This is a genomic window from Undibacterium sp. Di24W (assembly GCF_049340325.1).
GTDB lineage: Bacteria > Pseudomonadota > Gammaproteobacteria > Burkholderiales > Burkholderiaceae_D > Undibacterium.
On record NZ_JBMPOP010000003.1, the window covers coordinates 1 to 57,671 of the forward strand.

43 protein-coding genes (1 of these 43 running past the window's edge) are annotated in these 57,671 nt (G+C 45.7%); 31 read left to right on the plus strand and 12 right to left on the minus strand.

Features of this window, described 5'->3' with window-relative positions; genetic code table 11:
• On the plus strand, nt 1-2,834 hold a 2,834-nt coding region (locus ACO0KZ_RS06365; protein ID WP_422993908.1), incomplete at its 5' end, for a type I secretion C-terminal target domain-containing protein.
• 454 nt (nt 2,835-3,288) lie between these two features.
• Nucleotides 3,289-8,061, plus strand: coding sequence for a tetratricopeptide repeat protein (locus ACO0KZ_RS06370; protein WP_422993910.1), 4,773 nt, complete (start codon nt 3,289-3,291; stop codon nt 8,059-8,061).
• 289 nt (nt 8,062-8,350) lie between these two features.
• Here ACO0KZ_RS06370 and ACO0KZ_RS06375 read toward each other — a convergent pair whose 3' ends face one another.
• The 4 genes from ACO0KZ_RS06375 to hemL form a co-directional block, all read right to left on the minus strand.
• Nucleotides 8,351-10,276, minus strand: a complete 1,926-nt coding sequence (locus tag ACO0KZ_RS06375) for a bifunctional diguanylate cyclase/phosphodiesterase (protein WP_422993912.1) — start codon at nt 10,274-10,276, stop codon at nt 8,351-8,353.
• A gap of 91 nt (nt 10,277-10,367) precedes the next feature.
• Complete coding sequence (locus tag ACO0KZ_RS06380; RefSeq protein WP_422993914.1) at nt 10,368-11,060, minus strand: transglutaminase-like cysteine peptidase; 693 nt, start codon at nt 11,058-11,060, stop codon at nt 10,368-10,370.
• A 227-nt stretch (nt 11,061-11,287) separates the two neighbouring features.
• Nucleotides 11,288-13,159, minus strand: coding sequence for a TolC family outer membrane protein (locus tag ACO0KZ_RS06385; protein ID WP_422993916.1), 1,872 nt, complete (start codon nt 13,157-13,159; stop codon nt 11,288-11,290).
• A 151-nt stretch (nt 13,160-13,310) separates the two neighbouring features.
• On the minus strand, nt 13,311-14,597 hold the full coding sequence (gene hemL, locus ACO0KZ_RS06390; protein ID WP_422993918.1) for a glutamate-1-semialdehyde 2,1-aminomutase: 1,287 nt from the start codon (nt 14,595-14,597) through the stop codon (nt 13,311-13,313).
• A gap of 302 nt (nt 14,598-14,899) precedes the next feature.
• On the opposite strand from hemL, the gene ACO0KZ_RS06395 reads away from it, so the two are divergent.
• From ACO0KZ_RS06395 to ACO0KZ_RS06420, 6 genes are all read left to right on the plus strand, one after another.
• Nucleotides 14,900-15,070, plus strand: coding sequence for a rubredoxin (locus ACO0KZ_RS06395; protein WP_422993920.1), 171 nt, complete (start codon nt 14,900-14,902; stop codon nt 15,068-15,070).
• Between the two features lie 204 nt (nt 15,071-15,274).
• On the plus strand, nt 15,275-15,676 hold the full coding sequence (locus ACO0KZ_RS06400) for a response regulator (protein WP_422993922.1): 402 nt from the start codon (nt 15,275-15,277) through the stop codon (nt 15,674-15,676).
• A 64-nt stretch (nt 15,677-15,740) separates the two neighbouring features.
• A complete protein-coding gene (locus ACO0KZ_RS06405; protein WP_314858805.1) occupies nt 15,741-16,106 on the plus strand; it encodes a response regulator in 366 nt (121 codons plus the stop codon).
• 12 nt (nt 16,107-16,118) lie between these two features.
• Nucleotides 16,119-16,718 (plus strand): chemotaxis protein CheW, encoded by a 600-nt coding sequence (locus tag ACO0KZ_RS06410; protein WP_422993925.1) that lies wholly within the window; start codon nt 16,119-16,121, stop codon nt 16,716-16,718.
• Between the two features lie 281 nt (nt 16,719-16,999).
• Nucleotides 17,000-19,144 (plus strand): methyl-accepting chemotaxis protein, encoded by a 2,145-nt coding sequence (locus ACO0KZ_RS06415; protein ID WP_422994848.1) that lies wholly within the window; start codon nt 17,000-17,002, stop codon nt 19,142-19,144.
• Between the two features lie 91 nt (nt 19,145-19,235).
• Nucleotides 19,236-25,976, plus strand: coding sequence for an Hpt domain-containing protein (locus ACO0KZ_RS06420; protein WP_422993927.1), 6,741 nt, complete (start codon nt 19,236-19,238; stop codon nt 25,974-25,976).
• 51 nt (nt 25,977-26,027) lie between these two features.
• On the opposite strand, the gene ACO0KZ_RS06425 is transcribed toward ACO0KZ_RS06420, so the two are convergent.
• Nucleotides 26,028-27,503, minus strand: coding sequence for a cryptochrome/photolyase family protein (locus ACO0KZ_RS06425; RefSeq protein ID WP_422993929.1), 1,476 nt, complete (start codon nt 27,501-27,503; stop codon nt 26,028-26,030).
• 246 nt (nt 27,504-27,749) lie between these two features.
• On the opposite strand from ACO0KZ_RS06425, the gene ACO0KZ_RS06430 reads away from it, so the two are divergent.
• From ACO0KZ_RS06430 to ACO0KZ_RS06450, 5 genes are all read left to right on the plus strand, one after another.
• On the plus strand, nt 27,750-28,364 hold the full coding sequence (locus ACO0KZ_RS06430) for a YqgE/AlgH family protein (protein ID WP_422994849.1): 615 nt from the start codon (nt 27,750-27,752) through the stop codon (nt 28,362-28,364).
• The gene (ruvX, locus tag ACO0KZ_RS06435) at nt 28,364-28,780 is read left to right on the plus strand and encodes a Holliday junction resolvase RuvX (RefSeq protein ID WP_422993931.1); all 417 of its coding nucleotides are present in this window, start codon (nt 28,364-28,366) and stop codon (nt 28,778-28,780) included. The genes ACO0KZ_RS06430 and ruvX overlap by 1 nt, the downstream gene beginning before the upstream one ends.
• Before the next feature lie 127 nt (nt 28,781-28,907).
• Nucleotides 28,908-29,873, plus strand: coding sequence for an aspartate carbamoyltransferase catalytic subunit (locus tag ACO0KZ_RS06440; protein WP_422994850.1), 966 nt, complete (start codon nt 28,908-28,910; stop codon nt 29,871-29,873).
• 153 nt (nt 29,874-30,026) lie between these two features.
• On the plus strand, nt 30,027-31,313 hold the full coding sequence (locus ACO0KZ_RS06445) for a dihydroorotase (protein WP_422993933.1): 1,287 nt from the start codon (nt 30,027-30,029) through the stop codon (nt 31,311-31,313).
• A 76-nt stretch (nt 31,314-31,389) separates the two neighbouring features.
• A complete protein-coding gene (locus tag ACO0KZ_RS06450; RefSeq protein WP_422993935.1) occupies nt 31,390-32,133 on the plus strand; it encodes a lysophospholipid acyltransferase family protein in 744 nt (247 codons plus the stop codon).
• A 15-nt stretch (nt 32,134-32,148) separates the two neighbouring features.
• On the opposite strand, the gene ACO0KZ_RS06455 is transcribed toward ACO0KZ_RS06450, so the two are convergent.
• The 6 genes from ACO0KZ_RS06455 to ACO0KZ_RS06480 form a co-directional block, all read right to left on the minus strand.
• Nucleotides 32,149-33,072, minus strand: a complete 924-nt coding sequence (locus ACO0KZ_RS06455; protein ID WP_422993937.1) for a hypothetical protein — start codon at nt 33,070-33,072, stop codon at nt 32,149-32,151.
• A 131-nt stretch (nt 33,073-33,203) separates the two neighbouring features.
• Nucleotides 33,204-34,034, minus strand: a complete 831-nt coding sequence (locus ACO0KZ_RS06460; protein ID WP_422993939.1) for a symmetrical bis(5'-nucleosyl)-tetraphosphatase — start codon at nt 34,032-34,034, stop codon at nt 33,204-33,206.
• 1 nt (nt 34,035) lies between these two features.
• Complete coding sequence (hemH, locus tag ACO0KZ_RS06465) at nt 34,036-35,142, minus strand: ferrochelatase (protein WP_422993941.1); 1,107 nt, start codon at nt 35,140-35,142, stop codon at nt 34,036-34,038.
• A 62-nt stretch (nt 35,143-35,204) separates the two neighbouring features.
• Nucleotides 35,205-36,851, minus strand: coding sequence for a DNA repair protein RecN (gene recN / locus ACO0KZ_RS06470; protein WP_422993943.1), 1,647 nt, complete (start codon nt 36,849-36,851; stop codon nt 35,205-35,207).
• A gap of 143 nt (nt 36,852-36,994) precedes the next feature.
• A complete protein-coding gene (locus tag ACO0KZ_RS06475) occupies nt 36,995-37,888 on the minus strand; it encodes an NAD kinase (protein ID WP_422993945.1) in 894 nt (297 codons plus the stop codon).
• Nucleotides 37,889-38,051: 163 nt separating this feature from the next.
• Nucleotides 38,052-38,555: a GNAT family N-acetyltransferase gene (locus tag ACO0KZ_RS06480; protein WP_422993947.1), complete on the minus strand. Its 504-nt coding sequence runs from the start codon at nt 38,553-38,555 to the stop codon at nt 38,052-38,054.
• A 131-nt stretch (nt 38,556-38,686) separates the two neighbouring features.
• Here ACO0KZ_RS06480 and ACO0KZ_RS06485 point away from each other — a divergent pair, with 131 nt between their 5' ends.
• The 4 genes from ACO0KZ_RS06485 (at nt 38,687) to ACO0KZ_RS06500 (ending at nt 42,287) form a co-directional block, all read left to right on the plus strand.
• Entirely contained in the window at nt 38,687-39,907 is a 1,221-nt protein-coding gene (locus tag ACO0KZ_RS06485) for an FAD-dependent oxidoreductase (protein WP_422993949.1), read from the plus strand.
• Nucleotides 39,908-39,937: 30 nt separating this feature from the next.
• Nucleotides 39,938-40,636 (plus strand): HAD family hydrolase, encoded by a 699-nt coding sequence (locus ACO0KZ_RS06490; protein WP_422993951.1) that lies wholly within the window; start codon nt 39,938-39,940, stop codon nt 40,634-40,636.
• 68 nt (nt 40,637-40,704) lie between these two features.
• Nucleotides 40,705-41,736: a heat-inducible transcriptional repressor HrcA gene (gene hrcA, locus ACO0KZ_RS06495; RefSeq protein WP_422993953.1), complete on the plus strand. Its 1,032-nt coding sequence runs from the start codon at nt 40,705-40,707 to the stop codon at nt 41,734-41,736.
• Between the two features lie 128 nt (nt 41,737-41,864).
• Entirely contained in the window at nt 41,865-42,287 is a 423-nt protein-coding gene (locus tag ACO0KZ_RS06500) for a response regulator (RefSeq protein WP_422993955.1), read from the plus strand.
• 83 nt (nt 42,288-42,370) lie between these two features.
• Here ACO0KZ_RS06500 and fur read toward each other — a convergent pair whose 3' ends face one another.
• Nucleotides 42,371-42,799: a ferric iron uptake transcriptional regulator gene (gene fur, locus ACO0KZ_RS06505; protein WP_422993957.1), complete on the minus strand. Its 429-nt coding sequence runs from the start codon at nt 42,797-42,799 to the stop codon at nt 42,371-42,373.
• Between the two features lie 124 nt (nt 42,800-42,923).
• Here fur and ACO0KZ_RS06510 point away from each other — a divergent pair, with 124 nt between their 5' ends.
• The 14 genes from ACO0KZ_RS06510 to ACO0KZ_RS06575 form a co-directional block, all read left to right on the plus strand.
• The gene (locus ACO0KZ_RS06510) at nt 42,924-43,451 is read left to right on the plus strand and encodes an outer membrane protein assembly factor BamE (protein ID WP_422993959.1); all 528 of its coding nucleotides are present in this window, start codon (nt 42,924-42,926) and stop codon (nt 43,449-43,451) included.
• A gap of 12 nt (nt 43,452-43,463) precedes the next feature.
• Nucleotides 43,464-44,270 carry a 4-hydroxy-tetrahydrodipicolinate reductase gene (gene dapB, locus ACO0KZ_RS06515; protein WP_422993961.1) on the plus strand — a complete coding sequence of 269 codons (807 nt, stop codon included), beginning with the start codon at nt 43,464-43,466 and terminating at the stop codon, nt 44,268-44,270.
• A 38-nt stretch (nt 44,271-44,308) separates the two neighbouring features.
• A complete protein-coding gene (locus ACO0KZ_RS06520) occupies nt 44,309-44,968 on the plus strand; it encodes a MotA/TolQ/ExbB proton channel family protein (RefSeq protein WP_422993963.1) in 660 nt (219 codons plus the stop codon).
• A 16-nt stretch (nt 44,969-44,984) separates the two neighbouring features.
• Nucleotides 44,985-45,470, plus strand: a complete 486-nt coding sequence (locus ACO0KZ_RS06525; protein WP_422993965.1) for an ExbD/TolR family protein — start codon at nt 44,985-44,987, stop codon at nt 45,468-45,470.
• 120 nt (nt 45,471-45,590) lie between these two features.
• A complete protein-coding gene (gene leuS, locus ACO0KZ_RS06530) occupies nt 45,591-48,218 on the plus strand; it encodes a leucine--tRNA ligase (protein WP_422993967.1) in 2,628 nt (875 codons plus the stop codon).
• A 215-nt stretch (nt 48,219-48,433) separates the two neighbouring features.
• Nucleotides 48,434-48,952: an LPS assembly lipoprotein LptE gene (gene lptE, locus ACO0KZ_RS06535; protein ID WP_422993969.1), complete on the plus strand. Its 519-nt coding sequence runs from the start codon at nt 48,434-48,436 to the stop codon at nt 48,950-48,952.
• 13 nt (nt 48,953-48,965) lie between these two features.
• Entirely contained in the window at nt 48,966-49,985 is a 1,020-nt protein-coding gene (gene holA, locus ACO0KZ_RS06540; protein WP_422993971.1) for a DNA polymerase III subunit delta, read from the plus strand.
• Between the two features lie 150 nt (nt 49,986-50,135).
• Nucleotides 50,136-51,422, plus strand: coding sequence for a glutamate-5-semialdehyde dehydrogenase (locus tag ACO0KZ_RS06545; protein ID WP_422993973.1), 1,287 nt, complete (start codon nt 50,136-50,138; stop codon nt 51,420-51,422).
• A 33-nt stretch (nt 51,423-51,455) separates the two neighbouring features.
• On the plus strand, nt 51,456-51,878 hold the full coding sequence (locus ACO0KZ_RS06550; RefSeq protein WP_422993975.1) for a CopD family protein: 423 nt from the start codon (nt 51,456-51,458) through the stop codon (nt 51,876-51,878).
• Nucleotides 51,879-52,067: 189 nt separating this feature from the next.
• Nucleotides 52,068-52,670, plus strand: a complete 603-nt coding sequence (locus tag ACO0KZ_RS06555; protein ID WP_422993977.1) for a 2-hydroxychromene-2-carboxylate isomerase — start codon at nt 52,068-52,070, stop codon at nt 52,668-52,670.
• Nucleotides 52,671-52,870: 200 nt separating this feature from the next.
• Entirely contained in the window at nt 52,871-54,091 is a 1,221-nt protein-coding gene (locus tag ACO0KZ_RS06560; RefSeq protein ID WP_422993979.1) for a THUMP domain-containing class I SAM-dependent RNA methyltransferase, read from the plus strand.
• A gap of 941 nt (nt 54,092-55,032) precedes the next feature.
• The gene (locus ACO0KZ_RS06565; RefSeq protein WP_422993981.1) at nt 55,033-55,608 is read left to right on the plus strand and encodes a hypothetical protein; all 576 of its coding nucleotides are present in this window, start codon (nt 55,033-55,035) and stop codon (nt 55,606-55,608) included.
• Between the two features lie 368 nt (nt 55,609-55,976).
• A complete protein-coding gene (locus tag ACO0KZ_RS06570; protein WP_422993983.1) occupies nt 55,977-57,446 on the plus strand; it encodes an NAD-dependent succinate-semialdehyde dehydrogenase in 1,470 nt (489 codons plus the stop codon).
• Nucleotides 57,447-57,654: 208 nt separating this feature from the next.
• On the plus strand, nt 57,655-57,671 hold the start of the coding sequence (locus ACO0KZ_RS06575; RefSeq protein ID WP_422993985.1) for a multidrug effflux MFS transporter. It continues 1,201 nt past the right edge of the window; only the first 17 of its 1,218 coding nucleotides appear in the window; the start codon lies at nt 57,655-57,657; its stop codon lies off the right edge, out of view.

Genomic DNA, 57,671 nt, shown 5'->3' on the forward strand with positions numbered 1-57,671 from the left:
AAGGTGCAAACTTAGTCTATACGGTCAGTTTGTCGGCAGCGACCAACGGACTGACTACGTATGCGTACACGCTCGGTGGCGGCAGCGCGACCGCGAGCAGTGATTACAACACGACCCCGGTGTTCAGTAATGGCGTCACCTTGGTCGGTGGTAATGTGATTGTACCGAGTGGTGTGACGGCCTTTACGGTTACCGTGAGCACGATCGACGACACCATTGTTGATTCTGCGACACCGGAAACACTGCCATTAGTTGTTGGCGGCGCGACGGGTATAGGCGGTATTCTCGATAATGAAAAGCCGACCATTACATCAGTGGAACCTGGTGCGCCAGGTAGTGGTGATAATAATGTGTTTGAAGGAACGAACTTGGTCTATACCGTCAGTCTGTCGGCAGCGACGAACACGGCGACGACCTACGCCTATAGTTTGGGTGGTGGCAGTGCAACGGCGACCAGCGATTACAACACGACCCCGGTCTTCTCCAATGGTGTCACGCTCTCGGGCGGCAATGTGATTGTACCGAGTGGTGTCACTAGCTTTACCGTCACCGTGACCACGATTGATGACACCGTCATTGATTCGGCTTCACCAGAGACATTGCCATTAGTTATTGGCACAGTCACGGGCATAGGTGGAATTTTGGACAATGAACCTTCGATCACAAGCGCCGCATCTGTGACAGGTACAGAGGACACAAATTACATCTTCACATGGGCTAATTTTAACGTTGTTGACCCTGATACACCACTTACTGGTTTATCGATACGCGTCATCAATCCTGCTATCGCAACTGATGGTGTGCTTCAATTCTCAACGAACGGATCTACCTGGAGCCCTGTCACGGCCAATCAATTGATCAGCTATACCACCATTAACAACGGATGGTTGAGATTTGTTCCCGACCTAAATGAATCAGGAATAAATGTATTTGGTGGTTCAGGGGTTGGCAATAAGCAAGCGGACTATGCCAATTTTACTTATCAGGCTACCGATGGTACTTCGAGTACTGCCATCGTGACCGCCAAGATTGACATCACGCCAGTGGCAGACGGGCCGACTTTGTTAGTGAAGAATGATGGTAGTCTTTTGTTCACGACCAGTTGGGAGCAAGCTGGGACAGGCACGCCTGATTTGCCAGCGTCAAATCCGCTTGCGAAGGATGGGACTTCTACTTCGTATACAAGTACAACGTTTGCTGGCGATACAAGTGGCAGCGGTGTGTGGACAAGGGTGGATGGCGCTACGGCTGGGGTTTATACTCCAGCTACTGGTGGCGTTAACTCATTTGAATTTTGGCAAACGGGAGACACGCCAGCTTCCCCAACGAATGGCGTCTCTGCAGCGGCGAAGGCTTCTCCGGGTAATGGAAATTGGTGGTTGGAGCTGAACGATTCGACTGCTAATGGATTGGTTCAAACTATCGGTATCGAACGAACTGTCGCCACTCAAGCAGGATTGGTGTATGACCTTTCGTTGGACTACGCCGGACGTAATGGATACGGTGTTGCCTACACTAACTTGACGGTATTGGTGGACGGTGTGCAGATTGGTTCTTATGCAGGCACTAGTCCAGAAACATCTTTGGATTGGAGTAATCTCCGTTTTAGCTTCGTCGGAGATGGGAATAATCATACTATTCGACTTATTACAAATCCAACGACTGTCGATGGCGGTGGTCGCGGTGCCATGATTGATGATATTAATCTCCGTAGTGTTCAAGGCGCGATTCATGGCGCTTCGGCCTCAGCTACCACCTCAATTGCGCTGAAAAACTACGTTACTACAACGTTTAGCGATACGGATGGTTCTGAAACGCAGACCATTACATTTAATAACGTTCCAACAGGTGCAACAATAAATGGCGTTGCCGCAGTTGGCGGAAGTGTCACGATCCCAGCATCTGCCTTGGCGACAGCAAATATTGTTCTGCCTTCTACATTTATTGGTAGTTTTACGATGGCAGTTGTTGCTACAGCACAGGAGCCAAACGGTAGTATAGCCACTACTTCTGGTAACCTGACCTTGGAAGTACTACCAAATGGGGTGTTAGTGACTGGATTGGTGGAGGCACCGCCACCTATGGCATTCCTGAGTGCTCCCGCCGCGAGTTTGTTTGATGTGAATGGAACCGCTGAGCACACTGTTAGTACAAGTGAGCAGAATCAAGGCAAGCTTGATTCGCACGTCACGCCAGATGCGACAATGACCAATGGTCCTGTCAGCATCGGCGGCGTCAGTGCTTCAATCTCGCCTACAGCCGACGTTGCTGCTTCCACCTCAATAGACTTGAATAAAACAGGTAGTCATGCTGATGATGTGATGGTTGGTGGTATTGGAAATGATAGTTTGTTTGGCGCGAATGGTAATGATAAGTTGTATGGTGGCCCAGGCAATGATCAATTGCATGGCGAAAAAGGTGACGATACTCTGGTCGGTAACATTGGCAGTGATGTCTTAACTGGTGGCGGTGGTGCTGACGTATTTAAATGGAATTTCGGGGATCAGGGCGTAGTTGGTGCACCCGCTAAAGATGTTGTCACCGATTTTAATATTGCAGCGACGGGCTCTGAGGCGGATGTCTTGGATTTACGTGATCTTTTACAAGGAGAGACACATAGCGCCGATGGTGGTAACCTCGCGCAGTATCTGCATTTTGTTAAAGTTGGTGAAAACACTGAGGTTCATGTCAGTAGTTCTGGGGCATTTGCCAATGGTTGGAGCGCTGGCAAAGACGATCAAATAATTACCTTGATAAACGTCACCTTAAATGGAACTAACGATACTGCGATCATTAACGACTTGATCAATAAAGGTAAGCTTATTGTTGATTGATTTTAAATAGTACTTTGGGAGTAGAAAAAGTGACCCGAATACGGGTCACTTTTTTTGTGTTTGATGCTTAGTGTGCAACCCGCTTTAGTATAGTTAAGCAAATTATTTCGGACAGCAGTTGGACTTGATCCAGCATGGCGTAAATGGGTGTATACATACTATATTGCTGTGCAAGACATGATTGGAAATGAGTCCGAAAATGCTCAGCGATGCTATGATTGCGCTCATATCTCCGGTAGTTCCCATTGCTTATTGGTAAACGTAGAATTTATTTAGAAACGTTACAGCGCCGCTGCCTCGTCTTTCACCATTAACATAAGCCATGTTTTGCGAGTCTGTTAGTAGTAATTTTATGGAAGTTTTACATTGAATAAATTTGTTCGTCAGCAATTCACATCGTTATATTTTGATTCACAGGCTTTTGTGCCCCCCAATTTTTGCTAACAGAAAATTTATGCAAGAAAAAACGTCAAAAACGCAACAGGGTCCGCGCGCGCAAGTCAATGACGATTCGATTCAGCAAGCACTAAGATCGCACCAGGCCGGTAAGTTGGCAGAAGCGGCAGATCTCTATCAGCGCTTACTACTAAAATTTCCCGAGGACGTTGAAGTACTTACATTGCTAGCATCGTTGCGCATGCAAGAAGGACTGCTAGATGTTAGTGAAGCACTCTTTAAACAAGCGTTAAACATTGACAAGAAGTACCTGCTAGCACAGCACAATTATGCGATGTTGCTGAAACGATTAGAGCGCTTTGAGCAAGCGCTCGCTCATTTCGATGCTGTAATTCTGCTTAATCCACAGTACGAGGTGGCGTACAAGAATCGAGACGATTTACTTATTCTTATGAAGCGCAAGTCAGATGCTATCGATGCTTTGTATTCAGCACTTGACTACGTACCTGAATCCATTGATTTGAGGTTGAATCTCTCTAAGTATTTACATGAAGATAATCGTTCAGATGAAGCGCTTGTCGTGATTAACCGCGCCTTGGAATTGCAGCCAGATCGCGCTGTTCTGTACAACGCGCGCGGCTGTTTTCTTTCAAAATTAGGACGAACAGAGCAGGCCATTGCTGATTTCCATTTCGCGCTAAAATATGAACCTCTGGACGCAGCAGCACACAACAATCTTGCAATTATCTACCGATCGCAACATCGTTTTGATGAAGCAATTGCAGAACACGATGCCATCGTAAAATTGGGTAAGGAAACGCGAATAATTGAAGCAAATAGAGGGAGATTGTATTTATTGCTCGGTCGTTTTCTAGAGGGTTGGTCGCTTTTCGAGTCTAGGATACATGTTTTCAAAAGTCTGTCGGCGGAACTCGCGCGATTTCCGAAGTGGCATGGGCAAGAATCATTAAAAGAGAAAGCAATACTCTTACATCCCGAGCAAGGCTATGGCGATACGATACAGTTTCTTCGTTACGCCAATTTAGTGGCGCAACAAAGTAGCAAGGTATATCTCGCTGTGCCCGAGCCCCTATTTGATTTGGTCGCAGGGAGCGTCGCGCAGTGGAGCCATGGACGCATTATTGAAGTCATCACTGACCTAAGTTCGACGTTGAATTTCCATTGGCAGACGCCACTAATGAGTTTACCTTTTGCTTTTAAGACGGAACTACACAACATTCCAATGGAAGTCCCTTATCTATTCGCTGATCGTGCCGCGATTGAAAAGTGGCGCGTAGTTCTAGGCCAGAAAACTAAACCAAGATTAGGTTTGGTCTGGTCGGGCTCGAATCAACATGGCAACGATATGAATAGGAGCATTCCATTAAGCGAATTCTCTGGGATTTTTAGTGCGGAATTGCTTGAGAAGTTTGAGCTGCACAGCCTAAAAAACGAGCTGGATGCAAGAGATGACTCTGTCTTATTAACATTACCGATACGTTCACACCACGCAGAGCTAGTAAATTTTACAGAAACTGCTGCGTTAATAGAAGCGATGGATCTCATCATCACGGTCGACACCAGTGTGGCTCATTTGGCTGGCGCATTGGGTAAACCTACTTGGATCTTGCTTCCTCACGTTCCGGATTTTAGATGGCTGTTGGAGCGTGAAGATAGCCCTTGGTATCCTAGCGTTAAATTGTTTCGACAAGTTGCCGAACAAGATTGGACGAGTGTATTTGTTGATGTCCGATCTCAGCTGCAGCATATCTCTTTTACGAAGGTAGAGGCGCTTCCTTTTTCGGCGCCGAAAGTGATCATGCAAGGAAATCAAAAAGACATCCATCGAATGGCAGTGCAGCAAGCTTTGTTTTTGCACCAGGCAGGTAATTTGGACAGTGCAAAACAAGCGTATCTTGAGCTTTTGCAGGCATATCCGAATAACGACGAAATTCTGACCCTGCTTGCGTCGTTGCATATGCAAGAAGACCGACTCGATCTCAGCGAAAGTCGGTTTGAAGAGAGCTTGCGAGCGAATACAAATAATCTCCTCGCACACCATAATTTTGCGATGTTGCTCAAAAAGTTAGGGCGAAACGTCGAGGCACTTGAGCATTTTAATCTGGCGATAGAGATTAATCCTGAGTATGAGACTGCCTATAAAAACCGCGATGACTTGCTGATTTTCCTTGGACGTCAGGCTGAAGCAATCATTTCGTTGCAGTGCGCAGTTAAATGTCTTCCACAAGCCTTCGATTTGTACCTGCGTTTATCCAAGCATTTGCGAGAACAAAAGCGATTTGATGAAGCGTTGTCGGTATTGGATCAAGCGCAGCTAATCAGACGAGATTACGCGCCACTTTACAATGCACGTGGAAGCGTACAATTAGAATTAAAGCAGGCGCATAAAGCCATACACGACTATCAAACTGCGACACAACTCAATCCCGAGTATGCTAAAGCCTTCGGTAATTTGGGCCTTGCGTATATGGCGACGAATCAGTTTAAGCACGCTTTAGACTCTTTTGATCGAGCCTTAATGCTCGATCCTAGCATGCAAGGAATGCCAAATAATCGCGCCAATGCACTACAAAATTTGCACCGCTTCGACGAGGCGCTTGCTGGATACGATGCTGCACTTGAACGAGTACCTAATGATACGATAGTCTTGGCAAATAAAGGCGTACTTTGTTTGCTGTTGGGGCGCTTTGATGAAGGGTGGCCACTGTATGAAGCGCGTTGGAAAAACCTTGCGCTAGCAATTCACCCAGAGGTTCTCGACTTCCCAGTTTGGATGGGGCAAGGTGATATTCAGGATAAAATTATTACGCTCCATCCTGAGCAGGGTTATGGCGACACCTTGCAGTTTTGTCGATACGCAGCCCTCGTCGCGCGCCTGTGTAAAAAAGTCTATCTCGTTGTAAATACACCATTGCTCAATTTGCTGTCCTATAGCATAGCGCAATGGAGTAATACAGAGAATATTGAAGTGATAGGACAAGGTGTTAACATTCCTAGTTTGCATCTTCAGACGCCATTATTGAGTTTGCCATTGGCGTTTAAAACGACGATAGACAATATTCCTTGTAATGTTCCGTATATTTTTTGCCGGCCGACTATGGCTCAGGAGTGGCTTCATTACCTTGGTCCAAAGTTGCGCCCAAGGATAGGTTTAGCGTGGGCAGGATCAAGCCAGCATACTAATAATGCCAACCGAAGTTTAGATTTATCAGAACTAGTTGACGTTCTGAGAAAAGAACTGCGATGTGAGCTTGATTTTCATTGCTTACAAAAAGAGCTATCGCCGAAAGATGAGCTTGATTTAGCGGCCTTATCGATTCATACGCATCAAAAGAAGTTAGGCGATTTTTCTGATACTGCGGCATTGGTTGAAGCGATGGACATTGTAATTACGGTCGATACCTCGATCGCACATTTAGCTGGAGGCTTGGGGAAAACGACTTGGGTGATGCTAGCTTATGTGCCAGATTTTAGGTGGTTACTTGAGCGCGAGGATAGCCCTTGGTACCCTAGCGCCAAATTGTTCAGACAGCATGCGACAGCTGATTGGAAGCCTGTTCTTACTAGTATCGCACTCGAATTGAATCAACTGTATGGGGCAGAAAAACCACGCAATCTAAAGGAGTCAAAGCGCGCTATCAGTTTAAATGATCGGGGCAATGAGTACGTAGAGCAGGGCTTGTATAAGCAAGCCATTGAATTTTTCAACCAAGCCTTAGCGATCAACCCGAATAACTCGAGGGCTCAAAATAATTTAGGTGTGGCATTGCAAAAAAATGGAGAGCCTGAAGCAGCGCTTATTCATTTTAATCGAGCCATTTCATTGGATCCTGGTTACGTCAGTCCAAACCTGAACAAAGCAATGCTGCTTTTGAGTCTCGGTGATTTTGCGGAGGGTTGGCGTCTATACGAGTGGCGTTGGAAGAATGCGCAATGGAAAAACTCGATACGTCATTTTAAGCAAGATTTATGGCTCGGTGATCAAGCAATACAAGGTAAAAAACTATTTGTTTATGCAGAACAAGGCATCGGTGATTGCCTACAATTTTCGCGTTTGATTAATGCACTTGTGGCATCCGGTGTTGAAGTGATTGCAGAAGTTCCGGAGTCAATTTTCTCTTTGATGCAAAGCGTCGATGCCAAAGTTTCTTGGCAAACTCAGGAGCAAACTCAGCGACAGATTCAAGAAGGAACATTGCCTGAATTCGATTATTATTGCCCGCTGCTTAGCTTGCCGCTGGCATTGCGTATAGAGATGGCTGAGCTTCCTCAGCAGATACCCTATTTGAGCGTAGACCTTTCCAAACAAACGATCTGGCATCAAAAGCTGGTATCAACCCATCGTCCAAAAATAGGAGTGGTTTGGAGCGGATCACGGCTGCACTTGAACGATAAAAATAGAAGCATTCCCTTCGAAACCTACGTCAAATTGATGCAAGTTGATTTGGATTTCTACGTGTTACAAAAAGAAACGTCGAAAAGAGAAGTAACTACATTCAAATTGATGCAGTCATTTGGAAAAAAAATTCACTGTCTGCAAACTGAGTTTTCTGATTTTTCCGATACAGCAGCGCTTATAAATGAACTAGATCTGGTTATCTCTGTTGATACTTCTGTCGCACACCTTGCGGGCGCATTGGGAAAACCTGTGTGGATACTGTTGCCCAAAAATTCCGATTTTAGATGGTTACTTGAGCGGGAAGACAGTCCGTGGTATCCAACCGCGAGATTGTTTCGTCAAACAAACGAGGGCGACTGGGATGAGGTGGTGAAACGTGTCCTCGGGGCTTTGCAGGAGAGGTTTTTTTGAGTGAGATTCTTTTACATTAGGCTTAGTGGAATAACCCAACTTTTGCCATTCAAAGAGTAATTAGTATCATTAAGTGGTCGTTAGACGATAGTGGCGTTGCGGGAGATGCACCCGTCGATATGTTGATGAATTTTGATCACTCATCCGCGAATGAAGGCGGAGGTATTTTAGATTCGCGCGATTTGTTATAAAGTTTTTGTATGAATAAAAAATAGCGGCAAAATTTGCCGCTATTTTTTTACCTCAAGAGAAACTTCAATAGTGATACTCGTAACTGAGTAACTATAAATTAGTGTGTCAAAGGAAATGCTCGACCGACTTCGGGCCCAGTAGCACCATCTAGCCCCAATTGTTTGACCATTTCTAACTCTGCTGCACTAGTCACACCTTCTGCGAAAACAGATAAAGCTAGTCGATGAACAATCACACAAATACCCTTAATGAAGGCTTGATTGGCTTCGTTTAGTTCAATATTTCTGACAAAGCCGCCATCGAGTTTGACATAGTTTAATTTTAAATCATGGATCAAATTTATCTTGTCGAATTGTCGTCCAAAATGCTCTAAACCAAGCTTACAGCCGGTACCTGAAATATCTTTATGGAAGGCACGGAAACCATCGATATTGGCGAAGGCACCGTTCTCTGGTATCTCCAGCCATAGCCTTTTACTCGCTTCTGGTTTGGCCTGAAGTAAGCTCTTTATTTGCATACGGAACGACGCACTTTGGGTTGATTGTGCTGAAATATTGACCGCAATCTCATCTTTTGAAGACGCCTTTTGCAATTCGTCGAGTGCAAGCTTGATCGCGATTAAATCGAGTTTTTCGGTAAGTCCTAAACGCTCCGCGATAGGCAAAAAACGTCCTGCGGGAAACCACTCACCACCAAACATTAAACGCAGCGCGGATTCTCTGTGGAGCAAGCGGCCATCCGATGATACGACAGGGAAGTAAGCGAGTTTGACCCAATTTTGCTCTATCGCTCGTAGAATTAATTTAGACCATTCTTCGGCGCTACGAGGTGCTTGTTCGATGTTTAAGGGAGCTGACTTACAAATGTTACTAATCCCATTTGCTTCTGCGCTCGCGAGTGCAGCATCGATTTGTGCTAGTAAACTTCCGGTACTTATTCCAAAGTCATAAGCGCCGTAGCCAATATAGACGGCGCAGCTTTCAGGCACAACCGCAAAGATAATGGCAATATCAGCTAATAGTTTTTGTGCAATCGGTTCCGCCTCTTTTTCTCTAAAAAGTAGCGCGAAGTCTGTACCATTTAAGCGAGCGGCAAAACCATCGGGTAATTGTTCTTGGTAATTGCGCAAAAGTTTTCCCAATTCTTTGAGTAAAGCTTCAGTTTTATTTCTACCCAAGGTCTTATTAGCTAGCGCCAAACCTTGTCCAGAAAGTTTGATCATCATTAGATTGCCTGCTGGTGCATTTTCCTCTTCTACTGCAACCTGGAGTTGCGCGACGAAATGTGAACGATTTGCGAGACCGGTCGCCGCATCAGAGTTGGCTTGTTGACGCAAGGCTTCAAGCCGCTCCGCTTCTGCCGAGAACATAGACTGCAGTAAGCCTACTGTTGAATTCATCGCAGTCGAAAGCTGTTTAAGTTCGGGGACAGTTGATTCTGGCGTAATGATGAAGCGGCGTTCGGTAATGCCTTGTGCCTGGGCTATCACTGCATTTAATGGTTTCTTTAAGCGACGTAAAACTAAAGCGCCCAGATAGCAAGCAATAAAGCCTGACAAAGCAAGTGCAGCAAACATTTCTTGCGCAGATTTCCAAAGGGTTTGGTAGGCGCCACTACTTTGACTCACCAATGCAATGGTTCCCAATTGTGTCCAACCGCTACTGATTTGCGCTTGGCCAGGCGTTGATTGAATTGGGAAAAGCTCCATAAACCAAGTAGGGACACCAGATTGTTCTGCGGGCGCTTTTTTTTCTACCAAAACTTTTCCGGCCGGATTTACCATCTTAATGGAAGCATAGTGACCATTGTCAAACAATGAACTGATGATGAGTTCAAGCTCAATTGGGTCGATATTTTTCTGACTTAAGGACAGCGCTAGTACTGTAGCGTTGTCTATATTTTTCATCTTTAACTGTTCGTTCAAATAAGCACGTGAACTCATGGTCGAGGCAAACAAGCTACCAACGAGTGCGATTAAAGTACTCAAGATAATGGCGAACCATAGTTGACGATACATCGACATAGTCTTTCCTTTGAAAATTTTTGATACTAATTACTGCAATTGCTTCTAAATAATTTGGATCAGCTAGCGCTACCTGATGACTTGGAAAAATCTACTCAAATCCTTCTTTACGAGCCCGTTCCAATAAATCTTGCCAACGTGACAGACGGCTGGTGCCACCTGGGCCAGGCGCTGAGTTGCTGGCAGAACCAGCAAAAATACCTAAGGCATTAAAACTAAATATTGGGCTAAGATCAGTCCGACGCGAAGCTGGTCTTATGTCAGTAATCAAATTATCGAGAATTAACGGTTCGCCGTCTGCGGAAGGATAAAATGCCAGCACCATATGCGCTTGGGTCACACTGCTATTGGGACCGCCGATACGAGCTTTGACATACACTAAACGCAATTGTGAATCAGGGATATTTAAACTTCTTAAACTAAAATACTTGGCGATGACATAGTCTTCACAATCCCCTTTGCCTTTGGATAAACTCTCCAATGGCGTTGCCCAATAATCTGATTGTCCCCACAGCTCTATGTCTTCGGTATAGATGAGTTTCCGATTGAAAAATTGATTCACCTTTTGTAGCTTATTGTCCAAAGAAGCTTCGTTCAGACTAGAGAGGAGATTACTCCAATCGTTAAATGCTTGTTCATTGTTGCTCAGGGTACGAAAACTTATTCTTAACTTGTCCCAATTTAGGCCATACGTAAGCGGCGTTAATACCAATGCTGCGACAACTAAAATTGTCGATAAAGCACGGCCTCGACCTAGTCGATGATGGGAAAACGTTATGGACAATTTGAACTCTACCCTGAGGGCAAATAAGCTTCTGTGAACTATTCTTCAAGATTAACAAAAATTGCGGTACAAGCGATTAATTTTTAAGTTGTTAGGATCATTTTACAAGAAAAAATGCTTCCCTAGAGAAACATACGACGTTAAGCTCATTATTGATGTAAGTTTTTTTTTCGTACAAAAAAGCCCGCAACAAACGGCGGGCTTTTGAGATTATGTTTAAAGTATTATTACCATTGTTTGGCTTTTGGGCCAGACACTAACTCATTCACAATCTGCCACTTACCGTTTACTTCTTCCCAATACAAAGTTTTTTGCAAATTGTCTTGGTAGTTCGTTGAGCGATAGTCTTGCTGGAAACTGGTTGTCGCATGCTTTGCGTCCTGCATACTGAATTTAATGTCAGATAAATCCAAAGTGATTTTCTCTGCATTCAGCAGGCGCGCCCGTCTTGCTGATTTCCAAGATTCACGGGACGTATAGTTCTTTGCGTAGAACTCAAAATACGCATCAGGACTACGTCCTACCCACGCTTCGCGCCATCCTTTCAGTGCATTCAAGATCGACATCCGAGCGTTGTTAGCACTATCAGCAACGGCAGTTGCAACTGGAGCTTGCTTGTTTGGTGTATTGTCAGTTTGAGCTTGCGCTTGCACTATCGGTTTGTTTGCTTCTGTGAAATTGATACCTTCCAGAGCCCGTTTGTCCAAGGCCGCCTTATTGATGACATAAATCTCTGGTGACTCGATCGGACAATTGGCAGATGCTTCGTCAGCTTTGACGTCAAGCATTTTCAATGTGCCAGAACCGTCATCACGACGTGTCAAACCAAGTGCAGCATGCAATTTGCCCATGCCTGCATGGGTGCGGGCATAGGATAAAAACAGGTCAACCTCTGCGTTTGTAAATGAACGTTTTGCTTGGAATAACTCGTTTTCTGTATCCAATAAATCTAGCAATGAACGTTGACCAATGTCAAATTGCTGACGGTACGCGTCACGTGCTTTTTCAATGGAAAGCTGGTGTTGATCAAGAAAGTTAAGCTGCTCAGTCAATTTACGTGTGTCGTTATAGGCAATTGCCAATACTTGGCGTATGTCACGACAAGTCTTATCACGTAAATCTTTAGCGATATTCACTTGATTTGCTGCTTCTTGTACTCGCGCTTTATCGCTACCGCCATTGAACAAGTTCCAGGTCATGACGATTTCTGCGGAATTGTTGTTGGTGCGCCCAGTCAAGTAGTTAATATTATTCGCACGCTCGCTGCGGGCTTTGAAATCAAGACGAGGTTGGTAGGCTGAACGACGTGAGTCCAATCCACTATTGACCGACGAAATATTTTCGATACTGGCCAGCAAAGCAGGGTGGGTCGTGAACGCAGTATGTAAGGCAGAAGTAATGGAGTTTGGCATCGCATTGGAAAAGATGTTCAGGCTTTCAAGATCTTTACCTGGCATTACACCAACCAGCCTTTGGAATCGGGCGCTGACATCGTGAAGATTTGAGATTTCTGTTACCAAGTTAGACTCAGCCAAGGCCAAACGTCCTGAGATTTGTTCCAGATCGACACGGCGACTTACGCCCGCTTTTGTTTTCGCCTGAATCTGTTCAAATACTGCACGGTGGCGTACATAATTGTCTTCCGATAAGGTGACCAGCTTACGGAAACGAACTACATCGGAATAGGCACGCACAACTTCGAGTGCAACAGCTTCAGATGTGTCTTGCAATTCGAAGAAGCGTACCCGCTTTAAATAATCAAGCTGCTTTACTTGGTTACTAGTCAAAAAACCGTCAAACAACATCTGATTTAAACTAAGCGCGGCAGAATTACGTGACAAGTCTGATTTGCCAAGACGTGTGTCGTGATTATCCTTTCCAGCATCAAGGCTTAAATTAATACTTGGCAAATACCCACCAAACGCCGCATCACGGCTAGAGCTCGTTGATTGAAAACTATGCCATTTTGCTTGTACTTCTGGATTACTCAGGATTGCCTGTTGGGCGGATTCTTTTAGTGTCTGTGTTTGCGCCTGAGCCCATAATGTTGTCGAAATTAAGCCGATGGAAAGACTGAGTTTTCTTAGGTTTAGTTGCATTTTTTTCTCGAAAGATCAAAGTAAGTGCGGCGAAAGATATCAGAAGCTTATCGGCTCGTATATTGAAAAATGTAGTTTTTGTTGGCTATTTTTCAAAAATTAACAGATTTGGAATTTACATGTAAATTGGTAAATTTTACTTATGTGATAATTATTTACATGCTAATTCTTGAAATGCTGTACGTGCCGCATTTATTGTCGTTTCTATCACTGCATCGTCATGTGCGGCAGAGACAAATCCTGCTTCGAATGCGGATGGAGCAAGATATATGCCATGATCTAACATTTTGTGGAAGAAAAGCTTGAACTGGTTTGCATCTGCCTTCATCACTTGCTCGAAAGTACTTGGCACTTCGTTGCAAAAGTAAAGTCCAAACATACCGCCTATAGAATCAGCACAAAAATCGAGACCACATTCTTTCGCAGCGGCATTTAAACCATCAACCAATTTTTGTGTTTGGCCCGTTAAATGCGAGTGAAAGTTGGGTCCTTGAATTAACTTCAACGTAGTCAGACCGGCGGCAACTGCGACGGGATTGCCCGACAAGGTTCCCGCTTGGTAGACCCCGCCCAAGGGAGCTAGGTGTCCCATGATATCGGCACGACCGCCGAAAGCAGCCACAGGCAAACCACCGCCTATCACTTTGCCTAGCGCGGTTAAGTCGGGCTTAATGTTGTACAAAGATTGAGCGCCACCCAAGGCAACTCGAAAACCACACATGACTTCATCGAAGATTAAAATGCTGCCGTGTTGTGTGCATAGACGGCGCATGGTTTGTAAAAAAGCGTCGGAGGCTTTAATTAAATTCATGTTGCCAGCTACGGGCTCTACAATGACACAAGCGATTTTGTCACCAAACTCTTGAAACGCCGATTCCAGTTGTTCGCAATTATTGTAATCCAGCACTAAAGTATGCTTAGTGAAGTCCTCTGGCACGCCTGCCGATGTGGGATTGCCGAAAGTTAAAAGACCACTGCCAGCTTTGACTAAAAGTGAATCGGCATGACCATGGTAGCAGCCTTCGAATTTGATGATTTTGTCACGCTTAGTAGCGCCGCGAGCAAGACGCAGCGCACTCATTGTCGCTTCTGTGCCACTCGAAACTAAGCGTACTTGTTCGATTGAGGGAACTAATTTACAAATTTCTTCGGCCATCAAAATTTCTGCTTCTGTCGGCGCCCCAAAACTAAGTCCTTGACTGGCTGCTTGCTGCACGGCTTGAATTACTTCAGGATGAGCATGGCCGAGAATCGCAGGCCCCCATGATCCAATATAGTCAATGTATCTTGTGTCATCAGCATCCCAAAAGTAGGCTCCAAGCGCTTTTTTGATAAAGCGAGGTGTGCCGCCCACAGAGCGGAAAGCACGTACGGGTGAGTTGACACCGCCCGGTGTAGTAATTTGTGCTCTTTGGAATAAAGTTTCGTTTAATGACATATAAATTGTTCAAAAAATACAATTAGAGGGATTTAACTACAAAGCTCGGTTCACGCGAGTGGATGATGAAGATTTACTATCTATCTAAAGCCGCGCAGTGTAAATTAAATAGCAAACGCAGCAAAACTGAAATGCAATTGCGGGATTTATAATGAATTTTGTGGAATAAAAAACGAAGATTGATTATCCTTTCGCGTTTTATCTCTCAACGACTATGTTGTGCGCTAATATATTCACGAATTTGTGCGCGTGATAATACCTCAAGCCATGGTTAAAGTCGTTATCTAAAAGGAATTTATTTCGTGGAATACAAGACATTAATGTGTTTAATTTGCGGCTGGATCTATGACGAAGCGCAAGGTTCGCCACAAGATGGCATCGCGGCGGGTACGAAATGGGAGGATGTGCCGCTAAATTGGACTTGTCCTGAATGTGGTGCACGTAAAGATGATTTTGATATGGTGCCGGTGTAAACACTCTACTAATGATCTTCAATGTAGATATTGAATATAACGATAGTTTGTTTACCTTAACTTGACCAAAGTTGGGCATTTTTTTCATTACGCTGTAGGAATTGTTGTTTCATGGTGAAGAAAGCCCGAAAAAGTTGCTTCAAGCTAGTTAAATTTTGTTAAAGTGCGATGTAGTAATAACTCTTTCCACTCCGAGAACGTCCCATGTCAAGCTCAATAGGCAATGAAAATTTAAGAATTATGGTGATTGATGACAGCAGTACCATTCGTCGATCTGCAGAAATCTTCTTGGGGCAAGTTGGTTACAAGGTGGTTTTGGCGGAAGACGGTTTCGATGCACTCGCTAAAATCAACGATACCCATCCACATCTTATCTTTTGTGACATCTTGATGCCGAGACTAGATGGCTATCAAACCTGCGCATTAATCAAAAAGAGTGCTAAATTTCGTGATACTCCAGTGATTATGTTGTCTTCGAAAGATGGGCTTTTTGATCGTGCGCGCGGTGCAATGGTTGGATCTGAGGAGTATTTAACCAAGCCTTTTACCAAAGATAGCTTGCTGAAAACAGTGCGTAAATACACATCTGAAGTGCATTCGAACTAAGGTTTTTAGCTCGTGCTTTCAATTTGTTTTAAATAAGTTTAAAAAATATTTTTCGAGGTCGAAAATGGCAATACAGAAAATTTTAATCGTCGATGATTCTCCAACCGAGCGTTATTTCTTAACGGATATACTTGTTAAGAACGGCTTCTCCGTATCGACTGCTGAAAATGGAGAGGATGCACTCACTAAAATTAAAGCAGATAAGCCTCAATTGATTTTGATGGATGTCGTCATGCCGGGCCAGAACGGCTTTCAGATTACTCGCGCGATTTCACGTGACCCAGACACGCAAGATGTCCCAGTCATCATTTGTACAAGTAAAAATCAGGAAACTGATCGTATTTGGGGCTTACGCCAAGGTGCACGGGATTATTTGGTTAAACCAATCGATCCACAAGAATTATTGGCAAAAATCGCGGCACTCGGTTAAACGAATTTAGCTATGACAGAGAACGCCATCGATAAAGTAGTATTTACTGAGCCGGAAGTCGCGGTATCTAAGTCAGTCGCCCGACGAGCTCGCTTACGCGATTTTCAAGCACAGCTAATGGAGCGTATGCAGGCTGCGAAAGCGGGCTCTCATGTGCGCGCAAATCAGCTGGGTGTCTTGATTGGTCGCACCCGTTATCTGATTGACTTGCGTGAGGCTGGCGAGATTGTTTCCTCTGGTAACCTGACTAAGGTGCCGCTGACTAAGACTTGGTATCTTGGGCTTTCCAATGTGCGCGGTAGTTTGACGAGTGTTATTGATTATTCCTTGTTTGAAGGTGGCGAGGCAACCAACCAAGATTCTTCCTGCAGGGTATTGGCTTTCTCAAATAGCTTGTCGTTTAACAGTGGATTATTAGTTTCTAAAGTTTTGGGCTTGCGCAACGCTGATGAAATGCAATTGATCGATGATAGCGAAGAGCTCGCTGCTCAAGGTGGAACTGCCAAGCCTTGGGTTTTAAATAGATTTATTGATGCAGATGGTCAAATTTGGTCACAATTAAGCCTCTCACTTTTGGTGCAAGACCCAGAGTTCTTGCACATTGGTTTGTAAATAAATATTGATGGATAAGTAATTAAAAGAAAGCCTAGCTTTTCAATCGTTTAGGAGATTTTGTAATGGCATTGAATACCCAACCACATTCGACTGAGGATCAAGAAGTCCAAGATCTAGACTTCGCGAATCAAGCTTCAGAAGCACCGACGCGTTCTATCGAGAGTGAGATTTTGCCAAGTGCAGCGATTGAAGAAGCGCAGAATGTTCGTATAGTGAGTGATGATCCTATTGAATCATCGGCCTCTGCAAAAGACGATGTTCCGTTCGAAGATAGAACGATGGATCGAGTCGATGCAACTATTATTGGTAATGCGATTGATAGTGGTCGCGATATTCGCTTGCCTTTGATTGGGCATTTACCTCTGCAAAAACAGATTCGGTATTTATTGATTGCGATGTCCTTGTCTTTGGCATTGAGCGCGGTTTTTGTTTGGTTAAATGCGAGTCAATCAGCTTTGATTTCAACGCAAGCGCAGATTTCAGGCGAGATTTTGATGCACTCGCAGCGCATTGGTAAGGCGGCGCCTAATGCGATTTACGGCAAACCAGCAGCGTTTTCCCAATTAGATGATAGTCAAAAAGCGATTAACTCCAATTTGAATGTATTGATTAACGGCGGTGATTACAAAGGTCGTACTATTTCCAAACCGAGTACGGCACTTGAGCCAGTGTTAAATGCGACGAAGCGTGCTTGGGCGAACTCCAATAATGCTGCATCGGTGGTTTTGAAAACCAAAAAAGAATTGGCTGGTTTTCGCGATGATCTAGAAAACATGAACTTGTTATCGCCAACTCTTGCTAGTTTGTCGGATGAAATTTCAACTCAAAAAGTGCAAAGTGGCGCGTCTGCGCAAGCGATTTTTGCCTCTGGTCAATTAGTTATGTTGACTCAACGTTTGGCTCGAAGCGCATCTGAATTCATGACGCCGGAAGGCATTAATCCAGAAAAAGCGTTCTTGCTCGGTAAAGATGCAAATACGTTTTTTGAATTGGTTGAAGGCTTCTTGAACGGCAGCGAAATTAATAAATTGGCCGCGACGAAAGAACCTGCAACTCGCGCAAAGCTAGCCGAATTGCAAAAAACTTTCGTTGAATACAAAAAGCACGTTGACAATATTTTGATCAAGAATAATGACTTTATTGAGGCGAAAAAATCAGAACAGTTGATCTTTAGTGAAAACGAGGATTTGAAGCAAAAAATTTCTGCACTGGAAAAAACATATACTGCTCAACAAGATTCTACCAATCTGTCTTTCTGGTTCTTGATTTTGACGGCGGTTTTGGCTTTGATTTCTGCGACAGGTATTGCGATCGTGTTGTTGCAAGACAGTCGTAATCGTACTAAAGAGGCGAATCAGCGTCGTCTCGAGGCTGATGCGCAAATGCAATTGGCGCAAAAACAAGAGGAACAAGCGAATGCAGTTAATGAACAAAATCAGGCTGCGATTTTGCGCTTAATGAATGAGTTGCAAGAAGTGGCGGATGGTGACTTGACTGTTCAGGCAACGGTTTCTGAAGACATTACTGGAGCGATTGCCGACTCTGTTAATTACACGGTGGAAGAGTTGCGTGGTCTGGTAGGACGCGTTACGAATACTGCGGTACAGGTTACTTCTGCTTCCTCACAAGCGCAGACGATTTCCGATGAATTGTTGGAAGCGTCCCATCAACAGGCACGTGAGATCGTGGATGCTGGTAAAGCAATTACCACGATGGCAAATGATATTACTGAAGTTTCCCGATCTGCGAATGAATCAGCAGAGGTTGCACGTCAGTCGGTTGCGGCGGCGGAGCAAGGTGCGTTAGCGGTGGAAAACACGATCAAGGGCATGAACGAGATTCGTGAGCAAATCCAAGAAACTTCAAAGCGTATTAAACGTCTCGGTGAGTCTTCACAGGAGATTGGTGAGATCACCGAATTGATTTCCGATATTACCGAACAGACCAACGTCTTGGCGTTGAATGCGGCGATTCAGGCGGCGTCGGCGGGTGAAGCAGGTCGAGGCTTCTCAGTTGTTGCGGAAGAGGTTCAGCGTCTAGCGGAACGTTCAGCTGAAGCGACGAAACAGATTGGTGCCTTGGTTCGTACGATTCAAACGGACACCCATGATGCGGTTGCCGCGATGGAAAAATCAACACAGGGTGTGGTTGAAGGAGCAAAACTGTCTGATGCGGCGGGTACTGCGTTGTCAGAAATTCGTAGCGTTTCTAACCGCCTCGCGGAGTTGATTCAAGGTATTTCACTCTCTACTGAGCAACAGGCAACATCAGCGAATGGCGTTGCACAAAATATTGAACACATTTTGACGATTACTGAAAAAACGCAAAACGGTACGCAACAAACCTCCATCTCCATTAAAGACTTGTCTAAGTTAGCGGAAGAATTGAAAAATTCCGTGTCTCGATTCCGGGTTACTGCTTGATATTAGACAGCAGCTTAGGTTTATTTAGCTTGATTGTGTTTGCAGCGCGAGAAACCAAGTTTCTCGCTCATAGAGTTTGCGGGGTTTAAGAATGACATCAGGTTCTTCTAAATCATCAGATTTGGGACAAGAGCAATTTGATATTGCTCCTTTGTCTTGGGTGATGACGGAGTTGCGAGAAGCACTCTCCAATGCAGGTAAATTATTAGTTTCTGCTATTGGCCAAGATGCCGATGGTCAGGCAACATCATTATTGCAAGCCAAAACTTATTTACATCAGGCACATGGTGCATTGCAAATTGTCGAGATCGAAGGCGTAGCAATCGTTACCGAAACGGTTGAAGAAATAATTGAAAAAATACAGGCTGGTAAGTTAGAACATTCACAGGACGTCGCAGACAAAGTAACTGAGGCGTTTTATGCAGTCTTGCGTTATCTGGAAGATTTGTTGGCGGGAAATCCTCAGCAACCTGTAAGACTTTATCCCGAGTATCGTGCTTTATTGGAGTTGAAGGGCGCGGAACGCATTCATCCTGCGGACCTGTTTTTTCCGTCTTTGTCAGTTCAGGAGAAAATTCCCGAGTTGACGCTATCAACACAAGTTGTTGCGATAAATTACGGCGCTATTCGTTTGCGTTTTGAAAAATTATTGTTGACTCTGTTGACCAGTAAAAACGCCCAAGCTAAGCAAGACTCATCAGCTCAAATGAGTGTATTGATTCACGAAATTGAACAAGCGCAGACGACATCCCAAACCAAAGCATTTTGGCTTGTTATGCGCGCATTCGCGGAATCAACTGCGCAAGTAGAAGCAAAAGATGAGCGACATATTAAGCAAATCTGGGGACGCATTAATTTGCAGATCAGGCGCTTGGTTGAGGGGAATACAAGTGTTCCTGAACGGTTGTTGCGTGATGCCTTGTTTTTTATTGCACAAGTTAAAGAACCCTCTGCGTTTGTATCCCAAATTCGAAAAGCCTACCAATTAAATGATCACGTGCCACTTGATTATGATCAGAAACGCTATGGTTTGATCGCGCCTCATGTATTGTCATCGGCTAAAGAGCTGCTTGGTAATATTAAGAACTTGTGGGGGCGAATTTCTAACGGTGATGCTGGCTTATCCGATAAATTCTTCCAGAAAATGAAAGATCTCGCAGACTTAGGTTCTGGATTGCATTCGCCTCCGTTAGCTAAATTGTTGCGTGAATTAAACGGCATTGCCAGTCATGCTGTTCGTGCACAAGATCAGGAACGTATGGGCTTGGAGTTGGCCACCTGTCTGTTGTTTTTAGAAAACGCATTTGAACAAATTACTCATTTACCTACCAACTTTGCAGTACGTGCAGACGAAATTTCAGCCCGATTGTTGTCCGTGGTTGGTGGTGACTCGCCTGGAAACCAAGCAAGTTGGATAGGCGAGATTTCTCGAGAGGCGCAACAACGTCAAACGATGGCTGCTTTGGTCGGTGAGATGCAAGGTAGTTTGAAATATGCAGAAAAAGCGCTTGATGAACACTTCCGCGATGTATCTAATTTGGCTATTTTAAGTCCCGTTGACGGTACTCTGGCGCAAATTGGCGGTGCGTTAGCGATTCTTGATCAAGACGACGCTTTGGCAGCGGTTAATCATACCCGTGAGTTAGTTAAACAGTGCATAAGTGCCGATGAATTAGCAGGCGTTGATATTCCAACGCTACATCAAAAAGTCGCACAAAATATTGGCGCACTTTCATTCTTTATCGAAACGCTGCAGAGCCAACCCGAGTTTGCTAAGAAACGCTTTGTATTTGACGAGCAGGAAGGCGTTTTTCATTCAAAGCTTTTGGAAAAAGCACCGGAAAAAGAATTATTGCCATCAGTTCCTTTGGAAACAAACTTGGCAATGGTGCCTGTTGCTACAGCAGAGCAAGATTTGCTTGAACAGCAAAAAGAGTCGGAGCGACTCTTAGCATCTTTAGTTGATACACCACAAAATTCTGAGTTGCAGGCGCAGCTAAAGGATTCGCTTGATCATGAGAGGTCTTTTGCGGCGTTGCTAGATGATAGTGAAGCAAGTGCTCGCGCCAAGACTGCTATTGATTTATTGGCACATACGGATTTCGCACATCCTGATGCCGCGTTGAACGAAATTGTTGCCGCGACCACACAAACTGATGCGGTACCTGAAATCCAATTGACGCAAGAATTGCCCGAGACTGAGGCGGAGATCGACGCTGAATTGTTGGAAATTTTCTTGATGGAAGCGGATGAAGTACTAGAAGCAGTGCGTGAAAATATCCCGCTATCTCGCCACGATAGTGCCAACCAAGAGTATTTAATACGCTTACGTCGGTCCTTCCACACCTTGAAAGGCAGTGGACGGATGGTCGGTTTGAATGTGTTTGGTGAAGGTGCGTGGAACATTGAACAAGTAATGAACTTATGGCTGTCCGATTCCCGTGCAGGTACGGAGGCCTTATACGCATTGTTGGAATATGCTGCCGCTGAAATGTTTGATTGGGTGGAAGAACTTAAAAATTTAGGGACTTCAGCTCGAAATTCAGATGCAATCATAGCGGCGGCTGCTCGCGTGAAAGAAGGATTGCCATTTAGTATTGAGCTGCAAGAATCTGCGCAACTCATTGCTCCGGAATCTGTGGTCATGGATTCGAAGGATATGACTCTGGCGTTGGCGTCTGTTGAGATCAAGCCAAGCATGCTTGAAGTTGATTCAGACAAAGTAGTCGCGCCGATATTGGATGAAGCAGCGGAGGCAGCTGGAATCGCTGGTTTGAGTTTGTCAGATAACTTGGCGCCAGAACTGAGTGATGAAGTAGTTCTCGATATAGAACACGAAGCATTAAATGAGGTAGTGATCGAAACTGTGGTTGAAGACGCTACCGAGCTTGCGTTAGAGACACCTGTAGTGACGCAATTTGATACCTCAACGGATACCGCTGTCGAACCTAAACTTGAGGCAGCAATTTTCGGCGATATTACTTTTGATGAAGAAACCACGGCTAGTAACGCTGATGCTGTCATTGAACATGACAGTTTGGTCGCATCTAGCGTTGAAGAAAACTTGGTTGCAGTAGACTTTGTAGAGCCAGAGTTACCGATGATATCGGATGTCTTGAGCGACCTAATGGTTGATGCAAGTGAATTAACTGCGGTGCCGGTGGATCATCATGCAGATGAAATTACGGTGGACGACGCACCATTACTCGGTACTGAAGCTGAGCAGACCCCAGCAATAGGGCTATCAGTCGCGCAGCCAACCGCGCAGATTATAGATTTCCCTGATTTCTCCATGCCGTCTTCGAAAGAAAACGACAACACCAAACGTATTGGTGAGATTGAAATTAGCCTGCCTTTGCATACAATTTATATGGCGGAGACGGATGAAATAGTTCGTTTCTTAGCACAAGATTTTTCTGAGTGGCGTCATGAATCAGCTCGACCAGTTTCGCGCCACGCGGTGCATGCCGCACATTCCTTAGCAGGTAGTTCTGCGACGGTTGGATTGTTTGCAGTGCAAGAAATAGCACATAACTTAGAGAATGTATTGCAGCGATTAGAGCGACATCCGGTTAATTTGAAGGCGTCTGAATTTGATACTTTGGATCATACCGTTGAATGCGTGAAGTCGATGTTGCAAAGATTTGCCCTGTCAGAAATGGCAGACCGCGCTCCTTTGGAAAATCAAAAACTCAGTCAATTACTTGAATCGGTCATTGATCGTTCGAATGTGGGTGACGATGAAGAGTTTATTACTTCTACCAACGAGCGTTTAGATGCTGTGATGTTGGATGGAGTGCCAGCAGCAGCTGATATTTCAAGTAGCATCGATGAAGCGATTATCGCTGCTTCAGTTGAAGATGAGTTGCATGAAGATGCTTTGCCTGAAACGGAGGCTAACTTAAATCTTGGCTCAAACGTGGTTGGCACTGACGTTTCTTTACCGGATGCGATTGATGTGAGTTTGGTCGAATCGCAATTGCCAGAGCTTCAGAATGTTCTAGTTGAACCAGCTCATGTTGACACAGACGAATTCTTGCCTGAATCAATCAATTTGCTTGATACTGCAGCGGTAGTTGAGTCAAACCCAGAACCAGTTGAGCTTGTAGTTCCAGTTCCAGAATTTGTTGAGGCTGTAGAGTTGACTGTTGCTGACGAGCCTGAGATTCAATTCTCTGAAACTGTAAGTAAAGTTGATGCGGGTAGTAGCGTTGCATTCTCTGGACTCGAGGCAACCGAACCTGCGCCTTCATCAGCGCCAGCCTTAGAAACAGCAAATCAGGCTGGCCTTGATCGCACATCAACAGACATAGAATTAAAAGTTCGAGATGAAATTGACCACGACTTGCTTCCAGTGTTTCTGGAAGAGGGGAATGATCTGTTGCCGATGATAGGTCAATTGCTACAGTCTTGGCAGCAAAGTCCAGAAGACGACGCTATTCCTCAGTCAATATTGCGTTTGATGCACACCGTAAAAGGTAGTGCCCGTATGGCTGGTGCAATGCAGTTGGGTCAGCATACGCATGACATGGAAACTCGCATCGAAAACTTGATGCACACTGGCAGTACAATCCGTCAACCGTTATTGGAAGATCTGATTGCGCGTCAAGATTATGCTATGCATCTGTTTGAACGTTTGCAAAACCCAGATTTAGCGGCGTTGACCTTAGAAACTGCTCCGCTCGCGGAGTTGACTGTAGCGCAGGAAATCAATCAATTTCAAGATGCTTTGCAGTCAGGTTTTGTGCCTGAACCTGAGGTGGCAACAGCCGAAGAACCCGTCGTTGAAGAGGTGCCATATTCTGCTGAGTCAAACCTAGCGGTAGCAGAATCAGCTTTGGGCCTAGATAAACCAGTTGAGACGTCTAATACTGCAGTCGCTAAGCCAGTCAAAATTTCAACTGCACCTCGTCAGTTAGCACCGCAAACGGCGATGTCTGCAGCTTCTGCGCCTGTGCCTTTGGTGCGGGTACGTGCGGATATTTTGGATCGCTTGGTGAATCAGGCTGGTGAAGTTTCGATTGCCCGTTCTAAACTGGAAAATGAAGTTGATACGTTGAAGGCTTCGTTATCAGAGTTGACTGAAAACGTGAGCCGTTTGCGTGACCAGTTACGTGAAGTAGAGATTCAAGCTGAGACACAAATTACATCGCGTATGGCATTTTCGGGTGATCGTGAATTCGATCCTTTAGAGTTTGACCGATTTACTCGACTGCAAGAATTGACTCGCATGATGGCCGAGAGCGTCAGCGACGTTGCAACCGTACAAACTACCTTAAGCCGAACTATTGAAGGCGCGACCACAGATTTGAACGTACAAGCGCGTTTAACACGTGAATTGCAACAGGATTTGATGCGTGTGCGTATGATTCCGTTCTCCAGCGTTTCCGAGCGTCTATATCGAATTGCGCGCCAAACTGCAAAAGAAGTTGATAAACGTGTCAACCTCGATATTCGCGGTACGTCGGTTGAGATTGACCGTAGCGTTTTGGAAAAAATGGTCGCGCCGTTCGAACATATGTTACGTAACGCGATCGTGCATGGTATCGAAGCGCGTCAAGATCGCGTTGGTCGTGGTAAGAGTGAGGTTGGTGAATTATTGATCGAGATTCGTCAAGAGGGTAATGAAGTTGTTATTCACTTTACTGACGATGGACAAGGTTTGAACATTAATCGGATCCGTGAGAAGGCAAAAACAGTCGGCTTGTTGACGGATGAAAATTTTATTAATGAGTCCGAAGTCGTCAATTTGATTTTCGAACCAGGATTTTCTACTGCCAGTGAAGTGACTGAGTTAGCGGGTCGTGGCGTTGGTATGGACGTTGTGCGCTCTGAAGCCGCATCACTTGGTGGGCGTGTATCAGTTACCTCGGTTGAAGGTCAGGGAGCGCATTTTACGATTCACTTGCCTTTGACTTTGGCGGTAACACAAGTCGTAATTTTGAATGCAGGTGGCAAGACTTTTGCTGTGCCTTCAGTATTAGTGGAGCAGGTCCAACAGTTGAAATCGGCAGCCTTGGCAAATGCATACAATGATGGTTTTATCATGTGGCAAGGTAATCGTGTATCTTTGCATTACTTGCCGAGTATGTTAGGCGAGCGTGAAGCAACACCTGATACGCAGCAATACACGCCGATTTTGATTATGAAGAGCGATAATGAACGTGTTGCGATTCATGTGGATCAGATTATTGGTAATCGCGAGGTTGTTGTCAAAAACGTCGGTCCGCAACTGGCGCGTATGATCGGTATTGCAGGTGCTACGGTACTTGGTTCAGGTAACATCGTATTGATTCTGAATCCAGTACCGCTGGCACAGAAACTGGAACACGAACGAGCCAAGCTTCCAGAAACCGTAGTTGATAGCCAAGACCTCGGTGCTGTCGCGGAGATGGTAGAAAAAGCTTCGGTACCAACGCAAGTTGCACCAGTACAAGGCTTGCGCTCTCATCACATCGTGATGGTGGTGGATGACTCATTAACTGTGCGTCGTGTTACACAACGTTTGTTGGTGCGTGAAGGCTATCAGGTGGTGTTGGCGAAAGACGGTATTGATGCTTTGGAGCAGTTGCAGTCGATTACACCAGACGTGATGTTGGTGGATATTGAAATGCCTCGCATGGATGGATTTGATTTGACGCGTAACGTGCGCAGTGACTCGAGAACCACGCATATTCCTATCATCATGATTACATCTCGTACCGCGGATAAACATCGTAACTATGCGGCAGAGCTTGGCGTTAATGAGTACTTCGGTAAACCTTATCGTGAAGATGATTTGTTAGCGGCAATTAGTGGTTTTGTGAACCAGCAAACTGAAGTCATTTCATAAGATATTGCAGTTGATTAAAGAAAACGCCTCGAAATTTTTCGAGGCGTTTTTTTATTCTGCGACGACTTTCTTGACGACGCTATATCGTTCCAATGTCTTTTTGCGCGCAACATCATGTTCAACAACGGGTAGCGGGTAGTCAATCCCCAATCTCAGATTTGCTGCCTTTAATTCAATTTGTCCGAGGGTCCAAGGTGCGTGAATTTGTCGCGAATTCAAAGCAGACAATTGCGGTAAGTAGCGACGAATAAATTTTCCATCGGCATCGAATTTTTCGGACTGTGTAATCGGATTAAATATACGGAAGTAAGGTTGTGCGTCGCAGCCAGTTGAGGCCGCCCACTGCCAGCCACCATTATTGGCGGATAAGTCGAAATCATTGAGATGTAAAGCAAAATAAGCTTCACCCCAGCGCCAGTCTATGCCCAAATCTTTCACTAAAAAACTGGCCACGACCATACGTAGGCGATTGTGCATATAGCCTGTTTGGTTCAATTGCAGCATCGCTGCATCGACTAGAGGATAGCCGGTTTTGCCGTCACACCAGGCTCGGAATAATAGTTGTGCCTGTTCGCCACTTTCCCACTGTATCGCATCGTATTCTGGCTTGAAAGAGCGATTAATGACGCGTGGATGGTGATGCAAAATCATGAAATAAAAATCACGCCAGATTAACTCGGATAACCAAACATTTGCACCTTGTAAATCACCCGCTGTTCGTATATTGCGTATCGCTTGACTAACCAAGTAACGTATCGACACCGTACCAAAGCGCAAATGTACCGATAGATAGGAGGGGCCTTTTATCGCAGGGAAGTCACGAGTGTTGCCGTATTGATCCATCCGAGATAGAAAATCTTCTAGTAATTTTGATCCTGCAGACATGCCGCCTTGCAGTTTTAGCTCGTCCTCGTTGAGTTCTTCGAAACCCATTTCCGCCAAGCTTGGTAGAGACTTATCAGTATATTTGGCCAAATGTTGTGCATATTTCTCTATAGGATAGGCTCTAAAGTAAAAATCGGCACCGCCTTCTGTTTCGCTAGCTATCTTTTTTAACCAAGCATTCTTGTATGGCGTGAATACAGAAAAAGGCTTCGCCGCCAGACTCAATACTTCGTCAACCTCAAAAATAACTTGATCTTTAGTCGAAACGAAGGCGCAGTTAAAACTGTTTAGGGCAAGTTGGATGGCCTGATCACGTTCTTTTGCTAACGGCTCATAGTCCCGATTGACAAATACCGCATCAACCTCCAATTGCGCTGTTAAGGCAGGAATCTCTTGTTGTGGATTGCCGTAACGGATGATCAAACTACCCCCTAGTTTTTCTATTTCCTGACGTAATTCGACGACGCTTTGATGAATGAATTGAACGCGACGGTCACGCTTGGGTAGGTGTTGCAAAATACTGTGATCGAACACAAAAACACAATAACAAGCAGATGACTGCTTTAAGGCTTGATATAGTGCCGCATGGTCAAAACTGCGTAAATCGCGGCGAAACCAGACTAGACTTTTGGAGTAGGTCATTTTGTTTTGTGAAAAAGATAATGTGGTGGAGGCGTTTGGCTAATGTTGCAGCTCGTAATCGAAAGAACGGCGTTAGCCAGCGCGGATTGCTTGTTCGCGGAACCATAGCACAGATCAAAAAAACTGGGCTAAAACTGGTAAAATATAAGGATGAAGAAGCAAAAAACACTATATTCCCCTGTCGATGACTTTGAGGAAGAGGAAATCGAACTTGTCGGTTATGATTTTTCTGACACTCTAGAATCTATGATCAAGCTTAAAGTCGGTACTAGCAAAGATGAGGCTGCGGCGCAGTCACTCGATTTAAGCAATCATTTTTTGATCGCGATGCCAACGATGACTGATCCTGTTTTTGGCGGCACGCTGATTTATATCTGCGAACATAATGCACGTGGTGCCATGGGCATGGTACTCAATCGACCCACCGATATGACTGTCGCTGATTTGTTTGAACGTATTGATCTGCAGCTTGAAATTATTCCAAATTCACATCCCATGGGACAAAATCCCGTGTTATTTGGTGGTCCGGTTCAAAGTGATCGGGGCTTCATTTTGCATGCTCCGGCTGGTCAATATTCGTCCACCTTAAGAGTTACGGATGAAGTCAGTTTTACCACTTCACGTGATATTTTGGAATCTTTAGCAGCAGGTGAGGCGCCACAGCGTTTGTTACTCAGTATTGGCTATGCCGGCTGGGGAGCGGGTCAGCTTGAGCAAGAAATTTTAGCTAATGGTTGGTTGACGGTTCCCGCTGATTTGGGTGTGATGTTTGATCTCCCAATCGAAGAACGTTTCGATGCTGCGATGAAGTTATTGGGTTTTGATCCATTAATGTTGGCCTCTGTGGCAGGACATGCTTAATGAGCCTCATGCAGGTTGGTGAATCATCTCAACTGAGTGGTTGTATCTTGGCATTTGATTTTGGCTTAAAACGTATTGGTGTCGCCGTTGGAAATACTATGCTCAAACAGGCGCAGGCGCTAAATATTATTAGTGCTGCCAGCAACGACGCAAAATTTGAGGCGATTGCCAAGTTAGTCCAAGATTGGCAACCAGTATTATGCGTCGTTGGTTTACCTATGCATCCCGACGGTGCCGCGCACGAAATGACGGTCCGTTGTCAACGATTTGCAAATCAATTGCACGGGCGTTATGGCGTAAAAATAGCATTAGTCGATGAGCGCTACACCTCAGCTATGTTTAAAGCAAAGCAAGGCGAGCACATCGATGACCAAGCCGCAGCTTTGATACTGCAGCAGTATTTTGATCAAACTTAAACGCATCCAAGTAGCTGGCAAAATAGGCTGGCAGTTAGAAAAGTTGGTAGTAAGTTTTTTTTGATATAGATATGGCGCCAGATCGCGTTGATGAGATTTGGATTGTCCAACCAAAGAATGAGCAATGATGAAAAATCCACAGCTAAATAAAAACGGCGAACTTCAACATTTGTTAGCGATTGATGGCCTGCCAAAATCCATCATGAAACATATCCTTGATACGGCTTCTTCTTTCGTCAGTATCGGTGAACGCGAATTAAAAAAAGTCCCCTTAATGCACGGTAAGAGTGTATTTAATTTGTTTTTTGAGAATTCGACGCGCACACGTACGACCTTTGAGATTGCCGCAAAACGTCTGTCAGCCGATGTAATTAATCTGAATATCGCGGCGTCCAGCGCCAGTAAAGGAGAATCTTTACTTGATACGATAGATAATTTGGCTGCCATGCACGCGGATATGTTTGTAGTGCGCCATGCGACCTCGGGCGCACCATTCTTGATCGCTCAGCATTTGAATGATACGAAACAACATCATGTACATGTGGTGAATGCAGGTGACGGTCGACATGAACACCCGACTCAAGGCTTGTTGGATATGTACACGATACGTCATTACAAAAAAGATTTTAGTAATCTGACTGTCGCTATTGTCGGTGATGTTTTACATAGCCGAGTAGCACGTTCTGATATTCACGCTTTGACTACTTTGGGTGCCGCTGAAGTGCGTGTGATTGGCCCTCGAACTTTGTTACCTGGTGGCTTGGAGCAAATGGGTGTGCGAGTCTTTACTAATATGAACGAAGGCCTGCGCGGCGTAGACGTCGTGATTATGTTGCGCTTGCAAAACGAACGCATGAGTGGCGCTTTGTTGCCATCAACACAGGAATATTTTAAGCAATATGGTTTAACGCCAGAGCGTCTCGCCTTGGCCAAATCTGATGCGATAGTGATGCATCCCGGGCCTATGAATCGCGGAGTCGAAATTGATTCAGCAGTCGCCGATGGTCCGCAGGCTGTGATTCTGCCGCAGGTGACTTTTGGTATTGCTGTGCGTATGGCGGTGATGAGTATAGTCTCAGGTAGCAGTGTGTGAGCAGCTAGATTCAAAACAATTTAACCGCAGGGGTATCTGCGCGGCCTAAAAAAACGATGCGTGCTTTGCGGTTCAATACCTTGAAATGATCTTAACGCCTGCCTTGATGTAACAAATATCAACTAGATGAAAGTATTTTTTGAGAGAAGCAATATGAATCTTCATATTAAAAATGGACGTGTGATTGATCCGGCAAATGGCTTGGATGACGTTAGAGATATTTACATTAGTGAAGGTAAAATTGCGGGTGTTGGAATACAGCCAAATGGTTTTGTCGCGCATAACACGATAGATGCTAGTGGCTTAGTGGTGGCGCCTGGCTTGGTCGATTTGAGCGCACGTTTACGCGAACCTGGCTTTGAATATAAAGCGACTTTGGAATCTGAATTGCAAGCCGCCATGCGTGGTGGTGTGACTAGCTTGGTTTGCCCGCCGGACACAGATCCCGTGTTAGATGAAGCTGGCTTGGTTGAGATGCTCAAACAAAGAGCCAAGATGCAGCATAAGGCCAATGTTTATCCGCTTGGTGCTCTGACTATCGGCCTTAAAGGACAAAATTTAACAGAAATGGCGGCCTTAACCGAAGCAGGTTGTGTTGGTTTTTCGCAGGCGGAAGAAGCAATTGTGGATACCAATGTATTGCAACGTGCCTTGTCTTATGCTGCGACTTTTTCTTACACGGTATGGTTGCGTCCTCAAGATGCTTTTATTGGTAAAGGCGGTGTCGCGCACAGTGGCCCTTTAGCATCCCGCCTAGGTTTGTCGGGCGTACCCGTGATGGCAGAAACGATCGCTATGCATACCTTGTTTGAATTAATGCGCGCTACAGGCGCTCGTGTGCATTTGTGCCGTATTTCTTCTGCCGCGGGTTTGGAATTGATACGTCAGGCTAAGAAAGAAGGTTTAGCTTTGACCTGCGACGTTGGCATTCATCATGTGCATTTGACAGACGCCGATATTGGTTACTTTGATTCGAACGCACGTTTGACGCCACCACTGCGCAGCCAACGGGATAGAGATGCAATTTTAGCGGCGTTGGCAGATGGGACTATTGACGCGATTTGCTCTGATCACACGCCAGTTGACGATGACGAAAAAGCTCTGCCGTTTGCAGAAGCTTCGTCCGGTGCCACGGGTTTGGAATTGTTATTGTCACTCGTAGTGAAATGGGTCGACGATAGTCGTGGTGCTATTAGCCTGAGTCAGGCACTGGCAAAAATTACCCATCAGCCAGCCGCTCTAGTTGATTTGCCGTGCGGTCAAATTGCCGTTGGTTCGACCGCCGATCTTTGTGTGTTTGACCCAAGCGCACGTTGGACGGTACGAGCGGACGCCCTAGTAAGTCAAGGTAAGCACACACCGTTTATCGGCTATGAGTTGCCCGGCATGGTGAAAGCGACTGTTGTACATGGACGTGTTGCCTATAATTCTCTCCAGTGACTTCCCGAACCTGCTGGTGAATTAGTATCAGCAGCATTTTTCATTTTCTCTAAAAATTATTTATATCCGGTGATGCATGCCTAAACTGCGTTTGCTTCGTGTCTTCATGCATATCTTTGCGGGTGTGCTTACCTGCGCCCTTATTTTTCCTTTTATTGCGGCGAGCAAGCGCGAAGCCCTGGTTCGCCGATGGTCGTTTCAATTGCTTACGCTGTGTAAAGTGCGGGTGCAATTCAAAGATCAGAGTGGCGGTCAAATTGCTGATCATGCTTTGATTATCGCCAATCATGTTTCGTGGCTGGACATCTTCGTCATCAATTCTTGGAATGCATGTCACTTTGTCGCAAAATCAGATATTCGTAGCTGGCCGATTGCGGGCTGGTTGAGCGCGCAGGCAGGTACCATTTTTTTGGCACGTGGTAAGCAACGCGAAGTACGCCGCATCTATGAAGGCCTGGTACACCAGTTAAGAGACAATAAACGTATCGCTTTTTTTCCTGAGGGCACGACGGGGGCTCAGGGTGGCATTTTGCCATTTCATCCAAACCTATTTGAGGCCGCGATTGAAGCTAAAGTTCCCGTGTTGCCGTTTGCAGTGCGTTACATCGATGCAGAAGGTAGGCTCCATCCTGCTGCTGATTTCATCGGAGAAATGACTTTTGCAGAGAGCATGAAGCTGATTTTGCAGTCAGATGGAATTATTGCTGAATTGATCCAGTTGCCAAGTATTTCTACTGAGGGCGCGCATCGTCGAGAAGTAGCGAATCATGCAAGGGAAGTGGTAGCGCGTGGATTGGGTGTGAGCCCTGATAGTCTTTGATGGAGTCAGTAAGGACTACGTTTTAAGACTATTGATTACTTGAATTAATTTTTCTGGTGCATCGATATAAAGTCTGAGTGTTCTTACATTTGAGCGTATTGATCCAAGTTCTTCAAACCAAGCATTGGCGTCATTGCTGATTTCTTCCTTTAGATTCAAAATAAGATTTGGCTTGTCAAAGGGCGTTACATTCATGCTTGATACATCGGTATTGAACATTGGCGCATATTTTTCATTAAGAATAATTGCACTGTCAATGTGAGATAGCGGAACGTTTGCTCGGGCACGTACTCCCAGTCGGAGTTGCAGTACTCGGTTCTCGATTTGATGCACACCATCACCTAAAAGACGTTTATCTCCAACTAAGCTGGTAATCGTCAGCAGAGTTGCGGTAATCGAGATAGCATGGATAATCGCCATCGTCATTGCACTCATATCATTCATACGCAGTAAAAACTGCGAAAATGGAATGTCAGCCAGACACGCGACAATCGCAATGGCAAGTAAAGATGTATACATGCCATTTTTTAAGTATGTGAACTTTACCGCATGATTCGATTTGTCTAGAGGTGATGTCATAAGTGGCTTACGAAAACACGCGATTTGTATCTTCAGGGCGGTATGAAACCAGCCACGAAATTCGGTTGGAATAAGCTCAATCGCTGCTTTCCATAGTATTCCGTCGGCATGGTAGCTGCGTTTTACCCGACCCCAATTGGCTGGGGTTTCCATCCATTCTTTAAGGCAGCAAGCTGTGAGGAAAGACACGAGGAGAAAATTTCTAAGTTGAAGTCCGGTATTGCGTTCGAAAACAAGTGCGCAAGTGAGTATGCTTAAAACCAATCCAAAGCTCAAAATTTTCAGGTAAGGGCCCCAGCGTAAGGCAGATATTGTTGAGAGTAAATTTTGTGCGAAAAAACTTGGTGTGATGGATTGCATCGTCAATGCCGCTTTCAAATGGCGTCCGACGCTTACTGGTGCAGATTTCGAAGGCTATCGTCGACCGCATGTGGAACAAACTAAGCGTAGTTTAACATGTTCGTTTTTGAAATGCAGGGCTCGATTTGAATTCAAAACGGCGATTGATGTTGTGGACTTTGGACTTGTATGATCATACGATCTGTTAAGCGCACGGCAGTTAATTTTCCGCCCCACACGCAGCCAGTATCGAGGCTAATTAAGTTTTCACGTAACACCAAACCTAGAGTTGACCAGTGCCCAAAGATGAGGGTGCAGTTTTGTGTTTGGCGTGTTGGTAAATCGAACCAGGGTATGAGATGTTCTGGCGCTTCTGCCGCACCTTCTTTGAGATCGAAATCCATCGTCCCATCTGGGTGACAAAAACGCATGCGGGTGAGTGCGTTGATAATGCAGCGGGTGCGATCGTCACCTTGCAAGTTGTCTTGCCAAATGGAGGGGGCGTTGCCATACATATGACGAATCGAATCTGCATAATCATCGCGGCGTAATTGAGTTTCAATTTCACCTGCGAGTGACATCGTTTGCGTTGTGTTCCATGCGGCGAAAACACCAGCGTGAATTAGAAGGTGACGACCGTCCTCAATGGCGATCGCCATTGGACGGTGACGTAACCAGTTAAGTAGTTCGTCTCTTTCAGGTGCTTGCAGAACGCAGTTAAGTGTATCGCTGCGTTGCGGTGTGCGGATCCCATTGGCAACAGCTAAAAGGTGGAGATCATGATTACCTAAAACAGAATCCGCTCTTTCTCCAAGATCTTTCACAAGTCGTAAAGTTTCTAGGGATTTTGGGCCACGGTTTACCAAATCACCCGCAAATAGTATTCGTGCATTAGGATCAATCGCGTCGATCTTAGCGAGTAACTCAACAAGTTGATCGTAGCAACCCTGAACATCCCCAATGACGAACGTATTTTGTGACATCTTAAATTTCTGCACCTAAACGTTTTGCTTCACTGCGGCTGATTAAGGCAGCTTGCTTTTCTTGTTCACGCATACTGGCAGTGACCATAGTCGGCCAGCCTATCAAATGCTGTTCGCTGATTTCGGCTAACGCACGCAGCCCATCGGGCGACTCATTTAGACAAGGAATGTAGTTGAAAGTCTGACCGCCAGCGGTCAGGAAAGCTTGTCGTACTTCCATCGAAATTTCTTCCAAGGTTTCTAAACAGTCCGCCAAAAATCCCGGGCATACAACATCAATACGTTTCACGCCTTGTTTCGCCAAGGCTTGTACCGTTGGCTCAGTATAGGGTTGCAGCCATTCTGCACGACCTAATCGCGATTGGAATGTGACAATGTAATCTTCTTTGCTTAAGCCCAATTGTTCAGCCAGTAAGCGTGCGGTTTTGTAGCATTCGCAGTGATAGGCATCGCCGCGTAGCAAAAAAGCTTTTGGCAAACCATGGAAACTCATCACCAGTTTTTCTGGCTTGCCTTGGGTTTCCCACGATTTCAAAATCGAATTTTTGAGTGCTTGAATGTAGGCCGGATGGTCGTGATAGTTTTTGATGAAGCGTAGTTCAGGAATATTGCGTGTTTGTTGATAGTATTGAGTGACCGCATCAAAATTTGATGCGGTCGTTGTCGCAGAGTATTGCGGATAGGCCGGCAAAATCAAAATACGATCATAACCATCAACTTTCAGTTGCGCCAAAACTTCTGGGATGGATGGCGAGCCGTAACGCATGGCAAATGTCACATGAACCTCGTGACCACGTTCGCCTAAGTAGCCTTTTAGCAGCATAGCTTGCTTGCGGGTGTGAACCAATAAAGGTGAGCCATCGTTACTCCAAATCGAAGCATATTTTTCCGCGGATTTTTTAGAACGGAAAGGGAGGATGATCAGGTTTAAAATGAGCCACCAGATTGCACGAGGAATTTCTACGACCCGATGATCCCATAAAAATTGCTTCAGATAGCGCCTCACCGCACTCGGTGTCGGTGCATCGGGTGTGCCCAGATTAATCAAAACCATGGCTGTTTTGCGTAATTTTCCATGCGAGTAATCGGGTTCTTTTAAGAATGCCATTTTATTTTTTCCTTACTTCAATGTTGTGAGCGCATTGTTGATAGTTGATGCGCATTTTAGCTTTATAGTGCCAGCAGCTCTCTAGCGTGTTTTCTTGTGGTCGCAGTTATTTCTAATCCACCTAACATGCGCGCAATTTCTTCTACGCGTTGCTTGCTATCGAGTGCGGCGATTTGTGAATAAGTCTTGCCAGCTTTTTGCGTTTTGCTGACTTCAAAATGTTGATTTCCTTGGCTTGCCACTTGCGGTAAATGTGTGACGCACAGTACTTGTCGATCTTGTCCTAAACGTTTTAATAGGCGCCCGACGACTTCGGCAACACCGCCGCCGATGCCACTATCGACCTCATCAAATATCAAGGTCGGTGTCGCCGTCGCGCAGGATGTGATCACTGAAATCGCCAAAGAAATACGCGCTAACTCACCACCTGATGCGACCTTGGCGAGTGGGCGTACTTGAACACCCGCATGGCCTGCCACCATAAACTCGATTTGTTCTAAGCCTGTTGCGCTTGGCTCGCAGGCGGGCAACTCGATCGTAAATCGTCCACCCGACATACTCAGATCTTGCATGGCTGTGGTGACAGCACTTCCTAAGTCTTGTGCGACGACTTGACGTTGCGCGCTGAGTTTTTTTGCTAACTGCAAATAGTTTTCTTGTGCTTGTTCTTCTTGTTTTTTGAGTGATTCAATATCTGATGCGCCGGACAATTGTTGTAACTGTGAATTTAAATGTTCTAATTCATCGATCAAATTATCAGGTTCAACGTGGAAGCGGCGCGCGGTACTATGCAGACTTTCCACTCGCGCTTCGACTTCCCGCAATCGAGCGGGGTCGAGCTCTACGCGTCCGAGATAATCATTCAATGCATATGAACATTCTTGTAAATTAATTCGCGCAGAATCGAGTGATTCAATGACTGGTTTGAGTTTGCTATCGAATTCCTCTAGCTTACTTAGCCTTTGTAAAAGTCCAGATACCTGCGATAACAGAGGATGATCAGATTCTGCGATAGTATCTGCCGCTTCTTGCGCACCTTCTAACAAGCTGGCGGCATGGGCAAGGCGATTATGTTCTTGGTTGATTGCCTCCCATTCGCCTTTTTTTAGTCTCAGCTTATTCAGCTCGCCGACTTGCCATTCTAAGCGCTCACGTTCTTGCAGAATATTTTTTGCGTTTTGTTCAAATTCTTCACGTTGTTTTGCGATATTGCGCCATTGCTTGTATAAACGAGCAACTTCAGCTGTATCGGCCTGTAAGCCACCTTGCATATCGAGTAGATTGCGTTGTGCATCGCTTTTCAGCAGTGTTTGGTGCGCATGTTGTCCGTGAATATCGACTAACAACTCGCCGAGTTCCCGTAGTTGTGTTGCGCTTGCAGTGATGCCGTTGACATAGGCTTTAGAGCGACCGGCATTGTCGATGACTCGGCGTACGATGAGTTGTCCGTCTTCGCTGGTAAAGTCTTTATCGGTAAGCCACGCCGTCGTTTCTGCATTGCAGGAGAATTCAGCCGAGATGTCGGCCTTTTGCGCACCTTCTCGGACCATGCTGGCATCGCCGCGCCCGCCCAAAGTTAAGGCCAAGGCATCAATCAATATTGATTTGCCGGCACCAGTTTCACCAGTGAAGACTGTAAAGCCAGCGGAGAATTCTAGTTCTATCGTATCGACGATAACAAAATCACGAATAGCAAGCGTGCGCAGCATAGGTTTTGATCTGAGAAGTAAAATCGATGAAGTAGGTGTAATGATAAAAGCTTTAGCTCAAGGCGGGCTTATTTTACCTCAGTGCAGGCTGTATGGTTGTGAAAAGCACTGTATTAATTCACAGGTCTTTGTGGGTCAGGCGCTTAGTTGAGTGCACCTTCGACTGAAGGATACTCATTCCAGTGTAATTTTTCACGCAAGGTATGGTAATAGTTCCAGTCTTCGGGGTGCAGAAAGGTGATGTGGTGGGTAGAGCGGCTGATAACGATTTTGTCTCTGTGATTCAAGTTGGCAAACGATTGCATATCAAAATTCACACTGGCTTCGCGCCCAGCGACGATTTCTACGCTAATGACACTCGTCTCTGGTAAAACGATAGGGCGATTTGATAAAGCGTGCGGCGCGATCGGCACCATGGCGATGCCGCCTAAGCTCGGATGCAAGAGTGGTCCGCCAGCCGATAAGGCGTAAGCTGTGGAGCCTGTTGGGGTTGAAACAATGAGTCCGTCCGAACGTTGGTTGTACATAAAATGTGCATCAACCTCGACCCGCAATTCAATCATGCCTGAACCAGCGCCACGCGATAAGACAATGTCATTGAAAGCGACACCGCTAAATATTTGCTCACCGTCGCGGACCACAATCGCTTCTAACATACAGCGCTGTTCCGCAACGTGTTTACCATCTAAAATTTTGGCAACAGCGGGTATCATTTGATCGCGTGGAATATCGGTAATGAAACCGAGTCGGCCTTGGTTAATGCCAATCAAGGGGACGTCATAAGGAGCGAGCTGTCTGGCGATACCGAGCATCGTGCCATCGCCACCTAAGACAATCGCGACATCGGCATTTCGACCGATATCAGCGACGGACACTGCAGGATATTCGTTCAAGGCTAAATTTTGCGCAGAATCCGTATCAAACAGTATGGAGTGTCCTGCTTCGGCTAAAAAATCTGCTAATTCATTCAACGACTCACCCATGCCTAATGCATTGTATTTACCAATCAAGGCGACGGTTTTTGCAGTCGATGTCATAGGAAATCTGTCAGATTTTGGAGAAGGCTTTAGATTACACTATTCCTAGAGAATTGGATGACTCTGCTACAGCTATGCTTCTACTTTGTTGTAGTGGAGAGTATTTTTGTTGGAATGCGCAATATTTTTTGGGATCTTCTAGTCATTATCGCAGTGCTATCTGTTATTTGATCGCTTTTTGTAGATCGAGAAAATAGTAGTATTCTGAATTTCTCTTGTAAGCAAGTGACTCATACAAAGATTGTCCCTTAGTATTGTCATGCGCGGTTTCCAGAAATAGACCTTTGGCCTTGGTATCGATAGCAAATTGACGGGCACGATTCATGAGTAGTCGGGCGACACCAGTGCGTCGGGCAGTCTCACTCACAAATAAATCATTCAGAATCCACTGACGCATGGCAGATACAGAAGAAAAACTCGGATATAGCTGGACAAAACCTAGGCTTTGATCGTCCTTGTCAATCGCAAAAAAAATGATGGACTCTTGTTTTTGTAAGCGTTCGGATAAAAATTTTGTCGCTAAATCGATATCGCTGGTTTGCTGATAGAACACGCGGTAAGCGTCAAATAATGGCGCAATCAAATGAACATCTTTTAGGTTTGCTTGTTGAATACGTATAGTCATTGCCAGTCCTTCCTTGATCTCTTTTGCCAGGTTCTTGGTCATTCGGCGTCTATTATAAATCGGTATCAAATCCAAACCGGAAGCTCGTTGTGTTTCGCTTTAAAGTAGCTTTAACTAATTTCTACGTATAATTTAATGTCTGACAGATAAGCGCCAATTAAAATAAATCAACTATGACCTATATCGTTATTGCAGGTGCAGGAATAGCTGGACTGGCTTCGGCTATTTTATTAACTCGTCAGGGACATCAGGTCGAAGTATTTGAGCAAGTCGCCGATCCCACACCAGTGGGTGCTGGTTTGTTGTTGCAGCCCAGCGGACAGGCGATGTTGCAAAGCTTGGGATTACTGGACGCAGTAAAAGCAAAGGCTGCCGTAGTACATAGTCTGGAAGGCTATACCGGTAGTTGGAAAACGCTGGATCTGCATTATCAGTTTGCGCATGAAGACTGGTATGGCTTGGGTATTCATAGAGCCAATTTGCATCAAATATTGTGGCAATGTGCGCTGGATTTGGGGGTAGCTATACATTTGGGAAATGGCATTAGCGCATTTTCTCAAGATGCACAGCGCGTTCAAGCTCAGCATCAACAAGGAAGCTTGCAAGTTGACGGCCTTGTTATCGCTAATGGTGCGCGATCACTATTGCGCGATCAACTCTGCATTACGCAAACTCACAGACCGTATCCCTGGGGCGCATATTGGGCCGTGTTGGACAAAGAGGATTGGCCATTTCCGCATATTCTATTGCAACGTTATCGTGGTGCGCAAATCATGCTGGGCATTTTACCGACCGGGATCAATCCTGCCACAAATAGGACATGCTATTCCTTGTTTTGGAGTTTACCGAAAGCCGAATTTGCAGAGTATCGACAGGCGGGCATGCCAGGCCTGATCGAACGAATACGGAGGGTGTGGCCGGAAGTGGCGGAATGGTTAGCACATGCTCCTGAGGCGACTATTGCTATTGCCGAATACGCAGATGTCCGACTGGCGTCTTATCATCAAGGTCGTGTCGTTGTGCTAGGTGATGCAGCTCATGCGATGAGTCCACAATTGGGACAGGGCGCAAATATGGCATTGATTGATGCTACGATTTTGGCGCAGTGCCTGGCAAATTCTGGTGCGAAGTTTGATGGAGAGTTGAATTCCAATTCTGTTACGGCTGCTTTTGCTGAATATTCTCAAAGGCGTAGCAAACATATTGCCTATTACCAAACGGTGAGCCGGATCATGACGCCTTTGTATCAATCCAATTATGCGATTGGTTGGTTGCGTGATTTGGGGACTGTCGCAGGGCGCCATGTACCAGCGGTGTATCATCAATATTTATTGACGTTGTGTGGTGCTAAACAAGGCTTTCTTGATATGCGTGGTGTCATAGCGCGCTTGTGACCTATTTTCCTTTAATTGACCCCAAAAACGATGACCATTAAAGCATTGATATTTGATCTCGACGACACCTTGTGGCCTGTTGTTCCTGTGATTAAGCTTGCGGAAACAACTCTGCATGCATGGATTGCAACCCAATTACCTTCCGTCGTTGAGCAATATTCAATTGACGCTTTGCGTGAGCGGAGGCAGGCTTTAGTCCCCACGAATTCCCGTTTTAGTTACGATCTTTGGGCTTTACGCCACACCTTGCTTCAACAGGTATTTAGCGAGCATGGCGCGCATCCCAGTTTGGCAGATGAGGCGATGCAGGTTTTTGCCCAAGCGCGAAATCGAGTGACTTTTTTTGATGATGTTATCCCTGCACTCAAAGTGTTCAAAAAAAATTATGTTTTGGGATCAATCTCTAACGGTTTTGCCGATATTGCTGCAGTGGGGCTAGACCAGCATTTTTCTGTATCGCTGGCTGCACATCAATTTGGTTGTGCCAAGCCAGACGCCAAAATTTTTCGTGCCATGATTGAGCACTTGAAATTGAGTCCGAATGAGCTCATGTATATTGGAGATGATCTGCGTCTGGATGTGCTTGGCGCTCAAAACGTCGGCATGCTCGCAACCTGGGTTAATCGATATGGGCGATCGCTAGCCGATATTGAGTCTGACATCAAACCTGACTTAATCGTAAAAGACTTACAAGAATTGTTGCATGAACTTGAATTAAACAATAAGTAATTTAAATAGTGAGCGTTGATTTGCGCAAAAACGATGCGTTTCTGCTTCAGCTAGCCTAAAATAAAACTATGCAACTCGATAATCGCGCTCAAACCTTATTAAAAGCCCTGGTGGAACGGTATATTGCCGATGGCCAGCCTGTCGGCTCACGTGAACTTTCAAAGATATCTGGTCTGGAACTCTCGCCAGCGACAATACGAAACGTCATGTCAGATTTGGAAGAGATGGGTTTTGTCACGAGTCCACATACGTCTTCGGGACGGATTCCAACGCCACGTGGTTATCGTGTCTTCGTTGATCAATTATTGACGGTGCAAGATATCGATGAATCGGTATTGGAAACGGCATTAGGTGCGCGTTTGCAGTCATCAATTATGACGGGTTCGCCACAAAAAATAATTGCGAACGCTGCCCAAGTTTTGTCTTCGCTGTCGCAATTTGCGGGCGTCGTGATGACCGCGAAACAAGAGTCGATTTTTAAGCAAGTCGAGTTCTTGCGTTTATCAGAAAAACGTATTTTGTTGGTTGTGGTGGCACCTAACGACGAAGTGCATAATCGCCTCCTGCTCACTGATGTGGATTACACGCCGCCGCAATTAATTCAGGCAGCGAACTATTTGAATCAGCATTTTGCTGGACAAAGTTTTGATCAAGCTAGATTGAGCATCAACCATGAATTGCGTGCCTTGCAAGGTGATATGAATCGCCTGATGCAAGCCGCATTAGAGGCGGGTAGTCAGGCAATGGCCGATAATGTAGATGATATGGTAATCTCAGGTGAACGTAATTTGCTTAATGTCAGTGATTTGTCATCGAATATGACTTCCTTGAGACGCTTGTTTGATTTATTTGAGCAAAAGAGTGGTTTAATGCAGCTATTGGATGTGTCAAGCAATGCATCTGGTGTACGCATCTTTATTGGTGGTGATTCACAATTAGTCCCAATGGAAGAGATGAGTATTGTAACTGCACCGTATGAAGTGAATGGACGTATCGTTGGCACTTTGGGTGTTATAGGACCAACTCGAATGGCCTATGAACGTGTAATTCCTATTGTTGATATAACTGCGAAGCTCTTGTCGAACGCATTGAATCATTAAATAAGCGGAAAATAGAACCAGATAGACTTAGAATTGCGTGGCAAACAATCTTTAAAAAAAGTAACTTAATTGGTAATTTACTTGTTAACTTAAATCCACTTTATAAACTTCTAATTTGCGTATTCAAAATGGCAGACAATAAAGATATCTCAGTATTGATAGTTGACGATAATGATATGACGCGCGAAACTTTACGTGTCATCTTACGTCATGATGGCTATAGCGTTGTAGGTGAGGCGCTGGATGGTGATAGCGCATTGGAGATGGCAACCCGCTTACATCCCGATATCATTTTGCTAGATGTGGTGATGCCGAAAGTAAATGGAGTAGAGGCCTTAAAAAGTATACGCATGGTGATGCAAGATGTTTTTGTCCTGATGGTGACTGCAAGTACTGATCAGGCAACGATATCCGAAGTAGTTAAGAGTGGTATTAGTGGCTATATTATTAAACCGTTTAATGCAAAGAAGGTATTAGATACGGTGCAAATGGTTGCCCTTAAGGTGCGCGCGGCACGCAGTGCTAAACTAGGTGGTGCTGCTAGTACTTAGATTGATTTTAGTCAAAAGAGCAAGCCGAGTTGGCTTACTTTTTTGTTGATCTCATGTTTTCTGCCATTCCCTGCTAAAAGTGATCATTTTCTGTTTGCGCAATTTACTTTCGTGCAATTCCCATATAGCGCCAATGAATGCTCAGCAATAGAAAAGCCGCGCTCTTCTGCCACCGCATGCTGACGCTTTTCAATTTGCTCGTCAAAGAATTCCTCTACTCGACCACAGTCTAAACAAACTAAATGATCGTGGTGTGAGCCTTCGTTTAGTTCAAAGATCGCTTTGCCAGACTCAAAATGATTGCGATTCAATAAGCCAGCTTGTTCAAATTGGGTTAAAACACGATAGACCGTGGCTAGGCCTACGTCCATGTTTTCTGTCAACAGGATCTTGTAAACATCTTCAGCTGTTAGGTGACGTACCGAGCTGTTTTGGAAGATTTCCAAGATTTTCAGACGTGGCAAAGTGGCTTTCAGTCCGCTGGATTTCAGGTCGGGCGTGTTATTTGTCATGTTTTCAGTCAAAAGAAGGCTAAGTGCTTTATGATATAGGGTTTTAGAGCTAGGTAGAAATTTCTGTTATCTTATCCGAAGTTTTCCCAGTTCGACATTCTTGCTTGAAAATTTGAGGTAGTTTATGCCATTGAACGTATTTAAGAAATCCCAGAGCAAACCGGCTGTGTTCGTTACAGCTGCCCTTTTGCTCTTGACTACTGGTTGCGCTAGTCAAAAGACTGTCGTTGCAGAAGCGGATGCCAATGCGACTAAAGGAACGCAAATCGTAAAACCATCTGGTTTCGATAAGTTGTTTGGTGTGATTTCTCCTTACCGCATTTCTGTTCAACAAGGCAACTTCGTTTCGCAAGAGATGGTGGCCCAGTTAAAAGAGGGTATGACCCGTGAACAAGTGCGCTTTTTGCTGGGTACAGCGCTGTTGACCGATATGTTTCATGAAGATCGTTGGGATTATCCTTTCCGCATGCTGAAACCGAATGGCGAAGTGATTTCTAGTCGCTTGGCAATTTTCTTCAAATCAAATACCGTAGAGCGTTTTGAAGGTGGTAATTTGCCAACAGAGAAAGAGTATTTGGCACATATCACCAATTCTGCCATTGCCTCTCGTATTGAGAATATGCCTAGTTCTGAAACGCCTAAGAAAAAATAAGTCGAGTTAATTATGTTAGGAATGAAAATCGCTGTGGCCGGTGCTTCTGGCCGCATGGGTAAGATGTTGATTGAAACCATTGCCGCTGCGGATGACGCACATTTGGTTGGCGCATTGGATATTCCTCAATCTGCTTTTTTAGGCACTGATGCCGGTTTGTTTTTGGGGAAAGCAACTGGCGTGTCAATTGAATCTGAATTGGCAAAAGGTCTAGCAAGTGCCGAGTTTTTGATCGACTTTACGCGTCCAGAAGGTACTTTGGAGCATCTCAGTTATTGCGCTGAACATGGTATCAAAATGATTATCGGCACTACGGGTTTTGATGATGCAGGTAAAGCCGCTATTGCCGAAGCTGCCAAAAAAACTGCCATCGTGTTTGCGCCTAACATGAGCGTGGGTGTGAACGTCACCCTGAAGCTGTTGGAAATGGCGGCCAAGAGTTTTTCTCACGGTTATGACATCGAAATTGTCGAAGCACATCATCGCCATAAAGTCGATGCCCCATCTGGTACCGCATTGAAAATGGGTGAAGTGATTGCTGATACTTTAGGTCGTGATTTGAAAGAAGTCGGCGTGTTCTCTCGCGAAGGTGTGACGGGTGAGCGCGATCCATCGTCTATCGGTTTTGCTACCATTCGTGGCGGTGATATTGTCGGCGATCATACGGTGCTGTTCGCAGGTATCGGTGAACGCGTAGAAATTACGCACAAATCTTCCAGTCGTGTCACGTACGCGCATGGCAGTTTGCGCGCAGCGCGATTCCTTGCTGATAAGACTACGGGCTTGTATGATATGTACGATGTCTTGGGTTTGAACTAGGCATCGAGAAGCTTTAGAAGACAGTTAAAGAACAAATCATGCCTATCACTATCAGCCAATATTGGATACAACTTGATGCGCTGGGACGGGCGGTTGCGCTGCTTTTGATTTTGATGTCCTTGATCAGTTGGTTTACGATTTTTTCTAAAGCGTGGTCGTTTTGGCGGATCCGCCGAGGTAACACCGCGCTCCACTTATTCTGGCAAGCGCCGACCATGCAAGATGCGGTGAATGCGTTGGGCGTTTCTGATGTGGAAAATATCTACACGCCTTTGGCGAAGCAAGGTCTCGCTGCATCCGACCCACAAACACGCAGTAAATCGATGATGCTAAACACGAATACTGCCGACGTCATGACGCGCGTTTTGCGCGAAGAACTCACTCGCGTGACCGTGCGCTTAGAGTCTGGTCTAACTTTGTTAGCATCGATTGGCGCAACCGCGCCTTTCGTTGGTTTGTTAGGTACGGTTTGGGGTATTTATCACGCACTGACCGCGGTCTCTGGTTCATCCGCGATTCAAATTGATTTAGTGGCGGGGCCAGTGGGTGAGGCTTTGGTGATGACGGGTCTTGGTTTGATGGTGGCGATTCCTGCGGTACTTGCTTACAACGCTTTTAATCGCATTAATCGTATTACTTTTGCAGAGTTGGATGGCTTCGCCTTTGATTTGCATGCTTATTTCACTAAGCTCAACTGAACCTAACTAAAACTCTATGGGATTCGGTCAATTCAAAAGCTTAGGTGGTAATTCAGGAAAGCCGATGACGGCGATGTCGGACATCAACGTCACGCCTATGGTCGATGTGATGCTAGTGTTGCTGGTCATTTTCATTATTGCCGCACCCTTGTTGAATCATGCGGTGCGTCTTGATTTGCCATTGGCACAAGCAGAGGCGGTGCCACAAAATATCGAGACCGTGACACTCTCCTTTGACGCTCAAGGGGCCTTGTTTTGGGATGCTGAATTGGTGAAGTTGGACGACCTTGAGAAGCGTCTGATGCTGACCGCCAAACAAAAGCCGCAGCCGGAAATTTTGCTGCGCGCTGATAAATCGACTCGCTTTGAATTAATTGCTCAGGTAATGGCCGCCGCGCAGAATAATGGATTGAATAAAATAGGTTTTGCTACCGAATCAAAATCAGTAAGTCAGCCAACAAAATCATCCGCGCAGAATGCTTCGAATACCGTGAAAAAGTAAGTAAAAGCCGGCTTTTTCTCCTCTTGCTCCCTCAAATAGCAGCACTTTAGCCTTATAATCCAAGGTTCTAGTAAGCCTCGCATTTCCCCAAATTTAATTTATTTCTTCAATAGAATCGTCATGCAAGAAAAATACAGCCCAGCTGAAGTTGAACAAGCCGCCCAGTCACATTGGACTGAAACCAACGCATTTAAAACGGTAGAGAACGATCCAAGTTTTCCAAAAGGTAAATACTATGCCTGTTCCATGTTGCCTTATCCATCGGGTAAGCTGCACATGGGCCATGTCCGTAACTACACCATCAACGACATGCTGGCACGTCAACTGCGCATGAAGGGTTATAACGTCTTAATGCCTATGGGTTGGGATGCTTTTGGTTTGCCAGCGGAAAATGCAGCGATCGCCTACAAGAAATCACCCGCAGAATGGACTTACGCGAACATTGAAGACATGAAATCGCAAATGCAACCTTTGGGTTTGGCGTTTGATTGGTCGCGCGAAGTCGCTACTTGCGATCCTGATTACTATCGTTGGAACCAATGGTTGTTCTTGAAGATGCTGGAAAAAGGTGTCGCTTATAAGAAGACGCAAGTGGTGAACTGGGATCCGGTTGATCAAACCGTGTTGGCGAACGAGCAGGTGATTGACGGCAAAGGATGGCGCTCAGGCGCGGTCGTGGAAAAACGCGAAATCCCTGGCTACTACTTCGGCATCACACAATACGCAGAAGAGCTCTTGTCCAGCATCGATCAACTCGATGGTTGGCCAGATCAAGTTCGCACTATGCAGCGTAACTGGATCGGTAAGAGTGAAGGTGTGCGTTTTGCTTTCGGCCATGAAATTAAAGACGACGTTGGCGCGCTAGTCCAAGACGGCAAGATGTATGTCTTCACGACGCGTCCTGACACCATTATGGGCGTGACTTTCTGTGCAGTCGCTGCAGAACATCCACTCGCCACGGTTGCTGCGAAAAACAATGTGAAGTTGGCGGCCTTCATCGAGGAATGTAAAGCTGGCGGCACTACAGAAGCCGAGATGGCGACTAAAGAAAAAGAAGGTTTGCCTACCGGTCTATTCGTTACGCATCCATTGACAGGTGAACAGATTGAAGTCTGGGTCGGTAATTATGTCTTAATGACTTATGGCGACGGCGCAGTCATGGGCGTGCCAGCACATGATGAGCGTGATTTCGCGTTTGCGAAAAAATATAACATCGCGATCAAGCAAGTTGTTGCAGTCGAAGGTGAATCATTCACTAGCGATGCTTGGGCGGAATGGTATGGCGATAAACAAAAATGCGTGACGGTCAATTCTGGTAAGTACGATGGCTTGACTTACAAAGCAGCAGTTGATGCGGTGGCTGCCGATCTCGTCGCCAAAGGTGTAGGCGAAAAGAAAACTACTTGGCGTTTGCGCGATTGGGGTATTTCTCGTCAACGTTATTGGGGCACGCCTATCCCTATCATCCACTGCGATGATTGCGGCGACGTGCCTGTGCCTTATGAAGATTTACCCGTGGTATTGCCGACCGAATGTATTCCAGACGGCTCCGGTAATCCATTAAAAACTCATGCCGCTTTCTTGAACGTGCCTTGCCCGAAATGCGGCAAGCCAGCACATCGCGAAACCGACACCATGGATACCTTCGTTGATTCCAGCTGGTATTTCATGCGCTATACCTGCCCAGATGCGACGACCATGGTCGATGAGCGTAATGATTACTGGATGGCGATGGATCAATATATCGGCGGTGTTGAACATGCGGTTCTTCATTTGCTGTATGCGCGCTTCTGGACTAAAGCCATGCGCGACATGGGCATGGTAAAAATTGACGAGCCATTTAAGAATTTGTTCACGCAAGGTATGTTGCTCAACGAATCTTATTATCGTGAAGAAGCCAGTGGTAAGAAAGTCTGGTTCTATCCAAATGAAGTCGAAGTGCAGCACGACGAAAAAGGTCGTCCGATTTCCGCTAGTGTGAAGAGCGATGGTCAGCCTGTGCAAATGGGTGGCATCGAGAAAATGTCTAAGTCCAAAAATAATGTGGTTGAACCAAAAGATATCATTAGCCAATTTGGTGCCGATACTGCGCGATTGTTCACCATGTTTGCGGGTCCACCAGATCAAAGTGCCGCTTGGAGTAGCAGTGGTGTAGAAGGTGCTTCGCGTTACTTGCGCCGCCTGTGGGCGACAGCGTTGAAATTCTCAGCAACGATTGCTGCCGGCGCGAGTCCTGCGGTCAATTACGCCGCCGACGTCAAAGCTTTGCGTTTTGAAGTACATAGTACTTTGAAACAAATCGATAGCGATTACGATCGTCTTCAGTACAACACGGTAGTATCTGGCGCGATGAAATTGTTGAATACAATTGAATCATTCAAATCCGAAGCGGAAGGTTCTGCCGCTGCGGTACGTGAAGCTTTTGGTATTTTGTTGCGTGGTTTGTACCCAGTTTGCCCGCACATTACGCATGCCTTGTGGAATGAACTCGGTTACGTAGAAGACTTGGGCGGCATCATTGATGCACCTTGGCCACAAGTCGATGCAGCAGCCTTGGTGCAAGATGAAATTGAATTGATGGTACAGGTCAATGGTAAATTGCGCGGCAGTATCAAGGTCGCCAAAGATGCAGATAAAGCGACTATTGAAGCCGCTGCAGTATCCAACGAGAGTGCTGCGCGCTTTATCGAAGGAACGCCGAAGAAGATTATTGTTGTGCCTGGTAAGTTGGTGAATATTGTGGTTTGAGTTTAGTACTTTTAATTCCCTCTCCCGTAAGCGGGAGAGGGTTAGGGTGAGGGTGTTTCAGAAACGGTGAGCGTGTTGTGAGATCCAAGACTGAGGAGCGTCAAAATCTTATATCTACAATGATTTTATCCAAAACTGAAACACCCTCATCCTAACCTTCTCCCGCTTGCGGGAGAAGGGAGTCATAAATCGTTGTTAAGCAGAATGAAAGCCCCATGAGCAAAAATCGGTTTCTGAAAATTGTTAGCTATCTCGTTTTGTTGACGAGCCTAAGTGCTTGTGGCTTCGCTCTGCGCGGCGCAGTGGTATTTCCATTTCAAAGTATTTACGTCGGTTTGCCAGAAAGCTCAGCTTTAGGTGGTGAGCTAAAACGCAATCTACGTGCCAATGGAAAAACCGAAGTCACTTCACAAGCTAACAATGCAGAAGTAATTTTGGATGTGCTTGGCGAGACACGCGACAAAGTGATTCTCTCCTTGAACAGTCAAGGTCGTGTCCGTGAATTTAATTTGATCTACAACTTAAAATTTCGCTTGCGTGATAAAGCAGGGCGCGAGGTTTTACAACCAACCACGATCAGCCTAAAACGCAATCTCAGCTTTAAAGAAAACGAAGTCTTAGCGAAAGAAGCTGAAGAAGTTTTACTCTATCGCGATATGCAGTCCGAACTCGTGCAGCAGATTATGCGTCGTCTTGCCGTCGTTAAGATGGAAGCGCCAACGAAGTCCGATTAAGGCTAATCAGAATATGCAGTTACGCTACGACGCTATTGATGCCCATCTCGCCAAAGGTTTGGCGGCGATTTATGTCATCTCTAGTGACGAGCATTTGCTGGTGCAAGAAACCGCAGACAAAATACGAAAAATCACCAAAGCTCAGGGTTTTTTAGAACGCGACATTTTGACGGTGGAACGCTACTTTAAATGGGGCGAACTGCTGGCAGCGAATCAATCGCAATCGCTGTTTGGCGATAAAAAATTGATAGATCTGCGCATTCCAACTGGCAAACCGGGCAAAGACGGTGGTGCAGCTTTGCAAGAATATGTGCGTGATCTCTCACCCGATAACATCACATTAATTACTTTACCCAAACTCGATTGGGCCACGCAAAAAGCAGCTTGGGTCACAATGTTGCAACAGGCGGCGGTGTATATTGATATCCCGCTCATTGAACGGGTCGCATTGCCGAATTGGATAGGTCAACGTCTATCCGCTCAAGGGCAAAACGCCGATCGTCAAAGTTTGGAATTTATTGCCGACCGTGTCGAAGGTAATTTGCTGGCAGCGCACCAAGAAATCCAAAAATTAGGCCTGCTGCATCCACAAGGTAAGCTTAGTTTTGACGTGATTCATGACGCAGTCTTAAACGTCGCACGTTATGATGTATTTAAATTGAACGAAGCGATGCTGGTCGGCGATGTGGCGCGCTTAGTGAGGATGATAGATGGACTCAAAGGTGAGGGCGAAGCCCTACCATTAGTTCTGTGGGCGATGGCAGAAGAGCTACGCACTTTACTCAAATTAAAATCCGGCGTCGCACAAGGACGCCCATTGGGGGCACTCTTAAAAGAGTACCGTATCTGGGGGCCAAGAGAAAAACTCATGGAGCCAGCACTACGTCGTGTCAGTTTAGCGACCCTGCAGGCAGCGTTACAAGACGCTGCGCAAATCGACAAAATGGTCAAAGGCTTACGCGCACCGAAGTTTGCTGGCGATGCATGGGACGCATTGTTGCATCTAGGCTTGCGAGTCGCTAAAGCAAATTAACGCTTCGCCAAATCGCTTATTTGGGCGCATCGCGTTGTTGCTTGTCCTCGCAATACCAGAGTATTGCTGCGGGAAGCGCCTAGCGCTGCATCCCAAATAAGCAATTTTGCGAAGCTTAACGACAGCCACTAGTGAATACGAATTCAAAAAATGAACACAGAAAATGCTATAGACAACATCGACAGCTACATGCAAACCTTGGGCAAGCAAGCACGCGCTGCTTCTCGCGCAATGGCTAAGGCAGATACAGCTACCAAGAATCAAGCATTGCTGGCAATCGCAACAGCGATTCGTCGTGAAGCAGCAGCTCTCCGTGCAGCGAATGAACTTGATTTAGCCGCTGCCAAAGCTGCAGGTATGGAAGCCGCGATGCTAGATCGCTTGGCACTCAGCGATAAAGCCATCGCCACCATGGCAGAAGGCTTGGAGCAAATCGCGCGCTTATCCGATCCTATCGGTGAAATTTCAAACATGAAGTATCGCCCATCGGGCATACAAGTTGGCCAGATGCGTGTGCCGCTTGGTGTGATCGGCATCATTTATGAGGCACGTCCTAACGTTACCGTTGATGCAGCGGGATTGTGTATTAAGAGTGGCAACGCGACGATTTTGCGCGGCGGGTCCGAAGCGATCAATTGCAATCGCGCATTGGCGAATTTAGTGAAAGAAGGATTGCGTGCTGCGGGTTTGCCGGAGCAGGCGGTGCAAGTCGTCGATACGACAGATCGCGCAGCGGTCGGTGCCTTAATTACCATGCCCGAATACGTGGATGTGATCGTTCCACGCGGCGGTAAGGGCTTGATAGAGCGTTTGATGCGCGAAGCGACTGTACCGATGATTAAACATTTGGACGGTATCTGTCATGTCTATATCGATGATAAAGCGGATATGCAAAAAGCCGTCGATATCGCCTTTAATGCGAAATGTCATCGCTATGGTACTTGCAACACCATGGAAACTTTATTGGTGGCACAAGATATCGCCTCGCAAGTGCTGCCTTTGTTGGCGGAGCGTTACGTGACGGAACAAGTTGAATTGCGCTGTGATGAACAAGCCGTACAGATTTTGCATGACTATCCTTATCTGGCAGCAGCGCAAGCTGCCGATTGGTCCACCGAATACTTAGCGCCGATACTTGCAGTGAAAGTTGTCGCTGATATGGCAGCGGCCATCGAGCATATCAACCACTATTCGTCTAAACACACAGAAGCTATCATCACCGAGGACTACAGCCGCGCCTTGGCTTTTTTGCGCGAAGTTGATTCGGCATCGGTGATGGTCAACGCCTCGACCCGCTTTGCCGATGGGTTCGAATATGGCCTCGGTGCGGAGATTGGCATTTCTAATGATAAACTGCATGCACGCGGACCGGTTGGTCTGGAAGGTTTAACTTCGCTCAAGTACGTGGTCTTCGGTCATGGCGAAGTGCGGCAATAATCGGAAAATCATAATCAGAAAGCAAGAATCACTATGTTATACGTCAAAGCATTCCACATTATTTTTATCGCCTCTTGGTTTGCTGGCTTGTTTTATTTGCCTCGAATCTTTGTCAATCTCGCCATGGAAACGCATCAGCCCACCGTAGAGCGTTTATTGCTGATGGCGCGTAAGCTGTATCGTTTTATGACGATTTTGATGATTCCGGCTTTGGGTTTAGGTATCTGGCTTTGGATGGGTTACGGCATAGGACGGGGTCCTGGCAATGGTTGGATGCACGCGAAATTAGCGATCGTGATTTTGCTGATTGGCTATCATCATGCTTGCGGCAGCCTATTGAAAAAGTTTGAACGTAGTCAAAACAAACGCAGCCATAAATGGTTCCGTTTTTTTAATGAAGTGCCAGTCCTGATGATGATAGCGGCTGTGATTTTGGTGGTGGTGAAACCATTTTAGATTTTAAATTCGTGATTCTTGACCTGCCTCGGAGTCTTGGATTGAAAAGCTAAAAGCGATATTCTGGGCACAGTTTTAAGTCCGGTGTGACGGTGAGTAGTCTGTTTTGTGTTTAGTGGGTGAGTTGAAACTAAGGTTAAGGTAGTTAAGCTGAATCTGTCCCAATGATTAATCTGTGGAGTGTCCTGCATGAGCAAAGTTTGTGATTACTATTTCGCCCCACATTCACCTTGGTCGTATTTAGGACATCAACGCTTCATCGACATCGCAGCAAAAAACAAAATTAAAGTCGCGATAAAACCTTGTGATCTTAGTCGCGTGTTTGCCGCTTCAGGTGGTTTGCCGTTAGCCAAACGCGCACCGCAGAGACAGGCCTATCGGTTGATTGAGCTGCAGCGATGGAGTGATTTTCTGCAAGTTCCCATGCATGTGCAGCCACAGTTTTTTCCTGTGACACCTGATCCAGCAGCTCGTTTGATTATTGCAGCACAGATTGCCCACGGTAATGAAGTCGCATTAAATTTATCGACTGCTGTTATGCGTGCGATGTGGGCTGAGCAAAAAAATATCGCGGATGAAATGACATTAATTGGTATTGCTTGCGATGCCGATTTAGATGGAAAACAATTAGTGAAGTCCACAGAGACAGCTGCAGTGCAAGCGGATTACGACCGCAACACCAACGATGCCATCGCTGCCAATGTCTTCGGTGCCCCTTGGTATGTATACAAAGGCGAGGGTTTTTGGGGACAGGATAGATTAGATTTTCTTGAGCGCGAATTCGCTCGATAGTTTGAAGAGCAATTGCCAAAGAGACAAAGATTGTCCAGTATAACTGCTCAGTTAAGCTCTTGTCTCTTATTATGTCATTCCCGCAAAGGCGGGAATCCAGTGGCGTAGAAGTCCAAAAAACTTTTGCATCTTTTTAGCAAGCCCTCTGATCACGCAGCGTGTTCAGAGTTTTTAAAACCATGACGGAAAAAAGGTTCCCCATGAAAACACGTTATTCCTATTTTTGCCCATGCCCACGTGGCCTTGAAACTGCTTTGGCAGAAGAGCTCAATGAGATCGCCGATCTCAAATCTCCTAAGACCATACACGTGCACACGCAAGTGCCGGGTGGTGTGCATTTTTCGGGTGAAATCACTGATGCGTATCGCGTCAATTTGCATTCGCGTATTGCTTCTCGTGTGCTGCTGCGCATGGCGCATGGCGGGTACACCAACGAGAACGATATCTACGACATGACATTGGAACAACCGTGGGAAGATTGGTTTGGCTATCACCATACCATCCGCGTTGACGTCACTGCAGTCAAGTCACCACTTAAGAGTTTAGAGTTCACCACGCTTAAGATCAAAGACGCGATCTGCGACCGTTTCCGCGATCAATTCACGCAACGTCCATCAGTCGATACCAAACAACCCGACATGCGCATCGTCGGTTTCTTAGATGCACATAACTTTACGGTTTACCTCGATACTTCTGGCGAAGCACTATTCAAACGCGGCTGGCGTTTAGAAACCGGTGATGCACCATTACGCGAAAATCTCGCCGCAGGTTTACTGCGCACCTCAGGTTGGAAACCAGGCGTGCCTTTGTTTGATCCTATGTGCGGCTCTGGCACTATCTTGATCGAAGCCGCACAAATGGTCGCAGGCATTCCACCCGGCATGCGTCGTGAATTTGCATTTGAAAAATTCGGCAGCTTTGTCGAAGAAGAATGGCAAGACATCAAAAACAGCATACGCGCCAATCCACTGCCAACAGAACCAACCATATTCGGCAGCGATATTTCCGGCGACATGGTCATCATGACGCGTAATAATTTGAACAAAGCCGGTATCAAATTTGAAGTGCCCCTAAAGCAAATTGAAGCACAAGAAATTAAAGCGCCGACTGAAACACCAGGTATTCTTTTGACCAATCCACCGTACGGCGAACGTATCGGCGTGCGCGGTGATCAAAGCTTCGAACCAGATGATTTAGCTCGCGAATTTTTCGCAGCCTTCAGCAGCACACTCAAACAGCGTTTCTCAGGTTGGAGCGTGTTCCTGTTCACCGCCGACTTAGGATTGCCAAAACTTTTACGCCTAAAAGAATCACGCAAAACACCATTCTTCAACGGTGCTTTGGAATGCCGTTTGTTCCGCTTTGACATGGTGGCAGGATTTAATCGTAGAGAAGCGGCGAAGCCAAAAGACACTGAGTAATTTTGATTTTCGTAGGTGCGAATAGCGCAGCGTATTCGCACGTATGATTTGTTGAAATTCGTCATGTTAAGACGTGCCCCTATATCAGAGTCAAGCTTACATAGTGGAGTCACCCCTGCGTAGACAGGGATCCAGCGTCCTTAGGCTTTTACGCCACTGGATTACCGCCTGCGCGGGAATGACGAGGCAGAAGACAAGAATTTAATTGAACGACGTTACGCCTTCAGTCGTCCTTTTTGTTGCTTTTTTTACAAAAAAACTGACGATCTTGAGTTGTTGTGAATGGTACTCTTAGGCTATTTGGGTAAACTAGTTTTTTAGGGGATAAACATTTACAACCAAGTTCCATCAGAGTTTTAAGCGCGTTGAAATGAATTGCTTTTGTTCCGGCACTCGGCTATCTTTGCTTTTTGTAAAATCAAATTGTATTGAACAAAACATGTATCGATGTCCTCATTGTGACGAGCTTGGAATTCATTACTTGAAAAAGTGGTGGTCTTGTGCGGCAGCGCCAGCTAAGTGCTTTCGTTGTCAGGGATTCGGCTATGTTCCTGACACAGTATCTAATAGCATTTTCAGTCTCGGAGTATTGCTGCTTGTGCTGACGGTCGTGTTCGCGATTTCTGCAAGATCTTTGGTATTGGCTGTACTGGGTCTTGTATGTTCGATGATCTGTTATGGTTTGCTATGGCACATTGTTCAGCTACGGCAGACGTCGGTTGAACAAGCTGCTTCAGCTAGAAAATTGAGTTGGGGTATGCTGATTCTGACTGGATTCATTGGCTTGCTTAGTTGAGAGTGGCAGTATGACAGAAATCCCGTTCCTGTTTAACCGGTTGCTTAACTTAGACGCACAACAGAAAATTTGCCGCTTTGTGGCACATGTTGAGTACTGCTCAACGAGTCATTAGAGATCACTAATCGCCCGCTAGGAGGTTTGCATGGAACAACTCACTTTTTCCGAACGCCTAATACTCGCGCTTGCGCCAGTACTCGTCACTGCTTTATTAGCTGGCCTAATTGCGCCGCTCATTCTCAAATTCGTTGAAGCTCAAAAGACCGAATCACTTAAGCGTTTGGAAGCCGCGCTTAGCCGTCAGACAAAGGTAATTGAGGCACAATCGACTCTGTTAGATGAACTGACAAGAGCGATCTGGGGTTGGCGGTACTTGATTATGCGTGTAACGCACGCAGGATCAAGTGGCAGTCAAGACTCACTTAACGCTGCTTGGAATGATTATTCTGAAAAGGTATGGGCCTCTTTGCATGACATAAGAGTTCAGGTAACACGATCCCGCCGCCTAGTTTCGCAGACAGTCTATGAATCACTTCATGAAGAGTACAAGAGAATTGTGGAGATAGATCGGAGACTTTACGGCATAATGCAGCTCGATGGCGAATTCCAATCTGCCCTGTCCGATATGAATAATGAGATATACACGACTGTATCTGAGGCGTTCGACGCCGCTCTGCATATGGTTGCGACCGAAGTACAACTAACTTCCTCAAGATCGTAGAGAACAATCTAAGGCTACCTCTGTCTCGTTCAGGCGCCCCCATTGTGCAACAAAGAACGGGGGCAAAGTATCATGTTCCAGTATTTGAATGGCAAAAAGATCGATCTTTAATCAACCCGCATTGAGTCGCCCATCTTCTATTATGTTTTGCAAAAGAATCGCGAGTAACCCGATCTTCCATATAGACATGTGACAATCAAATAGCCTAAAGCTATCAATAGTTATCAGGCTTACTCGAGCAAGCCAAGTACTTTTGGCGTATCCTTACATCTTTCCATACAGCATGATAGTGAAGCGCTTATATCAAGCGACAAGCTTTTTTGCTTGCCATTTCGCCACCCACGAATTCGCCTCATTGACTGACCGCTATGACCTCCTACACACGCCCGCAACTCAAAGACAACGCCTTAATCCACGAACTAGCCTTCATCCAAAACAATTGGATAGAAAGCTCCTCAAGATTCGCCGTTCACAACCCAGCAACGGGTGCCTTAATCGCCGAGGTCGCGAATTTGGATATCTCGCATGCACAAGAAGCAATTCTTGCAGCACAAAACGCTCTGCCAGCCTGGTCAGGTTTAACCGGCAAAGAGCGCGCCAACATTTTGCGCAAGTGGTTTGATTTGATCGTGGCAAATGCTGATGACCTTGCGGCCATCATGACGGCGGAGCAGGGTAAGCCTTTGGCAGAAGCAAAGGGAGAAGTTTTGTACGGCGCGAGTTTTGTTGAATGGTTTGCGGAAGAGGCGAAGCGGGTTTCTGGTGATGTATTGGCATCGACTTGGGCGGATAAGCGTACCTTGGTGTTGAAACAGCCTATCGGTGTGTGTGCCGCGATTACGCCGTGGAATTTTCCTTTGGCAATGATCACACGTAAGGTCGCGCCGGCTTTGGCTGCGGGCTGCACGATTGTAATTAAGCCAGCTGAGCAGACGCCTTTATCGGCGTTGGCCTTGGCGGATTTGGCATTGCGTGCTGGTATGCCTGCCGGAGTATTGAATGTGGTGACGGGTGATGCGGAGCAGTCGATCGCGATAGGTCGTGTGTTGTGTGGTAGCTCGGTGGTACGGCATTTGTCTTTTACGGGTTCGACGCCAGTCGGTCGTATCCTGATGCAGCAATGCGCGCTGACTTTGAAGAAATTGGCTTTGGAATTGGGCGGCCATGCGCCGTTTATCGTGTTTGAGGATGCCGATGTCGATGCTGCGGTAGACGGCGCTTTGCAATCTAAGTTTCGCAATGCCGGGCAAACTTGTGTCTGTACCAATCGTTTCTACGTGCACGAATCTTTGTATGAGGAGTTCTTAGAAAAATTCGCACTGGCAAGTCAGAAAGTAAAAGTTGGTGATGGTACCGAAGTCGGCGTAAAACAAGGTCCTTTGATCGATCAGCAAGCTTTGGAAAAAGTGAAAAACCATGTGGAGGATGCGCTGGAGCGCGGTGCTCGTTTGATGGCGGGTGGTAAATCACATGAAAAAGCTGGATTATTTTTTGAACCAACCATCATTGCTGACGTCAATCATCAGATGCTCGTGATGTGTGAAGAAACCTTTGGTCCGGTGGCGGCAGTCATGCGCTTTAGTAGCGAAGATGAAGTCATCGCGGCGGCAAATGATACTGATTTTGGCTTGGCGGCTTATTTTTATTCGCGTGATATCGGTCGGGTTTGGCGTGTCGCTGAAAAACTGGAATACGGCATGGTTGGCGTGAATACTGGTTTGATCGCCAACGAGGTGACGCCATTTGGTGGCGTGAAGCAATCCGGTTTGGGACGCGAAGGCTCTAAGTACGGGATGGAAGAGTATTTGGAAATGAAGTATGTGTGTCTTGGTTTGTAAACCCAATTCTAGAGTGCATTGCGGCGTTACAAATGCCCACATTATTAGCGATACTAGTGTATTGCTGTGCTTTGTGCCTTGTACTGCATTTCTATAATGGAATTTACATATTGCTGGTTTGCTTCAAATTTTTAGATGGAGACCTTGAGTGTGGTGAGTTGCCTAGTCCCATTTAATTGAAGTGTTAAAACGTTGATGAAAGTACTGCATGCATTCCAAAATTAA

Excerpts from the sequence above, each read along its gene's own strand:
- ACO0KZ_RS06370 (WP_422993910.1), top strand. The coding sequence starts at position 3,289 with ATGCAAGAAAAAACGTCAAAAACGCAACAGGGTCCGCGCGCGCAAGTC.
- ACO0KZ_RS06375 (WP_422993912.1), bottom strand. The coding sequence starts at position 10,276 with ATGTCGATGTATCGTCAACTATGGTTCGCCATTATCTTGAGTACTTTA.
- ACO0KZ_RS06385 (WP_422993916.1), bottom strand. The coding sequence starts at position 13,159 with ATGCAACTAAACCTAAGAAAACTCAGTCTTTCCATCGGCTTAATTTCG.
- hemL (WP_422993918.1), bottom strand. The coding sequence starts at position 14,597 with ATGTCATTAAACGAAACTTTATTCCAAAGAGCACAAATTACTACACCG.
- ACO0KZ_RS06400 (WP_422993922.1), top strand. The coding sequence starts at position 15,275 with ATGTCAAGCTCAATAGGCAATGAAAATTTAAGAATTATGGTGATTGAT.
- ACO0KZ_RS06405 (WP_314858805.1), top strand. The coding sequence starts at position 15,741 with ATGGCAATACAGAAAATTTTAATCGTCGATGATTCTCCAACCGAGCGT.
- ACO0KZ_RS06410 (WP_422993925.1), top strand. The coding sequence starts at position 16,119 with ATGACAGAGAACGCCATCGATAAAGTAGTATTTACTGAGCCGGAAGTC.
- ACO0KZ_RS06415 (WP_422994848.1), top strand. The coding sequence starts at position 17,000 with ATGGATCGAGTCGATGCAACTATTATTGGTAATGCGATTGATAGTGGT.
- ACO0KZ_RS06420 (WP_422993927.1), top strand. The coding sequence starts at position 19,236 with ATGACATCAGGTTCTTCTAAATCATCAGATTTGGGACAAGAGCAATTT.
- ACO0KZ_RS06425 (WP_422993929.1), bottom strand. The coding sequence starts at position 27,503 with ATGACCTACTCCAAAAGTCTAGTCTGGTTTCGCCGCGATTTACGCAGT.
- ACO0KZ_RS06430 (WP_422994849.1), top strand. The coding sequence starts at position 27,750 with ATGATCAAGCTTAAAGTCGGTACTAGCAAAGATGAGGCTGCGGCGCAG.
- ruvX (WP_422993931.1), top strand. The coding sequence starts at position 28,364 with ATGAGCCTCATGCAGGTTGGTGAATCATCTCAACTGAGTGGTTGTATC.
- ACO0KZ_RS06440 (WP_422994850.1), top strand. The coding sequence starts at position 28,908 with ATGAAAAATCCACAGCTAAATAAAAACGGCGAACTTCAACATTTGTTA.
- ACO0KZ_RS06445 (WP_422993933.1), top strand. The coding sequence starts at position 30,027 with ATGAATCTTCATATTAAAAATGGACGTGTGATTGATCCGGCAAATGGC.
- ACO0KZ_RS06450 (WP_422993935.1), top strand. The coding sequence starts at position 31,390 with ATGCCTAAACTGCGTTTGCTTCGTGTCTTCATGCATATCTTTGCGGGT.
- ACO0KZ_RS06455 (WP_422993937.1), bottom strand. The coding sequence starts at position 33,072 with ATGCAATCCATCACACCAAGTTTTTTCGCACAAAATTTACTCTCAACA.
- ACO0KZ_RS06460 (WP_422993939.1), bottom strand. The coding sequence starts at position 34,034 with ATGTCACAAAATACGTTCGTCATTGGGGATGTTCAGGGTTGCTACGAT.
- hemH (WP_422993941.1), bottom strand. The coding sequence starts at position 35,142 with ATGGCATTCTTAAAAGAACCCGATTACTCGCATGGAAAATTACGCAAA.
- recN (WP_422993943.1), bottom strand. The coding sequence starts at position 36,851 with ATGCTGCGCACGCTTGCTATTCGTGATTTTGTTATCGTCGATACGATA.
- ACO0KZ_RS06475 (WP_422993945.1), bottom strand. The coding sequence starts at position 37,888 with ATGACATCGACTGCAAAAACCGTCGCCTTGATTGGTAAATACAATGCA.
- ACO0KZ_RS06480 (WP_422993947.1), bottom strand. The coding sequence starts at position 38,555 with ATGACCAAGAACCTGGCAAAAGAGATCAAGGAAGGACTGGCAATGACT.
- ACO0KZ_RS06485 (WP_422993949.1), top strand. The coding sequence starts at position 38,687 with ATGACCTATATCGTTATTGCAGGTGCAGGAATAGCTGGACTGGCTTCG.
- ACO0KZ_RS06490 (WP_422993951.1), top strand. The coding sequence starts at position 39,938 with ATGACCATTAAAGCATTGATATTTGATCTCGACGACACCTTGTGGCCT.
- hrcA (WP_422993953.1), top strand. The coding sequence starts at position 40,705 with ATGCAACTCGATAATCGCGCTCAAACCTTATTAAAAGCCCTGGTGGAA.
- ACO0KZ_RS06500 (WP_422993955.1), top strand. The coding sequence starts at position 41,865 with ATGGCAGACAATAAAGATATCTCAGTATTGATAGTTGACGATAATGAT.
- fur (WP_422993957.1), bottom strand. The coding sequence starts at position 42,799 with ATGACAAATAACACGCCCGACCTGAAATCCAGCGGACTGAAAGCCACT.
- ACO0KZ_RS06510 (WP_422993959.1), top strand. The coding sequence starts at position 42,924 with ATGCCATTGAACGTATTTAAGAAATCCCAGAGCAAACCGGCTGTGTTC.
- dapB (WP_422993961.1), top strand. The coding sequence starts at position 43,464 with ATGTTAGGAATGAAAATCGCTGTGGCCGGTGCTTCTGGCCGCATGGGT.
- ACO0KZ_RS06520 (WP_422993963.1), top strand. The coding sequence starts at position 44,309 with ATGCCTATCACTATCAGCCAATATTGGATACAACTTGATGCGCTGGGA.
- ACO0KZ_RS06525 (WP_422993965.1), top strand. The coding sequence starts at position 44,985 with ATGGGATTCGGTCAATTCAAAAGCTTAGGTGGTAATTCAGGAAAGCCG.
- leuS (WP_422993967.1), top strand. The coding sequence starts at position 45,591 with ATGCAAGAAAAATACAGCCCAGCTGAAGTTGAACAAGCCGCCCAGTCA.
- lptE (WP_422993969.1), top strand. The coding sequence starts at position 48,434 with ATGAGCAAAAATCGGTTTCTGAAAATTGTTAGCTATCTCGTTTTGTTG.
- holA (WP_422993971.1), top strand. The coding sequence starts at position 48,966 with ATGCAGTTACGCTACGACGCTATTGATGCCCATCTCGCCAAAGGTTTG.
- ACO0KZ_RS06545 (WP_422993973.1), top strand. The coding sequence starts at position 50,136 with ATGAACACAGAAAATGCTATAGACAACATCGACAGCTACATGCAAACC.
- ACO0KZ_RS06550 (WP_422993975.1), top strand. The coding sequence starts at position 51,456 with ATGTTATACGTCAAAGCATTCCACATTATTTTTATCGCCTCTTGGTTT.
- ACO0KZ_RS06555 (WP_422993977.1), top strand. The coding sequence starts at position 52,068 with ATGAGCAAAGTTTGTGATTACTATTTCGCCCCACATTCACCTTGGTCG.
- ACO0KZ_RS06560 (WP_422993979.1), top strand. The coding sequence starts at position 52,871 with ATGAAAACACGTTATTCCTATTTTTGCCCATGCCCACGTGGCCTTGAA.
- ACO0KZ_RS06565 (WP_422993981.1), top strand. The coding sequence starts at position 55,033 with ATGGAACAACTCACTTTTTCCGAACGCCTAATACTCGCGCTTGCGCCA.
- ACO0KZ_RS06570 (WP_422993983.1), top strand. The coding sequence starts at position 55,977 with ATGACCTCCTACACACGCCCGCAACTCAAAGACAACGCCTTAATCCAC.